Source organism: Salinivibrio sp. PR6 (genome assembly GCF_001995955.1).
GTDB classification, from domain to species: Bacteria; Pseudomonadota; Gammaproteobacteria; order Enterobacterales; family Vibrionaceae; genus Salinivibrio; species Salinivibrio siamensis.
Genome location: NZ_MUFA01000014.1, coordinates 1 through 57,671, shown reverse-complemented (window position 1 = coordinate 57,671; position 57,671 = coordinate 1). Strand labels below are relative to the sequence as shown.

At 51.2% G+C, this 57,671-nt stretch carries 55 protein-coding genes and 7 tRNA genes (1 of these 62 running past the window's edge); 18 read left to right on the top strand and 44 right to left on the bottom strand.

Translation table 11 applies throughout. The features are described from left to right. A protein-coding gene (locus BZG72_RS12115) for a thiol:disulfide interchange protein DsbA/DsbL (RefSeq protein WP_077666898.1) crosses the window boundary here: on the top strand, nt 1-170 show its 3' portion. Its footprint begins 400 nt before the window's first position; the window shows 170 of its 570 coding nt (coding positions 401-570); its start codon lies off the left edge, out of view; it ends in the stop codon at nt 168-170. On the opposite strand, the gene BZG72_RS12110 is transcribed toward BZG72_RS12115, so the two are convergent. Continuing rightward, nucleotides 171-1,694: a YifB family Mg chelatase-like AAA ATPase gene (locus BZG72_RS12110; RefSeq protein WP_046074874.1), complete on the bottom strand. Its 1,524-nt coding sequence runs from the start codon at nt 1,692-1,694 to the stop codon at nt 171-173. Between the two features lie 489 nt (nt 1,695-2,183). Here BZG72_RS12110 and ilvG point away from each other — a divergent pair, with 489 nt between their 5' ends. Genes ilvG through ilvA form a run of 5 tightly spaced genes read left to right on the top strand, consistent with a single transcriptional unit; the run spans nt 2,184 to nt 8,465 of the window. Further along, nucleotides 2,184-3,830: an acetolactate synthase 2 catalytic subunit gene (gene ilvG, locus BZG72_RS12105; protein WP_077666888.1), complete on the top strand. Its 1,647-nt coding sequence runs from the start codon at nt 2,184-2,186 to the stop codon at nt 3,828-3,830. After that, on the top strand, nt 3,827-4,084 hold the full coding sequence (gene ilvM / locus BZG72_RS12100) for an acetolactate synthase 2 small subunit (RefSeq protein ID WP_046074872.1): 258 nt from the start codon (nt 3,827-3,829) through the stop codon (nt 4,082-4,084). Before ilvG ends, ilvM begins: the two co-directional genes overlap by 4 nt. Before the next feature lie 18 nt (nt 4,085-4,102). Beyond that, complete coding sequence (gene ilvE, locus BZG72_RS12095) at nt 4,103-5,044, top strand: branched-chain-amino-acid transaminase (RefSeq protein ID WP_077579380.1); 942 nt, start codon at nt 4,103-4,105, stop codon at nt 5,042-5,044. Nucleotides 5,045-5,061: 17 nt separating this feature from the next. After that, a complete protein-coding gene (gene ilvD / locus BZG72_RS12090) occupies nt 5,062-6,903 on the top strand; it encodes a dihydroxy-acid dehydratase (RefSeq protein ID WP_077666887.1) in 1,842 nt (613 codons plus the stop codon). Between the two features lie 2 nt (nt 6,904-6,905). Beyond that, a complete protein-coding gene (gene ilvA, locus BZG72_RS12085; protein WP_077666886.1) occupies nt 6,906-8,465 on the top strand; it encodes a threonine ammonia-lyase, biosynthetic in 1,560 nt (519 codons plus the stop codon). Between the two features lie 38 nt (nt 8,466-8,503). On the opposite strand, the gene BZG72_RS12080 is transcribed toward ilvA, so the two are convergent. The 35 genes from BZG72_RS12080 to BZG72_RS11910 form a co-directional block, all read right to left on the bottom strand. Next, nucleotides 8,504-8,875, bottom strand: coding sequence for a helix-turn-helix domain-containing protein (locus tag BZG72_RS12080; RefSeq protein ID WP_046074868.1), 372 nt, complete (start codon nt 8,873-8,875; stop codon nt 8,504-8,506). 186 nt (nt 8,876-9,061) lie between these two features. After that, nucleotides 9,062-9,433 (bottom strand): helix-turn-helix transcriptional regulator, encoded by a 372-nt coding sequence (locus BZG72_RS12075; protein WP_021022741.1) that lies wholly within the window; start codon nt 9,431-9,433, stop codon nt 9,062-9,064. 279 nt (nt 9,434-9,712) lie between these two features. Further along, on the bottom strand, nt 9,713-11,551 hold the full coding sequence (gene glmS, locus BZG72_RS12070; RefSeq protein WP_077666885.1) for a glutamine--fructose-6-phosphate transaminase (isomerizing): 1,839 nt from the start codon (nt 11,549-11,551) through the stop codon (nt 9,713-9,715). A gap of 21 nt (nt 11,552-11,572) precedes the next feature. Next, nucleotides 11,573-12,337 carry a DeoR/GlpR family DNA-binding transcription regulator gene (locus tag BZG72_RS12065; RefSeq protein WP_077666884.1) on the bottom strand — a complete coding sequence of 255 codons (765 nt, stop codon included), beginning with the start codon at nt 12,335-12,337 and terminating at the stop codon, nt 11,573-11,575. Between the two features lie 155 nt (nt 12,338-12,492). Then, nucleotides 12,493-12,577: transfer RNA gene (locus tag BZG72_RS12060), tRNA-Leu, on the bottom strand. A 45-nt stretch (nt 12,578-12,622) separates the two neighbouring features. Further along, a tRNA-Leu gene (locus BZG72_RS12055) sits at nt 12,623-12,709 on the bottom strand. A 41-nt stretch (nt 12,710-12,750) separates the two neighbouring features. Beyond that, a tRNA-Met gene (locus BZG72_RS12050) sits at nt 12,751-12,827 on the bottom strand. 9 nt (nt 12,828-12,836) lie between these two features. Beyond that, nucleotides 12,837-12,911, bottom strand: a tRNA-Gln gene (locus tag BZG72_RS12045). A 35-nt stretch (nt 12,912-12,946) separates the two neighbouring features. Beyond that, nucleotides 12,947-13,031, bottom strand: a tRNA-Leu gene (locus BZG72_RS12040). A 42-nt stretch (nt 13,032-13,073) separates the two neighbouring features. Beyond that, nucleotides 13,074-13,150 (bottom strand) — tRNA-Arg (locus BZG72_RS12035). A 2-nt stretch (nt 13,151-13,152) separates the two neighbouring features. Beyond that, nucleotides 13,153-13,227: transfer RNA gene (locus BZG72_RS12030), tRNA-Gln, on the bottom strand. Nucleotides 13,228-13,345: 118 nt separating this feature from the next. Continuing rightward, the gene (gene glmU / locus BZG72_RS12025) at nt 13,346-14,704 is read right to left on the bottom strand and encodes a bifunctional UDP-N-acetylglucosamine diphosphorylase/glucosamine-1-phosphate N-acetyltransferase GlmU (protein WP_077666883.1); all 1,359 of its coding nucleotides are present in this window, start codon (nt 14,702-14,704) and stop codon (nt 13,346-13,348) included. Nucleotides 14,705-14,859: 155 nt separating this feature from the next. Continuing rightward, nucleotides 14,860-15,282: a F0F1 ATP synthase subunit epsilon gene (locus tag BZG72_RS12020; protein ID WP_046074864.1), complete on the bottom strand. Its 423-nt coding sequence runs from the start codon at nt 15,280-15,282 to the stop codon at nt 14,860-14,862. Between the two features lie 19 nt (nt 15,283-15,301). Beyond that, nucleotides 15,302-16,705 (bottom strand): F0F1 ATP synthase subunit beta, encoded by a 1,404-nt coding sequence (gene atpD / locus BZG72_RS12015; RefSeq protein ID WP_046074863.1) that lies wholly within the window; start codon nt 16,703-16,705, stop codon nt 15,302-15,304. Nucleotides 16,706-16,741: 36 nt separating this feature from the next. After that, nucleotides 16,742-17,608, bottom strand: coding sequence for a F0F1 ATP synthase subunit gamma (gene atpG / locus BZG72_RS12010; protein WP_046074862.1), 867 nt, complete (start codon nt 17,606-17,608; stop codon nt 16,742-16,744). Between the two features lie 46 nt (nt 17,609-17,654). After that, nucleotides 17,655-19,196 (bottom strand): F0F1 ATP synthase subunit alpha, encoded by a 1,542-nt coding sequence (gene atpA, locus BZG72_RS12005; RefSeq protein ID WP_046074861.1) that lies wholly within the window; start codon nt 19,194-19,196, stop codon nt 17,655-17,657. A gap of 16 nt (nt 19,197-19,212) precedes the next feature. Continuing rightward, nucleotides 19,213-19,746, bottom strand: a complete 534-nt coding sequence (gene atpH / locus BZG72_RS12000; RefSeq protein ID WP_046074860.1) for a F0F1 ATP synthase subunit delta — start codon at nt 19,744-19,746, stop codon at nt 19,213-19,215. Nucleotides 19,747-19,761: 15 nt separating this feature from the next. Beyond that, nucleotides 19,762-20,232 carry a F0F1 ATP synthase subunit B gene (gene atpF / locus BZG72_RS11995; protein WP_046074859.1) on the bottom strand — a complete coding sequence of 157 codons (471 nt, stop codon included), beginning with the start codon at nt 20,230-20,232 and terminating at the stop codon, nt 19,762-19,764. 52 nt (nt 20,233-20,284) lie between these two features. Continuing rightward, nucleotides 20,285-20,536 (bottom strand): F0F1 ATP synthase subunit C, encoded by a 252-nt coding sequence (gene atpE / locus BZG72_RS11990; RefSeq protein ID WP_025672872.1) that lies wholly within the window; start codon nt 20,534-20,536, stop codon nt 20,285-20,287. Nucleotides 20,537-20,606: 70 nt separating this feature from the next. Next, a complete protein-coding gene (gene atpB, locus BZG72_RS11985) occupies nt 20,607-21,395 on the bottom strand; it encodes a F0F1 ATP synthase subunit A (protein WP_077607318.1) in 789 nt (262 codons plus the stop codon). An 8-nt stretch (nt 21,396-21,403) separates the two neighbouring features. Next, nucleotides 21,404-21,793: a F0F1 ATP synthase subunit I gene (locus tag BZG72_RS11980; RefSeq protein WP_077607317.1), complete on the bottom strand. Its 390-nt coding sequence runs from the start codon at nt 21,791-21,793 to the stop codon at nt 21,404-21,406. 180 nt (nt 21,794-21,973) lie between these two features. Then, nucleotides 21,974-22,864: a ParB/RepB/Spo0J family partition protein gene (locus BZG72_RS11975; protein WP_046074856.1), complete on the bottom strand. Its 891-nt coding sequence runs from the start codon at nt 22,862-22,864 to the stop codon at nt 21,974-21,976. Nucleotides 22,865-22,872: 8 nt separating this feature from the next. Next, a complete protein-coding gene (locus BZG72_RS11970) occupies nt 22,873-23,670 on the bottom strand; it encodes a ParA family protein (protein ID WP_046074855.1) in 798 nt (265 codons plus the stop codon). Nucleotides 23,671-23,683: 13 nt separating this feature from the next. Continuing rightward, on the bottom strand, nt 23,684-24,310 hold the full coding sequence (rsmG, locus tag BZG72_RS11965; RefSeq protein WP_077666882.1) for a 16S rRNA (guanine(527)-N(7))-methyltransferase RsmG: 627 nt from the start codon (nt 24,308-24,310) through the stop codon (nt 23,684-23,686). Next, the gene (gene mnmG / locus BZG72_RS11960) at nt 24,311-26,200 is read right to left on the bottom strand and encodes a tRNA uridine-5-carboxymethylaminomethyl(34) synthesis enzyme MnmG (protein ID WP_046074895.1); all 1,890 of its coding nucleotides are present in this window, start codon (nt 26,198-26,200) and stop codon (nt 24,311-24,313) included. 393 nt (nt 26,201-26,593) lie between these two features. After that, nucleotides 26,594-27,046 (bottom strand): FMN-binding protein MioC, encoded by a 453-nt coding sequence (mioC, locus tag BZG72_RS11955; protein WP_046074853.1) that lies wholly within the window; start codon nt 27,044-27,046, stop codon nt 26,594-26,596. A gap of 66 nt (nt 27,047-27,112) precedes the next feature. Beyond that, nucleotides 27,113-28,213 carry a GGDEF domain-containing protein gene (locus BZG72_RS11950; RefSeq protein ID WP_052708062.1) on the bottom strand — a complete coding sequence of 367 codons (1,101 nt, stop codon included), beginning with the start codon at nt 28,211-28,213 and terminating at the stop codon, nt 27,113-27,115. A 150-nt stretch (nt 28,214-28,363) separates the two neighbouring features. Then, nucleotides 28,364-29,728: a tRNA uridine-5-carboxymethylaminomethyl(34) synthesis GTPase MnmE gene (mnmE, locus tag BZG72_RS11945; RefSeq protein ID WP_077666881.1), complete on the bottom strand. Its 1,365-nt coding sequence runs from the start codon at nt 29,726-29,728 to the stop codon at nt 28,364-28,366. Between the two features lie 100 nt (nt 29,729-29,828). After that, entirely contained in the window at nt 29,829-31,442 is a 1,614-nt protein-coding gene (gene yidC, locus BZG72_RS11940; RefSeq protein ID WP_046074851.1) for a membrane protein insertase YidC, read from the bottom strand. Nucleotides 31,443-31,444: 2 nt separating this feature from the next. Further along, nucleotides 31,445-31,705: a membrane protein insertion efficiency factor YidD gene (gene yidD / locus BZG72_RS11935; protein WP_077607312.1), complete on the bottom strand. Its 261-nt coding sequence runs from the start codon at nt 31,703-31,705 to the stop codon at nt 31,445-31,447. Next, nucleotides 31,657-32,028, bottom strand: coding sequence for a ribonuclease P protein component (rnpA, locus tag BZG72_RS11930; RefSeq protein WP_046074850.1), 372 nt, complete (start codon nt 32,026-32,028; stop codon nt 31,657-31,659). The genes yidD and rnpA overlap by 49 nt, the downstream gene beginning before the upstream one ends. 13 nt (nt 32,029-32,041) lie before the next feature. Further along, a complete protein-coding gene (rpmH, locus tag BZG72_RS11925; protein ID WP_025672864.1) occupies nt 32,042-32,176 on the bottom strand; it encodes a 50S ribosomal protein L34 in 135 nt (44 codons plus the stop codon). Between the two features lie 209 nt (nt 32,177-32,385). Then, the gene (locus BZG72_RS11920; protein WP_077666880.1) at nt 32,386-33,132 is read right to left on the bottom strand and encodes an amino acid ABC transporter ATP-binding protein; all 747 of its coding nucleotides are present in this window, start codon (nt 33,130-33,132) and stop codon (nt 32,386-32,388) included. Next, on the bottom strand, nt 33,129-33,800 hold the full coding sequence (locus BZG72_RS11915) for an amino acid ABC transporter permease (RefSeq protein ID WP_046074848.1): 672 nt from the start codon (nt 33,798-33,800) through the stop codon (nt 33,129-33,131). The genes BZG72_RS11920 and BZG72_RS11915 overlap by 4 nt, the downstream gene beginning before the upstream one ends. A gap of 58 nt (nt 33,801-33,858) precedes the next feature. After that, entirely contained in the window at nt 33,859-34,611 is a 753-nt protein-coding gene (locus BZG72_RS11910; RefSeq protein ID WP_077666879.1) for an amino acid ABC transporter substrate-binding protein, read from the bottom strand. 368 nt (nt 34,612-34,979) lie between these two features. Between BZG72_RS11910 and dnaA the strand changes: the two genes are divergently transcribed. The 7 genes from dnaA (at nt 34,980) to BZG72_RS11875 (ending at nt 42,615) form a co-directional block, all read left to right on the top strand. Then, nucleotides 34,980-36,377 carry a chromosomal replication initiator protein DnaA gene (gene dnaA, locus BZG72_RS11905; RefSeq protein WP_046074846.1) on the top strand — a complete coding sequence of 466 codons (1,398 nt, stop codon included), beginning with the start codon at nt 34,980-34,982 and terminating at the stop codon, nt 36,375-36,377. Between the two features lie 2 nt (nt 36,378-36,379). Next, nucleotides 36,380-37,480 (top strand): DNA polymerase III subunit beta, encoded by a 1,101-nt coding sequence (dnaN, locus tag BZG72_RS11900; protein ID WP_077579394.1) that lies wholly within the window; start codon nt 36,380-36,382, stop codon nt 37,478-37,480. Nucleotides 37,481-37,483: 3 nt separating this feature from the next. After that, on the top strand, nt 37,484-38,563 hold the full coding sequence (recF, locus tag BZG72_RS11895; protein ID WP_046074844.1) for a DNA replication/repair protein RecF: 1,080 nt from the start codon (nt 37,484-37,486) through the stop codon (nt 38,561-38,563). 18 nt (nt 38,564-38,581) lie between these two features. Then, complete coding sequence (gene gyrB / locus BZG72_RS11890) at nt 38,582-40,999, top strand: DNA topoisomerase (ATP-hydrolyzing) subunit B (RefSeq protein ID WP_077579396.1); 2,418 nt, start codon at nt 38,582-38,584, stop codon at nt 40,997-40,999. A 159-nt stretch (nt 41,000-41,158) separates the two neighbouring features. Then, nucleotides 41,159-41,536, top strand: coding sequence for a VOC family protein (locus BZG72_RS11885; RefSeq protein ID WP_046074842.1), 378 nt, complete (start codon nt 41,159-41,161; stop codon nt 41,534-41,536). Between the two features lie 29 nt (nt 41,537-41,565). Next, entirely contained in the window at nt 41,566-41,964 is a 399-nt protein-coding gene (locus BZG72_RS11880) for a VOC family protein (RefSeq protein ID WP_046074841.1), read from the top strand. 213 nt (nt 41,965-42,177) lie between these two features. Beyond that, nucleotides 42,178-42,615 carry an Hsp20 family protein gene (locus tag BZG72_RS11875; protein ID WP_046074840.1) on the top strand — a complete coding sequence of 146 codons (438 nt, stop codon included), beginning with the start codon at nt 42,178-42,180 and terminating at the stop codon, nt 42,613-42,615. Nucleotides 42,616-42,914: 299 nt separating this feature from the next. Here the strand turns inward: BZG72_RS11875 and BZG72_RS16240 are convergent, their stop codons facing one another. From BZG72_RS16240 to glyQ, 4 genes are all read right to left on the bottom strand, one after another. Continuing rightward, a complete protein-coding gene (locus BZG72_RS16240) occupies nt 42,915-43,115 on the bottom strand; it encodes a hypothetical protein (RefSeq protein ID WP_158075473.1) in 201 nt (66 codons plus the stop codon). Nucleotides 43,116-43,371: 256 nt separating this feature from the next. Continuing rightward, nucleotides 43,372-44,625, bottom strand: coding sequence for a valine--pyruvate transaminase (locus BZG72_RS11860; protein WP_077666876.1), 1,254 nt, complete (start codon nt 44,623-44,625; stop codon nt 43,372-43,374). A gap of 376 nt (nt 44,626-45,001) precedes the next feature. After that, nucleotides 45,002-47,071 carry a glycine--tRNA ligase subunit beta gene (gene glyS, locus BZG72_RS11855; protein WP_077666875.1) on the bottom strand — a complete coding sequence of 690 codons (2,070 nt, stop codon included), beginning with the start codon at nt 47,069-47,071 and terminating at the stop codon, nt 45,002-45,004. 9 nt (nt 47,072-47,080) lie between these two features. After that, complete coding sequence (gene glyQ / locus BZG72_RS11850; RefSeq protein WP_046074837.1) at nt 47,081-47,992, bottom strand: glycine--tRNA ligase subunit alpha; 912 nt, start codon at nt 47,990-47,992, stop codon at nt 47,081-47,083. 376 nt (nt 47,993-48,368) lie between these two features. Here glyQ and BZG72_RS11845 point away from each other — a divergent pair, with 376 nt between their 5' ends. Then, the gene (locus BZG72_RS11845) at nt 48,369-48,929 is read left to right on the top strand and encodes a TMEM165/GDT1 family protein (RefSeq protein ID WP_046074836.1); all 561 of its coding nucleotides are present in this window, start codon (nt 48,369-48,371) and stop codon (nt 48,927-48,929) included. Nucleotides 48,930-48,962: 33 nt separating this feature from the next. On the opposite strand, the gene tusA is transcribed toward BZG72_RS11845, so the two are convergent. Further along, nucleotides 48,963-49,211 carry a sulfurtransferase TusA gene (gene tusA / locus BZG72_RS11840; protein ID WP_046074835.1) on the bottom strand — a complete coding sequence of 83 codons (249 nt, stop codon included), beginning with the start codon at nt 49,209-49,211 and terminating at the stop codon, nt 48,963-48,965. 121 nt (nt 49,212-49,332) lie between these two features. On the opposite strand from tusA, the gene BZG72_RS16200 reads away from it, so the two are divergent. Then, complete coding sequence (locus BZG72_RS16200) at nt 49,333-49,536, top strand: hypothetical protein (RefSeq protein WP_077607307.1); 204 nt, start codon at nt 49,333-49,335, stop codon at nt 49,534-49,536. Nucleotides 49,537-49,666: 130 nt separating this feature from the next. Here the strand turns inward: BZG72_RS16200 and acuI are convergent, their stop codons facing one another. The 3 genes from acuI to fadB form a co-directional block, all read right to left on the bottom strand. Continuing rightward, entirely contained in the window at nt 49,667-50,659 is a 993-nt protein-coding gene (gene acuI / locus BZG72_RS11835; RefSeq protein WP_077666874.1) for an acrylyl-CoA reductase (NADPH), read from the bottom strand. Nucleotides 50,660-50,818: 159 nt separating this feature from the next. Continuing rightward, nucleotides 50,819-51,982, bottom strand: a complete 1,164-nt coding sequence (fadA, locus tag BZG72_RS11830; RefSeq protein ID WP_046074832.1) for an acetyl-CoA C-acyltransferase FadA — start codon at nt 51,980-51,982, stop codon at nt 50,819-50,821. A gap of 16 nt (nt 51,983-51,998) precedes the next feature. After that, complete coding sequence (gene fadB, locus BZG72_RS11825; RefSeq protein WP_077666873.1) at nt 51,999-54,179, bottom strand: fatty acid oxidation complex subunit alpha FadB; 2,181 nt, start codon at nt 54,177-54,179, stop codon at nt 51,999-52,001. 216 nt (nt 54,180-54,395) lie between these two features. Between fadB and BZG72_RS11820 the strand changes: the two genes are divergently transcribed. From BZG72_RS11820 to hemG, 3 genes are all read left to right on the top strand, one after another. Next, nucleotides 54,396-55,034, top strand: a complete 639-nt coding sequence (locus tag BZG72_RS11820; protein ID WP_046074893.1) for a YigZ family protein — start codon at nt 54,396-54,398, stop codon at nt 55,032-55,034. A gap of 67 nt (nt 55,035-55,101) precedes the next feature. Continuing rightward, complete coding sequence (locus tag BZG72_RS11815) at nt 55,102-56,559, top strand: TrkH family potassium uptake protein (RefSeq protein WP_046074830.1); 1,458 nt, start codon at nt 55,102-55,104, stop codon at nt 56,557-56,559. A 21-nt stretch (nt 56,560-56,580) separates the two neighbouring features. Further along, nucleotides 56,581-57,126 (top strand): menaquinone-dependent protoporphyrinogen IX dehydrogenase, encoded by a 546-nt coding sequence (hemG, locus tag BZG72_RS11810; RefSeq protein WP_046074829.1) that lies wholly within the window; start codon nt 56,581-56,583, stop codon nt 57,124-57,126. The last annotated feature ends 545 nt before the right edge of the window (nt 57,127-57,671 follow it).

Here is a 57,671-nt window from a genome sequence, read left to right as displayed (position 1 = left end):
GCTTTGCTGCCAACTCAATGGCGAAGCGCTTTGACCAATCGTTCGAAAAAGCGGGCCTGCGCGGCGTGCCTGCCGTGGTCGTCAATGGCAAGTATCATGTCACACCGAAAACCGTGGAAACCCCCGAAGAATACTTTCAGTTGATCAACTTCTTGCTTACCCAAAAGTAATTAGCTGACTTGGGCGTTGAGGTGGCGTAATAAGCCATCCATCGCCCGATACCCCAGCGCCTCAGCAAGGTGAGGACGCTGGATGGTGTCAACATCGGCCAAATCGGCAATGGTTCTCGCCACTTTAATGATCCTATGGTATGCCCGCACAGACAGTCCCAAACGATGCAGGGCTTGTTCTAAAAAAGCGGCATCGGTTTGAGCCAGTTGGCAATGTTGTTCCATTTCTCGATTGCTCAGCAACGCATTAACCTTACCTTGACGCGCCAACATCCTGGCTCGCGCCGCTTCAACTCGGGCTTTTACCACGACCGTTGACTCACCGCGCTCACCACCACTGGAGAGGCTCCCTCTTGGCAGTGCCGGAATATCAATCGACATATCAAACCTGTCCAATAATGGCCCAGACAAACGGGCTAGATAGCGCAAGATTTGCTGTGGGTTTGAGCGCGCGAGCTCTCCTTCATGATGGCCTGTGGGGCTGGGGTTTAATGCGCCTATCAGCTGAAAGCGTGCGGGAAAGCGGGTTTTGCCATTGGCGCGGGAGATAATAATCTCCCCCGACTCTAGCGGCTCACGCAGGGCATCAAGCACCCGGCGCTCGAACTCTGGCATCTCATCGAGAAACAGCACCCCATGGTGAGACAAAGAGATCTCTCCCGGGCGCGGAACGGTGCCACCCCCAACCAATGCCGCCATCGAGCTTGAGTGGTGTGGACTACGAAACGGGCGCCGACGCCAGTTTCCTTCATGCAAAGGTTGCTGGGTCAACGACGTGACCGCGGCTGATGCTAATGCCTCTTCATCATTCATAGGCGGGAGCAAATCACACAACCGCGAGGCTAGCATGGTTTTTCCGGTTCCGGGCGGGCCAACAAAAAGCAGATTATGTGAACCACTGGCGGCGATCTCTAGCGCGCGTTTTCCTTGTTGTTGGCCAATAATGTCACGCAAACACCGTGTTGAGGGAGGTTCGGGGGCTTCTACCTGTGTCGCATTCAAACCGAGATTTTGTTGACCAATGAGGTGCTGCGCCACCGCAATCAGATCAGGCGCTGACACATGGCGCTCATTATCCACCAATGCCACCTGGCTGGCGTTATCATCTGGCACCACCAGTGCGCGCTGCGCTTTTTGACAGGCAAGCGCGGCGGGCAAGGCCCCTTTAACCGGCCGTAGCTGTCCGGACAAAGCCAACTCCCCCAAAAACTCGAATTCGTTGAGCCGCTTTTCCGGCAGCTGCCCAGATGCAACCAAGATCCCGAGCGCTATCGGCAAATCAAACCGTCCACCTTCTTTGGGTAAGTCAGCCGGTGCAAGGTTAACGGTGATCCGGCGTGATGGGAACTCAAAGTTCGACGTCACAATTGCACTTCTCACCCTGTCCCGCGCTTCTTTCACCGTGGTTTCAGGCAGCCCCACCAGCGCAAACCCAGGTAAACCGTTAGATATGTGTACTTCTACAGTCACATTCGGTGCTTGCACGCCCACACAGGCTCGACTGTGCACTATCGCTAATGCCATTTTCTCTCCGCGTTACCCTTGTTAACCACTATGAAACCCGACTCTTATAGTGCAGAGCCAATTTATGATTAAGAGTATTTTTTTCTTGTCATGCGAGTGAGGTCTGTGATACCACTACAAATGCACAACAATTAAACACGAGACTCGGCGACAGATCGGGTTCGTGACTGACCTGTAACAAGCAGGCGTAAACAAAAACACAATTAACAAAAAGCCCATAAAATGGGCTAACGACAAGAAAAGACAGACAAATGCTTAACTTCGCTATCGTCCTAATTATTCGCCTCATCGTGGTCATTATTCCGCGAGGGGTTTAGGTACGCGAAACACAGCAGCAACATCGCAACCAAGCCCCCGCAACCAACAGGTTCGGGGGCTTTTTTCATTCATGTGGCGACGCCACGCGACAACGGAAGCAACAATGATGGAGAGCGCAGAGACAGATCATTCGCCCGCCTGCCCTCCCCGTTCATACGGGGAGGGACAAGGATGACAGGTGCACAATGGGTTGTGGAAGCCTTACGTAAGCAAGGCGTTGAAACCGTATTTGGGTATCCAGGCGGCGCCATCATGCCTGTGTATGATGCCCTCTATGATGGTGGGGTTGAACATATTTTATGTCGCCACGAACAAGGGGCAGCGATGGCCGCCATCGGGTATGCCCGCGCCAGTGGCCGTCCTGGCGTCTGCCTCGCGACATCGGGACCGGGCGCCACTAACTTAGTCACCGGGCTTGCCGATGCGATGATGGACTCGGTGCCCGTAGTCGCGATCACCGGCCAGGTCGCCAGCCCACTAATAGGGACGGATGCGTTCCAAGAGATTGATGTCCTCGGCTTATCTCTCGCCTGCACCAAACACAGTTTTCTGGTCACCGATCCGGCCGAGCTTACGACGACTTTAGCGCAGGCATTCGAAATAGCACAATCAGGCCGTCCTGGCCCGGTATTGGTGGATATCGCTAAAGATGTGCAACAAGCACTGATCCCAAACACTGAGGCTCAGGTTCATGTTTCACATACTGCCCCTGTCGATAGCCAAGCACTCGAAAAGGCCAATGCGCTTATTCTTACCAGTGAGCGCCCTATGGTTTACCTCGGTGGCGGTGTGGTATTAGGAAAAGCCACCGAGGCGTTACGCGATTACTTGGCACGCAGTCAGCTCCCAGTGGTCAGCACACTAAAAGGCTTGGGCACGGTTGAATCAAACTATCCGCATTACCTTGGGATGCTCGGTATGCATGGCACCAAAGCGGCGAACCTCGCGGTGCAGGCGTCCGACTTACTGATTGTGGTTGGCGCACGTTTCGATGACCGGGTGACCGGCAAGCTCGATACCTTCGCCCCTCATGCCAACGTGGTGCACCTTGATATTGATGCGGCCGAAATCAACAAACTGCGCCGCGCGCAAGCACCGGTTTGCGCCCCTCTCAATCAAGTACTCCCTGCACTCGCATGCCCTGACACGTCACCGGCATGGCGGGAACAAATTACCGAATGGCAGACCTCGCACGCGTGGCGCTACGACCACCCTGGCGAGGCCATCTATGCACCCGCCTTGCTCAAAAGCTTGTCCGATAGCATGCCCGCAAGCACAGTCGTTGCCACCGATGTGGGCCAACATCAAATGTGGGTCGCGCAACATGTTCGTCCCTCTCAACCCGAGAATCTGCTGACCTCGGCGGGGCTAGGCACCATGGGATTTGGCTTGCCTGCCGCAATGGGCGCCAAAGTAGCTCGTCCCGAGGATGAAGTGGTACTCGTGTCCGGAGATGGCTCATTCATGATGAACGTCCAAGAGCTCGGTACGCTCAAGCGTCGCGGCATCGGGGTAAAAATCATCCTGCTAGATAACCAGCGTTTGGGCATGGTGCGTCAATGGCAACAATTGTTTTTCGAGCAACGCTATAGTGAAACCGACCTGTCTGATAACCCGGATTTTCTCACCCTGGCGCGCGCCTTTGATATTCCTGGGCACAGTATCCAGCGTAAAGATGAGGTCGAGGACGCACTCAACACCTTGATGACACATCAAGGTCCTTATTTGCTGCATGTTGCCATTGATGAAATGGAAAATGTATGGCCGCTGGTACCACCCGGCGCGGCAAACCAACAAATGATGGAGCAAGACTTATGATGCAACACCAGTTTTCTATTCATGCGACCCACAGCCCTGAACTGCTCGAGCGTGTTTTGCGTGTGATCCGTCATCGCGGTTTTACGGTTTGCCAGTTCAACATGTCTTTGCCCGCGGACAACGGCCACGTCATTTTTGATGTCACCGTCGAAAGCCAAAGAGCGATCGAGACCTTGCGACCACAACTGACTAAGCTATGGGATGTGGCTGAGGTCATGATGTCCTCATCCCAGCAACAATCCCTACGCGCATAACCAAAAAGGAAGAAAAGAATGTCGACAAATACCGCTGATTACATTTGGTCTAACGGTGAAATGATCGCTTGGCAGGATGCCACCGTGCACGTACTCACGCACGCCATGCACTACGGCACCTCAGTGTTTGAAGGGATCCGCTGCTATGACACACCGAACGGCCCAGTGGTGTTTCGCCATCGCGAGCACATGCAGCGCTTAAAAGATTCTGCCAAAATTTACCGTTTTCCGATCCCCTACAGCGTCGATGCACTCATGGAAGCGTGCCGTGAAACTTTGCGCGTCAATCAGCTACGCTCTGCCTACATTCGCCCGCTTGGCTTTGTGGGCAATGTAGGCTTAGGGGTCTGCCCGCCACCTGATACACAAATGGATATCATCATCGCCGCCTTTAGCTGGGGGAGCTACTTAGGGGAAGAAGCGCTCGCCCAAGGGGTGGATGCCATGGTGTCGAGCTGGAACCGAGCGGCACCCAATACCATTCCGACTGCGGCCAAAGCCGGCGGGAACTACTTATCTTCTCTGTTGGTAGGTGGTGAAGCCCGTCGTCATGGCTATGCCGAAGGCATTGCCTTGGATGTCCGCGGCTACCTGTCCGAAGGGGCCGGTGAAAACCTCTTTATTATTAAAAACGGCGTGATTAGCACCCCCCCGGCTACCAGCGCCATTTTACCGGGGCTCACGCGTGACGCCATCATCACGCTGGCGAAAGAGAAAGGACTCACCATTTGCGAAGAGCCGATTGCGCGTGAAGCACTGTACCTGGCCGATGAAGTCTTTATGACCGGTACCGCGGCAGAAATTGTGCCTGTGCGTAGCGTCGATCAGATCACCGTCGGTGAAGGTCAACGTGGCCCGATCACCGCCTCACTACAGCAAGCCTTCTTTGGCTTGTTTGATGGTACCACCGAAGACAAATGGGGCTGGCTTGACCCGGTTTACCCAGACCAGAGCGCATAAGGCAAAGGAGTCGTAATATGCCAACCTATCGTTCCAAAACTACTACCCACGGTCGCAACATGGCTGGCGCGCGTGCATTGTGGCGCGCTACCGGCGTAAAAGATGATGATTTCGGCAAACCGATTATCGCCGTCGTCAACTCATTTACCCAGTTTGTGCCAGGCCATGTCCATCTCAAAGACATGGGTCAGCTGGTCGCCAAGGAAATCGAAAAAGCAGGCGGCATCGCCAAAGAGTTCAATACCATCGCTGTCGATGATGGTATCGCCATGGGTCATGGCGGCATGCTGTACTCACTGCCTTCCCGTGAGATTATCGCAGACTCGGTCGAGTATATGGTCAATGCCCATTGTGCCGATGCCATGGTCTGTATTTCTAACTGTGACAAAATCACCCCGGGCATGTTGATGGCCTCGATGCGCCTCAATGTCCCGGTGATTTTTGTCTCCGGTGGCCCAATGGAGGCCGGCAAAACCAAGCTGTCCGATCAGATCCTAAAACTCGATCTGGTCGATGCCATGATGCAAGGTGCCAACCCAGATGTGTCCGATGAACAAAGCGAGCAAATTGAGCGCTCCGCGTGTCCCACTTGTGGTTCGTGCTCTGGCATGTTTACCGCCAACTCGATGAACTGTCTCACCGAAGCGCTGGGGCTGAGTCAGCCAGGTAATGGGTCGATGCTCGCCACCCATGCTGACCGTGAGCAGCTATTCATCAACGCCGGCAAACGGATTGTCGGGCTGACCAAGCGCTATTATGAGCAAGACGATGACAGCATCCTGCCGCGTAATATCGCCAACCGCGCCTCGTTTGAAAACGCGATGGCGCTGGATATTGCCATGGGTGGTTCTACCAATACAGTCTTGCACCTACTGGCGGCTGCGCAAGAAGGCGACGTCCATTTCGATATGGATGATATTGATCGGATGTCACGCCAAGTGCCTCACCTTTGCAAAGTGGCGCCATCGACGCAGCAATATCACATGGAAGATGTGCACCGTGCTGGCGGGGTGATGGGGATCCTCGGTGAGCTTCAGCGCGCTAACCTGCTCAACGTCGAGCAACAAACCGTACTGGGCGTGAGCCTCAAAGAGCAACTGGCGCAATATGACATTGTACAAACCGATGATGAAGCGATTAAAGCCTTCTATCGCGCCGGGCCAGCGGGCATTCGTACCACCCAAGCCTTCTCGCAAAGCTGTCGCTGGGACACCCTGGATGATGATCGCCAATCAGGCTGTATCCGCGCCCATGAACATGCCTTTAGCCAAGATGGTGGCTTAGCCGTGCTACAAGGCAACATCGCGCTCAATGGCTGTATCGTCAAAACCGCTGGGGTCGATGAGAGTATTCTGACCTTCGAGGGGCCAGCTGTGGTGTTTGAAAGTCAAGACCACGCGGTGGAAGCCATCCTCGGTGGTGAAGTCAAAGCCGGTGATGTGGTGGTGATCCGTTACGAAGGGCCGAAAGGGGGACCAGGCATGCAAGAAATGCTCTATCCCACCACCTACTTAAAATCGATGGGATTGGGCAAATCCTGCGCGCTGCTCACCGATGGGCGCTTCTCTGGCGGTACCTCTGGGCTATCCATTGGTCATGTGTCTCCCGAGGCAGCGAACGGCGGCACCATCGCGTTAGTGGAAAACGGTGATCGTATTCGTATTGATATCCCCACCCGCGAAATCAGTCTGCTGGTGGACGAAGCGACACTGGCCACCCGCCGCGCAGACGTGAACGCTCGCGGTTGGAAACCCAAAGACCGTCAACGTCAGGTGTCTTACGCGTTAAAAGCCTATGCCAGCCTCGCCACCAGCGCCGATAAAGGTGCGGTGCGCGATCGTAGTAAATTGGAGGAATAAGCATGCAACAGGCGCAACCCTCAACTGCACAACCGATGGACGGTGCTGATTACCTTAGGGATATCTTGCGCGCGCCTGTTTATGAAGTGGCGATTACCTCGCCTCTTCAAACCATGAAGCGCTTATCTGAGCGCTTCAATAATCAGGTACAGCTCAAGCGTGAAGATCGCCAACCCGTCCACTCGTTTAAATTACGCGGCGCGCATAACATGATGGCACAGCTCACCGAGGCGCAAAAAAAAGCCGGTGTGATTGCGGCATCGGCGGGTAACCATGCACAAGGCGTTGCCTTATCAGGTAGCCGTCTTGGGGTGAAGGCGACCATCGTCATGCCCCGTACAACGCCAGCCATCAAGGTCGACGCGGTACGCGGCTTTGGCGGCCATGTGGTACTGCACGGCAATAATTTCGATGAAGCCAAAGGCATGGCACAACAGCTCGCCGACGAACATGGCTACACCTTTGTGCCACCTTTTGATCATCCCCAAGTGATTGCCGGACAAGGCACTATTGGCTTGGAGCTTGTGCAACAAAATGGTCACCTCGACTATATTTTTCTGCCCGTTGGAGGCGGGGGCATCGCTGCGGGTGTGGCCGTCCTTATCAAACAACTGATGCCCAACATCAAAGTTATCGGGGTAGAAGCGGAGGACTCCGCCTGTTTGCGTGCGGCGTTAGATGCTGGCTTCCCCGTGACCCTTGATCGCGTAGGCACCTTTGCCGACGGTGTAGCAGTGAAACGTATCGGCGATGAGTCTTTCCGGCTTTGTCAGCAGTACTTAGATGACAGCATCACCGTATCGAGTGATGCTATCTGTGCCGCGGTGCAAGACATTTTTGAGGACACGCGGGCTATCTCCGAGCCCTCTGGCGCCTTGGCATTAGCCGGCCTGAAGCAATACGTGGAAAAACACCAACTCAAAGATAAACAGCTTGCGACCGTGTTGTCTGGTGCCAATACCAATTTCCATTCGCTGCGCTACGTCTCTGAGCGCGCGGAACTGGGTGAGAAACGTGAAGGCTTACTGGCTGTCACCATCCCAGAGCAAACCGGTGCCTTTTTCAATTTTTGTCAGATATTGGGCGATCGCGCCGTCACCGAATTCAATTATCGGTATGGCGATGATCATCTCGCCAATATCTTCGTCGGTGTCAGATTACTCGGCGGGCAAGAAGAGTTGGACAAGATCTTGCGCGATTTGCGCCAAGCCGGCTATCCGGTCGAAGATTTGTCCGATGATGAAATGGCTAAGGTGCATGTGCGCTATATGATTGGTGGTCGACCATTGGCCAACCTCAGTGAACGGCTTTACAGTTTTGAGTTTCCTGAATACCCGGGAGCATTGCTGCACTTTTTGCAAACCTTGGGCACCCATTGGAACATTAGCCTGTTCAATTATCGTAACCATGGGTCTGACTACGGTCGCGTACTGTGCGGCTTTGAAATTGGCGACAAAGACTTGCTCGCCTTTACTGCCCATTTGCGTGAGCTCGGATATGGCTGGAAAGACGAGACATCGAACCCGGCTTACCGTTTTTTCCTGTCAAAAACTACCGATTAACCCATAACAAAAAGCCCGACATTAATGTCGGGCTTGGTTTATTCGTCTGGCGGCTCTGGGGCCAATGTGACCACATATTCGGCGATCGATAGGGCGTTATCCATCACCGTCTGTCGTGCCATTTGCGGGAGCTGACTCAGCAAACTCGTCAATGCGGCTAAATCATCACGGTGAGAGAACGCAATGTCTCGCTCGTCCGTTTCGCCATGCACGAACCAATTAAAGGGACGGCCGGTAATATCGGCAATCATGACCAGCGCGAGGATTTTCGGATCCGTCTTCCCCGACTCCATATCCAAATAGGTCTGGCGCGCGACATTCAAACGCTTCGCCATGTCTACTTGGGTTATTTTACTAAATTCCCGTGCTTCACGGATCCGTTGCGCCATGCGCGCGGTCGAAATCACCATGGTTCATGCCTCATTTCTGCTACCCGAGCTGTATTAAACACAGCCCGTCACAACACCAACCCTGCATTATGCATGGCTCGGCAGGCGTATCATGGTGGCGCACACCGATAGTGTGACACTACGCTTTTGATGCCTACCTCAGTAAGCAAGCACTTACCCGCATATCTAGTCGAGCAGGCAGTACTTTTATGCGCGCTGGGCCGCTTTAGAATAGTTCACCAAGAACGAAGCCATGTTCACGCTTTGGTTTAAGATCGCAGTACGGGCTTCGTGCGGTAAGCGAGAGAAATGCTCAAGCAGGCGATTCACGTCTTGCTTATACTGAACATCGTGCATTTCGACATCTTCGTCACCGTAGACAAACCATACCAATGGGCGCTCAGTCAGCTCAGCAATGTTAGACAGCATACGAACACGCGGCTCTGTCTTGCCATTTTCGATATCCAAGTAGGTTTGGCGGGCCACATTAAGCAACTTAGCCATTTTTACTTGGGTGATGCCTTTCCACTCACGCGCTTCTTTGATGCGTTTTGCTACTTGGGTTTTAGAGTCAATCATTGCTTCCTCTCTATAACTGGTCGATGTTAGTCGTTATACCCTGAGTATGCACAATGTAGGCCAAGTTATTAGGCACTTATAAAGATCAAAAATATCAATAAGTTAAAACACAGAATGACGTTCTGTTTAATTTTCCAGACGCCATGCCTGAGATTAAATGCAAAATGATTTGCATTTTGCAACAAAACCTATGCAGATCGCATTTTTGTAGAAAGAGGACAGTAATTGATAAAAGATCAACCACGCTCCTGGTCAGAGCGTGGTGATTATTGGGCAGGATTACTCAACCGTCACCGCTTTGGCGAGGTTTCGGGGCTGGTCAACGTCAGTGCCCTTGATTAAGGCTACATGATAAGACAATTGCTGCATCGGCACCGTGTAGAACACAGGGGCGATAATCTCATCAGCATGCGGCATCGCGATAATATTCATTCCCTCCTCGGGTGTGAACCCCGCATCTTGGTCGGCAAACACATAGAGCTGGCCACCGCGGGCACGCACTTCTTCAATGTTTGATTTCAGCTTTTCCAGCAGCTCGTTATTGGGGGCAATCACAATCACTGGCATATCCGCATCAATCAGCGCCAATGGGCCATGTTTAAGCTCACCCGCCGCATAGGCTTCCGCATGAATGTACGAGATCTCTTTTAGCTTGAGCGCGGCTTCAACGGCAATCGGGTAATATTCACCACGTCCCAAAAATAGCGCATGATGCTTGTCGGCAAAGTCTTGGGCAAGTTGCTCAATCGCCTTATCAAAGGTCAGCGCCTGCTCGATACTCGAAGGCAGGTGATGCAAGGCATCGACAATCTCACGTTCTTTATCACGACCAATCGACCCTTGCATTTTGCCCAGCGCGGTGACCAGCATCAGCAGCGCAGACAGCTGGGTGGTAAAGGCCTTGGTCGACGCCACGCCTATTTCTGTCCCTGCTCGGGTCATAAAGGCGAGATCCGACTCACGTACCAATGAGGAGCCCGCAACGTTACAAATCGCCATGGTCGCCATATAACCACGCTCCTTGGCTAAGCGCAGCGCCGCCAGCGTATCGGCCGTTTCGCCAGACTGTGACAAGGTGATCAGCACGCTATTTGGGCGAGTGACAAACTGGCGATAGCGAAACTCCGAGGCAATCTCCACATCACAACTGACCCCTGCCAGCGACTCAAACCAATAACGCGCCACCATGCCCGCATTATACGAGGTGCCACAAGCGATAATTTGAATGTGCTGCGCTTTGGCGAGGATATCACTGGCCCCATTGCCAATTGCCTCGACAATCACATGATCGCTGCCCAAGCGGCCTTCCATGGTATTGGTGAGTGCCGTTGGCTGCTCATAAATCTCTTTTTGCATATAGTGGCGATATTGGCCTTTGTCCGCCGCATCGTATTGAGCGCTGGCTTCATGCACCTCACGTTCCACCGGTGTGCCTTCTTGATTATAAATGGTCACCTCGCGGCGAGAGATATCGGCCACATCGCCTTCTTCGAGATAGATGAAACGACGCGTGACATTGAGCAGCGCCAACTGATCAGAGGCGAGAAAGTTTTCGCCAATCCCCAAACCAATCACTAGTGGGCTTCCCGAACGCGCAGCAATCAAGCGCTCAGGCTGAGTTTTATCCATCACCACAGTACCGTAAGCGCCCTCGAGCTGGGTAACTGTACGTTGGAATGCTTCAAGCAAATCAGAGGTTTGCTTAAGCTCCCAATCAACCAAATGCGCAATCACTTCAGTATCGGTTTGTGAGTGGAATTGATAGCCTCGCGCTTGCAGCTGTTCACGCAGCATTTGGTGGTTTTCAATAATGCCATTGTGTACCACTGCAATCGTCTCGCCAGACATATGTGGGTGAGCATTCACTTCACTGGGCTCGCCATGGGTGGCCCAACGTGTGTGTGCGATACCGGTACCACCGGTAGGATTCGTCTCGGTCACCGCATCTGACAACGCGGCCACTTTACCAAGACGACGCACACGTGTGAGCTGCCCGGTTGCCGAATCAGTGATCGCGACCCCAGCCGAGTCATAACCGCGATACTCAAGGCGACGCAGCCCCTCTACTAAAATCTCGGCGACATCACGCTGCGCGACCGCCCCTACAATTCCACACATAGTCTTTCCTTACTGGTCTTATTACTGGTCAGCACAGATCACATCTGTGCCAGTTTGTTCTATGGCGTGTTTAAGATCATCGTCAAGCGAACTGTCGGTGATCAGGGTATCGATGCTTGACCACGTAAGCTCTAGATTGGGGATCCGACGGCCAATTTTTTCCGACTCAATCATCACCACCACTTCTCTTGCGACCTCCGCCATCACCCGCGTCAGGCCCGTCATTTCGTTAAAGGTCGTGGTACCCCGTGCCACATCAATGCCATCGGCACCGACAAAAAGCTGATCAAAGTCGTACGCTCGCAAGGTTTGTTCGGCCACTTGGCCTTGAAACGATTCAGAATGGGTGTCCCAGGTGCCCCCAGTCATCAATAGCGTTGGCTCATGTTCCAGTTCACGTATCGCGTTGGCGACCTGTAGCGAGTTGGTCATTACCACAAGACCACGCTTCTTATTCAGTAAAGGGATCAAAGCGGCCGTGGTGGTACCACTGTCGACCACAATCCGGTTATGGTCACGAATGCGCGCAGCGGCCGCATCGGCAATACTTTGCTTTTGTTTCGATACCTTGACCGCCTGCTCCGACACCATTTCTTGTGGCACGGGGACTGCACCGCCATAACGGCGCAGTAACAAGCCATTCTTCTCAAGCTCCGCCAAGTCTTTACGGATCGTCACTTCTGAGGTTTCAAAGCGTTGCGAGAGCGCATCAACACTCACTTGGCCTTGCTCGGTCAATAAACTGACGATGGTATGGCGACGTTGTTGGGTATTTCGTTTCGACATATAACAACCAAAGTTTCGATTCGAAACTTATGGTAGAGCAAACAAAACAAAGATCAAGATAACGCGGCTAAAAGTGTGGCAAAACAAAGAAGAGGAGGGTTCAGCGTAGGGCAATAACGAAAAAAGCCCACCAGCAAATGCTGATGGGCTTGATATGGTGCGGAAGGAGAGACTTGAACTCTCACACCTTGCGGCGCCAGAACCTAAATCTGGTGCGTCTACCAATTCCGCCACTTCCGCAAATTTGTATGATAGATCGGCGGGCGGGCCGAGTATCAATTGTCTTGGTGCGGGGGGAGGGACTTGAACCCTCACGTCCTTTCGGACACTAGCACCTGAAGCTAGCGCGTCTACCAATTCCGCCACCGCCGCAAATCGGTGCGATTTACTGCGTTAGCAACAAATCGGAATAATGGTGGCTACGACGGGATTCGAACCTGTGACCCCATCATTATGAGTGATGTGCTCTAACCAACTGAGCTACGTAGCCAACCTAAAGTGGCTGGGGTACCAGGATTCGAACCTGGGAATGACGAGATCAAAACCCGTTGCCTTACCGCTTGGCGATACCCCAATTTTCATGCCGCTAAATGCCACATGTTTAAATAATGGTGCGGAAGGAGAGACTTGAACTCTCACACCTTGCGGCGCCAGAACCTAAATCTGGTGCGTCTACCAATTCCGCCACTTCCGCATTCCAAGTTGTTCATCTGACTTCATGGTAGCTGAAGAAAGATGGCGCGTCCGGGAGGATTCGAACCTCCGACCGCCTGGTTCGTAGCCAGGTACTCTATCCAGCTGAGCTACGGACGCGTTGGCTGGGGTACCAGGATTCGAACCTGGGAATGACGAGATCAAAACCCGTTGCCTTACCGCTTGGCGATACCCCAACTGAGGCGCGCATAATAGGCTGGTTTTTATCGGGAGTCAATACCTGATTTTACCAACCGCACAACTTTTCGCCTTTCAAGCTAAAAAGCCGCCTGTGCGCGCTCAACCATCAGTATTCTACTTTTTTTTCGGCCGTTGCCAAGCCTCAATTGTCCTTGGTTTAGCACGAGTGATGATAAGTTGACCATCGGCGACATCTTTGCTGATGGTGCTGCCAGCCCCAACGGTCACCCCTTCGCCGATCACCACAGGTGCCACCAACTGAGAGTCCGAACCAATAAAGGCGTTATCTTTAATCACGGTTTTATGTTTATTGGCACCATCGTAATTACAGGTGATCACGCCGGCACCAATGTTCACGCCGCGGCCAACCTCGGTATCACCCAGGTAAGTCAGATGATTGGCTTTCGAGCCTTCGCCTAAGCGAGACTTTTTCATCTCGACAAAGTTGCCCACGTGGGCATCGCGCGCCATCTCGGCGCCCGGACGCAGCCGTGTGAACGGACCAACAGTACAGTCCTCACCGACGCTAGCCCCTTCTATCACGCTATACGGACGTACCAATGTATTATCATCAACCTCACAATCAATCAGTACGCTCCCGGCCCCGATGGTCACGTTATCCCCTAAGGTGACATTGCCTTCGATGATCACGTTAGCGTCGATGGTGACATCCTGCCCGCATTGCAGCTGGCCACGCAAGTCAAAACGCGCAGGGTCTTTGAGCATCACACCACTGAGTAATAGCTGTTCAGCCTGCATTTTTTGGTATTCGCGCTCAAGGCGTGAAAGCTGCAGGCGGTTATTCACCCCTTCCACTTCCACCGCACTCACAGGATGGACGGCTTGAATCGAGCGGCCTTGTTGATGTGCCAGCGCAATCACATCGGTGAGATAAAACTCGCCTTGCGCGTTGTGGTTATCAAGTTGCGATAACCAATGCCGCAAGTCACGTCCGGTGGCCACCAGCACACCGGTATTAATTTCAGTGATGGCAAGCTGGCTGTCAGTCGCGTCTTTTTGCTCAACAATCGCCACCACTTCCCCGTTTTCACGGACAATACGGCCGTAGCCAGTCGGATCGTCCTGATGCACAGTTAATAGACCAATCCCACCTTCAGGCTGCCCTTCGAGCAAACGCGAGAGGGTTTGCTCTGAAATCAAAGGGACATCGCCGTAGAGCACCAATACTTGCTCATCATCCGCGAAGTGCGGCGCCGCTTGTTGCACGGCATGGCCGGTGCCCAATTGATCCGCTTGCAAGCACCAGTTCACCGGTGAGTGCGCTAAAACGCGCTGCATAGTGTCGCCACCATGGCCATAAACCAAATGGATTTGCGAAGCGCCGAGGCCGTGGCAAGTGTCAATAACGTGCTCAACCATAGGCTTACCCGCCAAGGTATGAAGCACCTTAGGGGTTTGTGAATACATGCGCGTGCCCTTACCGGCCGCGAGAATAACTGCACTGTATTGCATAGTCTTTCCGTGATAAAAGAGAAGGTTGTCTATTAAGTTGCCCTTAGTGTAACGCGTTTTAGGTGTCGCGCGAATCGCAGACTACAAGGTGGTCTTTGCAGGCAATAAAAAAGCGACGCCGAAGCGTCGCTTTTATTCTCACCGTAAGTGCCTGATTAACGCTTGTGCTTGGTCAGCTCGATCACTCGAAGCTTCGCAATCGCCTTAGCCAGGTCACTGGCCGCTTGAGCAAAGTCGACGTCTTTATGCTGATTGTGGATTTTATCCTCAGCGCGGCGCTTCGCTTCTTCCGCCTTAGCTTGGTCCAGTTCTTCACCACGAATTGCGGTGTCAGCCAGCACAGTCACTGTGCCAGGCTGCACTTCAAGCGTGCCACCAGAAAGATAAATAATCTCTTCGCTACCGCCTTGTTTGACGATGCGAACCATGCCAGGCGTGATAGCGGTCAGCAGCGGTGTGTGTCCTGCGTGAATACCCAGTTCACCTTCGCTACCGGTCACCTGAATATGCTCAGCACGACCAGAGAACAATTGTCGCTCTGCACTGACCACATCCAGATGGAAGGTTATCGCTGCCATATCGCCTCCTACTCAAGCCTTACAGGTTTTTCGCTTTTTCGAGCACTTCTTCGATGCTACCGCAGTACAGGAATGCCTGCTCTGGGATGTCATCGTACTCACCACTGAGCAGGCCTTTGAAGCTTGCAATGGTATCTTTTAGCGAAACATAAACACCTGGCTGGCCGGTGAAGACTTCGGCGACGTGGTAAGGCTGCGTCAAGAAACGCTCAATCTTACGTGCACGTGCAACCGTCAGCTTATCTTCTTCAGACAGCTCATCCATACCTAGGATAGCAATGATGTCTTTCAGCTCTTTATAGCGCTGAAGGACAGACTGCACGCCACGAGCCACGTCATAATGGTCTTGACCAACCACCAATGGGTCCAACATACGTGAGGTTGAATCCAGTGGGTCAATCGCCGGGTACATACCCATCGACGCGATATTACGCGACAATACAACCGTTGCATCCAAGTGGGCAAAGGTGGTGGCGGGTGACGGGTCAGTCAAGTCATCCGCAGGAACGTAAACCGCCTGTACCGAGGTGATAGAACCGGTACGGGTTGAGGTAATACGCTCTTGCAGAACACCCATCTCTTCAGCCAGTGTTGGCTGGTAACCTACTGCCGATGGCATACGACCCAACAGGGCAGATACTTCGGTACCGGCAAGGGTGTAACGATAGATGTTATCGATGAACAGCAGTACATCACGGCCATCATCACGGAATTTTTCCGCCATGGTTAGGCCAGTCAGTGCGACACGCAGGCGGTTACCTGGTGGCTCGTTCATCTGACCATAGACCATGGCCACTTTTGACTCTTCGGGATTCTCAATGTTTACAACACCGGCTTCCTGCATTTCGTAGTAGAAGTCGTTACCCTCACGAGTACGCTCACCGACACCAGCGAATACAGACAGACCTGAGTGTTGCAGTGCGATGTTGTTAATAAGCTCCATCATGTTAACGGTCTTACCGACACCCGCACCGCCAAACAGACCGATTTTACCGCCTTTGGCAAACGGACAGATAAGGTCGATAACCTTAACGCCGGTTTCCAAAAGCTCGGTCGCGCTCGACTGATCTTCATAGCTTGGCGCTTCACGGTGGATAGAGTAACGCTCTTTCTCACCGAGATCGCCACGCTCATCAATCGCGTCACCCAAGACGTTGACGATACGCCCCAGCGTGGCTTCACCCACAGGGACTTCGATTGCTTTACCTGTATTTTCTACTTCGATTCCACGACGCAGACCATCAGATGAGCCCATTGCGATGGCACGGATAACGCCACCACCAAGCTGCTGCTGAACTTCCAGCACCAGACGCTCGCCTTCACGTTTCACATTCAACGCATCGTATACCTTAGGTACGGCGTCTTGTGGAAACTCTACGTCGACTACCGCACCGATGATCTGAACGATCTTACCTGTAGCCATCGTTATTCCTCTAAACTAGTTCGTTAACCCTTGCCTTTACACCGCGCTTGCGCCAGAAACAATTTCTGACAGCTCTTGGGTGATTGCAGCCTGACGGGCTTTGTTGTAAACCAATTGCAGATCATCAATCAGATTCCCCGCATTATCGGTCGCAGCTTTCATTGCCACCATACGTGCCGCTTGCTCACTGGCGAGGTTCTCTACCACACCTTGATACACTTGCGATTCGGCATAGCGAACCAACAAGGTATCGAGCAACGGCTTCGGCTCAGGTTCATAGATATAATCCCAAGCGTGGCTGCGCTGCATCTCCTCGTCGTCTGACTTTGGCAAAGGCAGCAATTGATCGATCACTGGGGTCTGCACCATGGTGTTTTCAAACTTATTGAAAACCAGGTACAAGCGGTCCAGCTCACCTTCATCATATTTTTTCAGCATCACCCCAACAGTACCGATGAGGTCTTCCAGTACTGGGGTGTCACCCAGGCCAGAAGTTTGTGCCACTACATTGCCGCCGTAGCTGTTAAAGAAAGCGGTGGCTTTCGCCCCAACCAGTGCCATGTCGATTTCGGCACCTTTTTGGCTCCAGCTTTCCATATCGTTGATGACACTTTTGAACAAGTTAATGTTCAGGCCACCACACAGTCCGCGGTCAGTAGAAATGATGATGTAACCAACGCGCTTGGCTTCCCGCTCTTCCAAATAGGGATGGCGGTACTCCAAGTTACCCAGTGCAAGATGACCGATCACTTTGCGCATAGTGACAGCGTATGGACGTGACGACTCCATGGCTTCTTGCGTTTTACGCATTTTGGAGGCTGCCACCATTTCCATCGCTTTAGTGATCTTCTGTGTGTTTTTCACACTTCCGATCTTATTACGAATCTCTTTTGCGCCGGCCATAGTTACTCTCCATTAGTGGGCGACCACCGAAGTGGTCACCTACGTGTTACCAAGTCTGGGTCGCTTTGAAGTCATCCAACAGCTTTTTCAGCTGTGCTTCAACGTCATCGTTGTAAGCACCAGACTCTTCAATTTGAGCAGCCAGGTCAGCGTACTGGCTCTTCGCAAAGGCCAGTAGGGAACGTTCAAAGTCACCGATCTTGTTCAGCTCAACATCTTCCAAGTAGCCTTTCTCAGCCGCAAAGATCACCAACGCCTGCTCAAACACAGACATAGGAGCATATTGCATCTGCTTCATCAGCTCGGTCACTTTCTGACCGTGATCCAATTGCTTCTTGGTCGCGTCATCCAGATCAGAAGAGAATTGCGCAAAGGCCGCCAGTTCACGATATTGTGCAAGGGCTGTACGAATACCGCCTGACAATTTCTTCATGATCTTGGTTTGTGCAGAACCACCCACACGCGACACCGAAATGCCTGGGTCAACCGCTGGGCGAATACCCGCGTTAAACAGCTCGGTTTGTAGGAAGATCTGACCGTCGGTGATCGAGATAACGTTAGTCGGTACGAACGCCGATACGTCACCGGCTTGGGTTTCAATGATAGGCAGCGCCGTCAATGAACCGGTTTTGCCTTTCACTTCACCTTGTGTGAACTCTTCCACATAGTGGGCGTTAACACGTGCCGCACGCTCAAGAAGGCGTGAGTGCAAGTAGAAAACATCACCCGGGAAAGCTTCACGGCCCGGTGGACGACGTAGCAATAGTGAGATCTGACGATATGCAACAGCCTGTTTAGACAGGTCATCGTAGACAATCAGCGCATCTTCACCGCGGTCACGGAAGTACTCACCCATTGCACAACCCGCGTAAGGCGCGAGGTACTGCAATGCTGCGGCTTCAGACGCTGATGCCACCACCACAATGGTGTTTTTCAGTGCATCATGTTCTTCCAGCTTGCGCACCACGTTAGCAATGGTCGAGGCTTTCTGACCAATCGCCACATAGATGGAGTAGATACCCGAGTTTTTCTGGTTAATGATCGCATCGATCGCCAACGCCGTTTTACCGGTTTGGCGGTCACCGATGATCAGCTCACGCTGGCCTCGGCCGATAGGGATCATCGAGTCAACCGCTTTGTAGCCGGTTTGCACTGGCTGATCAACGGATTGACGTGCGATAACACCTGGGGCGATCACTTCGACTGGCGACGTGGTTTTTGCCTCAATAGGGCCTTTACCATCAATCGGCTCACCCAAGGTGTTTACCACGCGGCCCAATAGTTCAGGACCTGTTGGTACTTCAAGGATACGGCCTGTGCCGGTCACCTTCATGCCTTCTTGCAGGTCCGAGTAAGGACCCATCACAACCGCACCCACTGAGTCACGCTCAAGGTTCAATGCAAGTGCATAGCGGTTGCCAGGCAGTTCAATCATTTCACCTTGCATCGCATCAGCAAGGCCGTGAATGCGAATGATACCGTCGCTGACTGACACGATGGTACCTTCGTTGCGCGCTTCACTCACAACGTCGAATTTCTCGATGCGTTGTTTGATCAAATCGCTAATTTCCGTGGAATTAAGTTGCATGCTCCAATTCCCCAAATCAAGACTGCAATGCATCGCTCAGGCGGCGCATACGGCCACTTACTGAGTTATCGATGACCAAGTCTCCAGCTCGAATAATAACCCCGGCAACCAGGGTTTCGTCTACACTACAGTTCAGCTTTACTTTGCGCTCAAGACGCGCGGCGAGCTTGTCACTGATGGCTTGTTGTTGCTCTTCGGAAAGAGCCGTCGCTGAAATCACTTGAACTTCAACTTCTTTTTCCAGTTCCAGACGCATCGCGAGGAACTGCTCACAAACCTCAGGAAGAGCTTTTAAGCGCTTGTTTTCGGCCATCACCTTAATCAGGTTTTGACCAAAATCATTGAGCTGATCACCGCCAACTGTGATGAACATCTCTGCCAATGTGTCAGCAGAGAAAGAGGCATCCAACATATGTTGAACACGTTCATCACGGGCAATCTCAGCAGTAAAGGCGAGCATTTCAGCCCATTGAGCTAACTCGCCTTTTTCTACCGCAAAATCAAAGGCTGCTTTCGCGTAGGGGCGAGCGAGTGTTGTCAGTTCAGACATTGCTGCCCCTCCTTGTTACAGTTCTGCAGTGATTTTATCGAGAAGATCTTTATGAGCATTCTCGTCAATAGAGCGCTCAATAATTTTCTCGGCACCAATAACAGCGAGCGATGCAACTTGCTTGCGCAGCTCATCGCGAGCACGGTTACGCTCGGCTTCTAGCTCGGCTTTACCCTGATTGAGGATATTGTCGCGCTCAGCAGCCGCTTCTGCACGTGCCTCATCGAGGATTTGTGCTTTGCGCTTATTGGCCTGCTCGATAATGTCAGTTGCGTTGCGCTTCGCTTCTTTCAATTGATCAGAAGCATTCGCCTGGGCCAAATCCAGGTCTTTGGCGGCGCGATCAGCCGCCGCGAGACCGTCAGCGATTTTTTTCTGACGTTCTTCAATCGCTTGCATCAATGGTGGCCATACATATTTCATGCAGAACCACACAAAGATAGTGAACGCGATTGCCTGGCCTAGCAGAGTTGCGTTGATATTCACAACGGCGCCTCCTTAATCATAAGCTAAAGGGTCTGTTCAGCTATTAGCCAGTTTACAGTTGACCTACGAATGGGTTCGCGAACGTGAACAGCAGTGCGATTACGATACCGATCATTGGAACCGCATCAAGAAGACCCGCGATGATGAACATCTTAACTTGCAGCATAGGAGCCATCTCAGGTTGACGTGCTGCACCTTCAAGGAATTTACCACCCAGCAGGGCGAAACCAATCGCAGTACCAAGGGAAGCAAGACCTACAATGATGCCCACGGCAATTGCAGAAAAGCTCAATAAAGTTTCCATCACTATCTCCAGTTTTCGTTGTCGGCTTTGAGCCAATAATGACTAACAAATTGCTTTCTAAAAAATGTCATCAATGATCTGAGTCTTCGTGTGCCTGCGAGAGATACACGATGGTCAACATCATAAAGACAAAGGCTTGAATCGTAATGACTAGAATGTGGAATATTGCCCACGGCACAGAGCCCAGCCATTGCGCCCACCACGGCAACAACGCCGCGATAAGAATAAATACCACCTCACCGGCAAACATGTTACCGAACAGACGCATCCCGAGTGAAATAGGCTTCGCCAGCAGCGAAACTATCTCCAACAGGAGGTTGAACGGAATCATGATAGGGTGATTGAACGGGTGTAGCGCCAGCTCTTTGGCAAAGCCACCCACACCTTTAATCTTGATGCTGTAGAAAATCATCAAGAAGAACACGCCCAGCGCCATCGCAAGGGTGATATTTACGTCTGCAGTTGGCACCACTTTCAAGTAAGGAATGCCTAACCAGTGTTCCGCCGGATACGGTAGAAAATCGATAGGGATTAAGTCCATCGTATTCATCAAGAATATCCAGACGAAGATAGTCAGGGCCAAAGGTGCGATCAGTGGATTTCGTCCATGGAAGGTTTCGCGGACGTTGTCATCAACGAACTCAACCAAGATCTCAACGAAGCACTGAAACTTACCCGGGACACCTGTCGATGCTTTCTTTGCCACCGATCGGAAAAGGCCTAGGAAGACAATACCGATGAGGACAGAGAAAAACAGGCTATCAATGTGAACCGCCCAAAACCCCTCACCGCTTGACAAGTGTGTCAGGTGGTGAGTGATATAGCCAGACGGTGTAAGCGCATCACCTGACGCAGCCATAACTCATCCTATTTGTTGTTGTTAATGAATAAAACTGGCGCGAGGATATTAACCCCTAATGCCAGCAAATAGGCCAGTTTGAGGGGAAGCAATTCCACCTCGACATACAGGTAAGCAAGGACAAACAAGACGACAGTCAGTGAAATTTTCAACACTTCACCGCTAAAGAAGGACGCAACTACGAATTTCGCAGCTCTTGCCCCACTAAAAAGGAAAGCACACGCCGCAAAGGCAGCATTGGCAACCACAAAGATGCCTCCACCGATTAGCGCGGATTTTCCCCAGTCGACACTGATAGCAAGCGCCATCACGATTGCCGTTGCTAATACGACGCCAGCTTGCAAAAGCACCAATTTTGTCGCGATTTCACGACCCGGCCGCGCGAGCGTCGATACCATGTATTTGTTCCTCGATTCCGTTCCACTTAGCACTGTTGCCGTGCTGGGAAAACAGCAAAAATTATACGTTTCGCCCCAACTAATGCAATCGCATCGATGTAAAAAAGCGGGGAAAATTTTACAACAGAGTAACCTGATCACAGTAAGCGCCTTTATGTAACAAAAAGCGAATGGCATAGGTCACATTTCTTCGTCGAAAATTGCAAGAATTTGCGCTAATTTTTCAGATTCTTCAAAATTAATCACCAATTTCCCACTACCGTTTTTCTGTTGTGTTAACGCGACACTGGCTCCTAGCTTATCGCCAAGTCGTTGCTGGAGCGCTTCGACTTCAGGTGATAATTTAGGCTTTTCCGTTTCAACAGGAGGCGAAAGCATCTTTTTTACTAGTTTTTCTATCTGGCGAACCGTCATCTTTTTATTGACGGCGGTCAGCGCCGCATCGATTTGTGCGTCGCCTTCGAGCGCCAGCAGGGCACGTGCGTGACCCATCTCGAGTTGTTTGTTAAGCAGCAATTGCCGCACACCGGACTCCAATCCATTCAACCTAAGTAGATTACTAATGGTGGCCCGAGATTTACCGAGTGACTCCGCCAACTGTTGGTGAGTCAGTTCAAATTCGTCAACTAAGCGCGCGAGTGCCTGGGCTTCTTCCATCGCATTCAGGTTCTCGCGCTGGATATTCTCAATCAAGGCGACCGCACTGGCGACCTTATCGCTCATCTCGCGCACCAAGCAGGGGACATTGTTAAGCCCTGCTTGCTTAGCGGCACGCCAGCGACGCTCACCGGCAATGATTTCATAGCGCCCGGCTGCCACTTGACGGACAACCAAAGGCTGAATAATACCTTGCGCGCGGATGGACTCGGTTAACTCTTCCAGTGCCTCCTCAGCCATATCTTGACGTGGCTGATACTGACCTGGCTCCAACGCAGTAACGGGCAACTGCTGTAATTCGCTGTTACTCGTATTGGTGGACTCAGGGGAAGCTTGGGTGGATGACTGTGCATGTGCACTGGTCGCCAACAAGGCATCCAGGCCCTTTCCAAGACCGCGTTTCGCTGAATTCATTGTTTTCCTCAGGCATTGACAGCGTCTGGCGAGGAGCGTGCTTGCTCTTCGCGACGCAGGATTTCACCCGCAAGGGCGAGGTAGGCTTTGGCACCGCTCGATAATTTGTCGTAGTACATGGCGGGTCGGCCATGACTTGGCGCTTCCGCAAGCCGCACGTTGCGAGGAATCACGGTACGATACACCTTATCACCGAAGTGTTTTTTGATCTGATCCGATACTTCGGTCGCTAATCGGTTACGCGGATCGTACATGGTGCGCAGCACCCCTTCCACGTGAAGCTCAGCATTGACCACACTGGCCAGCTTGCTGATGGTATCCATCAATGCCGTTAACCCCTCCAGGGCAAAGTACTCACACTGCATGGGAACCAACACAGAGTTGGCAGCGGTCATTGCGTTAATAGTCAGCAAGTTGAGCGAAGGTGGGCAATCAATAAAAATATAATCATAGCGATCCACCACCGGCTCAAGCATGGTGCGCAGGCGAACTTCGCGAGCGAATACTTCCATCAGCTTAATTTCAGCGGCGGTCACGTCGCCATTGGCGGCAATCAGGTGATAGCTGCCTGCCGTGTCTTCCACCACGACTTGCTCAAACGGTGTGTCTTCAATTAAGAGGTCGTAGGCAGTGGCATGCACATCGTATTTATCCACCCCACTGGCCATGGTCGCGTTGCCCTGTGGGTCTAAATCAATCAGTAGCACTTTGCGATTGGTGGCAGCCAGTGACGCTGCAAGATTGACACTGGTGGTGGTTTTCCCCACGCCGCCTTTCTGGTTTGCTACCGCGATAACTTTACCCACGTGCTCTCGACCTCTATTCGTTACTCTTTGCTCTCAAGATTACTAGATGACGCGCCCCTTCCAATCCCGGTACCTTCAAAGCTTTGATATCGGTCACAGAACAAGCAGCAGGCAAGGCATCCAGCTCCTGCTGGTCCACTTGCCCTTTCAGCGCGTAAAATTGTCCCTCAGCATGAGGAAGATGTTGGCACCAGCTCACCATGTCGTTCATGGAAGCAAACGCCCGGCTCAAGACGCCATCAAAGCCATTATCGGGGATAAAGTCCTCGACGCGGCTTTGTACCGGCGTGACATTGTCTATTTCTAGTTCGTGCAACACTTGGCGAATGAAGCGGATCCGTTTCCCTAAACTGTCTAGTAAGGTGAAGTGTTTATCCGGATTCGCAATAGCCAGAGGAATACCTGGTAATCCTGGACCTGTCCCCACATCGATAAAATGATCGCCGTCAAGATGGGGGGAAACAACCAAACTATCAAGAATATGTTTCACCACCATGTCTTCGGGACGACGGACAGATGTCAGGTTGTACGCCTTGTTCCATTTATCCAACAGGCGCACATAGGCAAGGAGCTGAGCCTGTTGTTGTGCAGACAAAATCAGGCCTGCTTTGGCAAGCCCTTGTTGTAGTTGTGATTCCATTTATGCCCCTTTCTTCAACATGCCTTGTTTTTTCAAGTGCACAAGCAAAATGGAGATGGCAGCGGGTGTCACACCAGAAATTCGAGACGCTTTGCCCACGGTTTCCGGGCGTGCATCGGCAAGCTTCCCTTTCACCTCATTGGACAAGCCTTTGATTTGCTCATAATCGAGGTCTGTTGGCAGTGTCGTATGTTCATGACGCTGCGACTTGGCGATTTCATCCTGCTGACGGTCGATGTAACCGGCATATTTCACTTGGATCTCCACTTGCTCACTGGCTTGCGTGTCTTGATGGGCCGGCCCAAAGGTCGGTAACGCCACAATATCTTGATAACGCAGCTCAGGACGACGCAGCAAATCTTCGCCATTGGCTTCACGTGCTAAGGGGGTTTTCAGCATGGCGTTAAGCGCAGTAACATCGTCCGAATGTGGATGGATCCAAGTCCCACGCAGGCGCTGACGCTCTTGCTCCATGTTTTCCATTTTCTGATTAAAACGCGCCCAGCGTGCATCGTCGACCAAACCAAGCTCGCGCCCTTTTTCGGTTAAGCGCATATCAGCATTGTCTTCGCGCAATAGTAATCGATACTCGGCACGAGAGGTAAACATGCGGTAAGGCTCTTGGGTGCCCATGGTGGAGAGATCGTCGATCAACACGCCCATATAGGCTTGATCGCGACGTGGGCTCCAGCCTTCTTTGCCTTGTGCTTGTAATGCCGCGTTACACCCAGCGAGCAAACCTTGCGCCCCGGCTTCTTCATAACCGGTGGTACCGTTAATTTGTCCCGCAAAAAATAACCCGTCGATAAATTTGGTTTCTAGCGTTTGTTTGAGATCGCGAGGATCAAAGAAATCATACTCGATCGCATAGCCAGGGCGGATCACTTTGGCGTTTTCAAACCCTTTGATCGACTGGATAATGCCCATTTGCACATCAAACGGCAAGCTGGTGGAGATGCCATTCGGATACAACTCATTGCTGGTCAATCCTTCTGGTTCCACAAAGATTTGATGTTTGTCTTTGTCGGCAAACCGCATCACCTTGTCTTCAATCGACGGACAATAACGCGGCCCAATACCTTCAATCACGCCAGAATACATCGGACTACGAGAAAGGTTTTCGCGGATGACGTCGTGCGTTCTTTCATTGGTGTAGGTGATATAGCACGGGATTTGTTGCGGATGCTGCTGGACATTTCCCATGAATGAAAATACCGGGCAAGGGGTATCACCATGTTGGGTTTGCATCACTGAAAAATCGACCGAGCGTGCGTCAATGCGCGGAGGTGTGCCGGTTTTCAGTCGATCAACGCGAAACGGTAATGCACGTAAGCGATCCGCAAGTTTGTTTGACGGCGGATCACCGGCACGTCCACCCGCGTAATTATCCATACCGATATGGATTTTCCCACCCAAAAAGGTTCCGACCGTTAGCACAACCGTGGTCGCGCTGAACTTCAGCCCCATTTCTGTTTCTACGCCTGTAACACGATCCTGCTCGACGATCAGGTCGACCACCGCTTGTTGAAACAAAGAAAGGTTTGGCGTGTTCTCCAAGGTATGACGGATCGCCGCTTTGTAAAGTGCGCGATCAGCTTGAGCTCGTGTCGCGCGTACCGCCGGTCCTTTAGATGCATTCAGCGTTCTAAATTGGATCCCGCCTTTGTCGGTGGCTTGCGCCATGGCACCACCCAAGGCATCAATTTCTTTTACCAGGTGTCCTTTCCCGATCCCACCAATCGCGGGGTTACACGACATCTGTCCCAAGGTGTCGATATTATGGGTCAACAACAGTGTTCTTTGATTCATCCGGGCAGCAGCCAGTGCCGCTTCGGTACCAGCATGGCCACCACCCACAACGATGACGTCAAAGTGATCCTGGTAAAACATGATTAAAGCCTCAACCTGGTTAAGTGTTTGCGCATGAACTAAGCAAAAGGGGCGACATTCTAGCGCTTTTTCTGCCAACAGGGAACCAAACCTTGATCCGGATCGTTAGAGCGCATTGGCTTTATATATATAGGATCTTTATATAGATCCTTTGTTAGATCTACTATTAGGGAAAGGGATCTTAGTGGATAACTAAAAAAAGATCATAGAGATCAAGGATCTTGAAACGATCACTTTCTGTGGGTGGCCTTGGATCCGATCCTGTATCACCTGGGATCAAAATGGGTAGTTATCCACATAGGGGGCAGGGGGTGAAAAGTATTAAATGGATAACTAAAGGAAGATCACTGGGTTATTCCTTAGTTATCCACAGTTAGGTTGGTTGTTTTTTGTTCACTTGAGCGCGTGAAGTTGTGGTTCCCAGTCTGTTAACCAGCGTTCGGCTTCATCTTCTGGGACCGGATGCGCTTGAATATCGATATCAATGCGCTCACCGACTTTGATTGCGCCCAAGTCTTGTAATAACGCATCTGCTTTCATGCCTGCTTCGCAAAACGTGTCGTAGCTCGAGTCCCCAATCCCGACCACGCCATAGTGAACGTCGCGTAGCATCGGGCGCTCGGTGATCAGTTGTTCCATTAAGGGAGCGATGCTGTCTGGAAAGTCCCCTGCGCCATGGGTTGACGTGACGATCAATAGGGTAGAGGCACCGAGCACATCATCAATGAGCCCCTCGTTGACCACTTGAGGGTGATGGCCTTTTGCTTGCAAGAGATCTGCGAGATGATCGCCGACATACTCAGCGCCACCTAGGGTACTGCCGGTAATAATAGTGATAGTTGCCATGCTTTCCTCATCGTTAAGGTATTCATCCCTAGTATTTCGACCTTACCTCAAGGAGTCAATCTCCGCTTAAACCGCTTGGCTAGCCGTCATCTGGCTAAGTTGACAGACACATTGGTTGCCGCCCGCTTGTTTCGCCTCCGTCATGGCTTGGCAGGCTTGGTCAATTAACTCGATCGCTTGACCGTTTCCGGAAAAGTGCTGAACGATGCCTATCGAGGCGGTGAATGCATGGGCGCCGCCATGAAAGGTAAAGGGGGTCTCTGCGATGGCGTGATAACATTTAACCGCCCATTTTGGGGCATCGGCGCAATCATTTTCTTTGAGCATGACTAAAAACTGATCGGCGTGAGTGCGGCTAAGTAGGGCATCGCGTGGTAGATGACGATGAAGTAGGCCGGCCAGGAACTGTAAGCTTTGATCACCAATAGAGTGGCCATGTTGCGTATTAAAATGCTGAAAATGATCAATATTAATGCAAAGGATTGCGATCGGCTTGTCGGTCGATGATTGGCACTCCGTGCTCAGTCGGCGATAAAACTGGGTTGCATTCCATGTTTGCGCTAGGGGCTCGCGCTGAATGTACTGCCGTGCCTGCCGGTTGAGGGTGTAGAGATCATGGAGATAGAAGTCCATTAAAATCACTGATAAGGCAATAAATATCAGGACAACGCTAAGGTAAATGGTTTTGCTGTTTAGGGTGGAAAGGTTCACCAAGGGGTCGGGTGTGGGTAATACCTGGATGGAAAACATTAAGCCGATGGCTGTCAGTGATAGCCCGTAACGCGCCAGACGCTCATTGGGGTCAAACAGCAATAAGACGATAGTGGGCGAGACCAGTAACAAGAGTTCGTTCTGGCTTTGTGCCGCAAACACCCAGTAAGACATGATGAACTGCTGGGCAAAAAACATGAAAAAAAGGTAGTACCGAGCGATATACCAGCGTCCTGACCACATCAACAGCCAGGTTGCCGCGTACAAAAAGGCGTAACTGACGTTGTGCCAAGCCGCGATCGGGGTTTGGAAAGCAAGCCAGTACATGGTGGAGAAAATGATCGTGCCAACCACGCAGATCACCGTGAGTAGATTGGTCATGCGGATCTGATGCCGCATCAGTTGATTATGTTCACTCAGGCCTATTGATAAGATCGGGTTAAAACTTGCCAGCATAGTACCTCCATCCACACCTCGTTAAAGCGTAGCTGATCATGGTGAAAACTACGTGGATAACTTACGATCGAATAACGAGGATAAAGGGGATCAGGCGAGGTATTACAAGGGATCCTTAGTAGAAGGATCCCGTGATCAGGTTGGGGATAATTACTTCCCGATGCAGAATGAAGAGAAAATTTTCCCCAGCAAATCATCGGCACTGAACTCACCGGTGATGGTATTGAGGTGTTGCTGAGTGAGGCGTAATTCTTCTGCTAAAATCTCGCCGGCCATATAACCTTCTAGTTGCGCCTGACCGATGTCCAAGTGATGTGCGGCATTAGCAAGCGCGTCGAGGTGACGGCGACGCGCCATAAATCCGCCTTCACTGCCGCCGGCGTAGCCCATACAGGCTTTGAGGTGCTGACGTAATGCGTCCATGCCTTCGCCCGTTTTGGCACTTAAGCGGATGAGTGCGGGATCATGGTTACTATCGTGTCCCATTGGCTCGCCGGTCATATCGACTTTGTTGCGGATCACTGTCATGCCCATCGCTTTAGGTAAACGTGAAACAAAGTCTGGCCAAATTTCCGCAGGATGAGTGGCGTCGGTAGTGGTGCCATCGACCATAAATAGAACGCGATCGGCTTGCTCAATTTCATCCCATGCCCGCTCGACACCAATACGTTCGACCTCATCAGCGGTATCGCGTAGCCCTGCCGTATCAATAATGTGCAAAGGCATACCGTCAATATGAATGTGCTCACGCAAGACATCCCGAGTCGTACCGGCGATATCCGTGACAATCGCGCTATCTTTCCCTGATAAGGCATTCAATAAGCTTGATTTTCCGGCGTTGGGGCGGCCCGCGATCACCACTTTCATTCCCTCACGCATAATCGCCCCTTGGTTGGCTTCTTTGCGCAGTGTGGCGAGGTGCTCGATAATCTGCGTGAGATCGCTGGCGACTTTGCCATCAGAGAGAAAGTCGATTTCTTCATCGGGAAAGTCAATTGCGGCTTCAACGTAAATACGCAGGTGAATCACTTTTTCCACCAGCGCATTCACCTGACTAGAGAAGGCGCCTTGCAGCGATTGCAAGGCCGAGCGGGCGGCCTGCTCGGAGCTGGCATCAATCAAGTCGGCAATGGCTTCAGCTTGGGCTAAATCCAGTTTGTCGTTTAAAAACGCGCGTTCGGAGAACTCTCCGGGTCGTGCGGCACGCACCCCAGAAAACGCACTGATACGCTGAATAAGCATGTCCATGATCACTGGGCCACCATGGCCTTGCAGTTCAAGCACATCCTCGCCTGTGAACGAATGAGGGCCTTTAAAGAATAAAGCAATGCCCTGATCGATAGGTTGACCCTCTTGGTCGATAAAGGGCAAATAATCTGCACGACGGGGCGCCAGATCACGTCCCGTCATTTTTGTACCAATCTCATGGGCGAGCGGGCCAGACACGCGGACAATCCCTACGCCGCCGCGGCCAGTTGCAGTGGCTTGTGCCACGATAGTGTCGGTTTGAGCCATAGTGCACACTCTATATTTGAATTACAGGCCTTTAGGCCATAAACGACAAAAAAAGGCGACCGCCGGGTCGCCTTTTTATTATTACGTGACGCGGCCTGAGTTACGAGCGTGAATGCAGGCCTTTTTTCTCCAACGACTTGTAAATCAGTGTCTGTTGGATAAGCGTGACCACGTTCGATACCAGCCAGTATAGAACCAGACCGGATGGGAAGAACAAGAAGAAGAACGTAAAGACCACAGGCATAAAGGTCATGATCTTCTGCTGCATCGGATCGGTGACCGTGGTGGGGCTCATCTTCTGAATCAAGAACATGGATGCACCCATCAACAGCGGCAGCACATAGTATGGGTCTTGTGCCGACAAGTCTTGAATCCAGCCAAAGAATGGCGCATGGCGCAATTCTACCGACTCCATCAGTGCCCAGTACAAGGCAATAAAGATCGGCATTTGCAGAACCAATGGCAGACAGCCACCAAGCGGATTGACCTTCTCACGCTTATAGAGCTCCATCATCTCTTGGCTCATGCGTTGACGATCGTCACCGATACGCTCTTTCATTTCTTGCAGTTTAGGCTGCAGCATGCGCATTTTCGCCATCGAGGTGTACTGCGCTTTAGTGAGCGGGTACATGGCGCCACGCACGATGAAGGTTAGCATGATGATGGCCAGACCCCAGTTCCCCACAAAGGTTTGAATGGTGGAGAGCAACCAGTGCAGCGGTTTAGCGATAAACCATAGCCAGCCGTAGTCGACCACCAAATCCAGGCTTGGTGCCACCGCGGCCATTTGCTCTTGCAGTTTCGGACCAACCCACAAAGTTGCGGTGAGCGTCTTGCTGGTGCCAGCGGCAATGGTATCGCGGGTCTTGGTTTGGATATAACCGTATTGAGCCGTGGTACGGGTGCTCAGCACATTATTGTCCGCCCGTGGGATCCACGCGGTAGCAAAGTAGTGCTGGATCATCGCGGCCCAACCTTGGTCAAACGTCACGTTCAGGTTTTTGCTTTGCATATCATCAAAGCTGTACTTTTCGTAACGCTTGTCGTCGGTGGAGTAGGCGCCACCGCGATAAGTCGGCATGGTCAAACTGCCGCCATCGTCCAGCAAGTTTTGCTTAAGCTGGGTGTACATGGTGACACTGGCATTGTTGTCGGTTTGGTTGTTGATAGTGTGTTCAACATCCACCGCATAGCTACCACGCTCAAACACGAAGGTTTTGGTGTAGGTAATGCCATCTTTCTCAACCGTCATTGGCACCCGTAGGGTGTCTTGATCGTCCGAGAGCGAGAAGTTGTTTTGCGTCACCTGGTATTGTGCGCGTCCCTCTGCCGTATCGATGCCGTTGGCACCAATTAAGCCGCTTTGTGCCACAAAGGTATGATCAGGTTTGCTGTGCAACAGCGTGAAGGCGTTGTCAGAATCCAGCTCCGCATCATATTGCGGGAGCTCGGCATGGACAACATCACCGCCTTGCGTATCAATTTTCAGTGTTAAAACGTCAGTGTTGATGGTGACAAGCTTGTCAGAGACAGGCTGTGCATCAAGAGACGTGGTATCACCGTCATTGCTGCTTGGCACGTCACTGTGAGTGGTTTGCTGCTGCTCAACGCCCTGTCCCTGCGGTTGCGGGGAGTCTGGTTTGTTCCATTCCATGTAAAGCATGAAAGAAACGAACAATAGGGCAATCAACAGGATATTGCGTTGGGAATCCATTGTTAATTGTCTCTGTTATGGTGGTCGCAAGGCGGCACAGGATCGTAACCGCCATCATTCAAAGGGTGGCATTTTAATAGACGTTTGCCTGCCAACCAACACCCTTTTATCACACCATGGGATTGAATCGCCATGATGGCGTAGTGAGAGCAGGTTGGTGTAAACCGGCATCGTGGTCCAATAAGTGGACTTATAACCAGTTGGTATCCCCGAATCAGCGCGATGAGCGCTTTTTGCGCGGTGGTCGCGACAAACGTTGCCATAACTTGTCCAATTCGTCTCGCAGCGCTTGATTGCTTAGGTTGTTAGCACTTTTTTTCGCGATCACCACAAAGTCTTTCGCCGGCAGTTGATGTTGACGTAAACGAAAGCTTTCGCGGACCACACGTTTAAAGCGGTTGCGATCAACAGCAAGTTTGATTTGCTTTTTCGGTACAGCTTGACCGAGACGTGGATGGCCGAGTGGGTTGTTTCTGGCGAGTATAGTTAAGTGCGGCGAACCGGCGCGATGCGGTTGCTGGAAGACGGCACTGAAATGTTCGGGAGTTAGCAGACGTAACTCCCGAGGATAAGCGAGCTTATTCACAAATCACTGCGGATTATTTAGAAAGCTGCTTGCGGCCTTTCGCACGGCGAGCGGCAATGACCTTACGGCCGTTCTTAGTCGCCATGCGCGCACGGAAACCGTGAGTGCGCTTACGCTTTAGAACTGAAGGTTGAAAAGTGCGTTTCATGGTTTCTACCTTTATTACTGATCAGTGTTAGGTTTGTTAACCCGACGTGGGAGGGTAGCACTAGGCTTGACTCCGACGCCTCTCAACAAAGAGGGCGGATTGTAGCCATTGACTAACGATTAGTCAATCACTAACCGACGCCACTCCGGGCGGTGAATTATAAGCTCTTGGGCACAGATCGCAAGGATCGATCCCCAAGCGATCGTCGACTAGGGAGCGATCCCGACTTGATTCAAAAACTTATGCAAACGGGGATCGTCGCATTGGTTAAATAACCAATCCGGTGTCCCTTGGGCAATAATATGGCCGTCGTTCATAAATACCACCCGATCCGCCACATCGCGAGCGAACTGCATTTCATGGGTGACCACCAGCATGGTTTGGTGGCGAGTGGCGAGCTTTTTCATCAACGCCAACACTTCGCCAACCCACTCTGGATCGAGGGCTGACGTGGGCTCATCAAACAGCAGCAGCTCAGCCTCCAGCGCCATCGCCCGGCCGATGCCAACCCGTTGCTGTTGTCCACCCGATAAAGAGGCCGGGTAATGATCCCCTTTATCGCCAAGCCCAATATCATCGAGAATTTGCTGGGCACGCTCACGGGCTTTGTCTTTCGCCCATCCTTTAACGGTGCGCAGCCCTTCGGCAATGTTGTCACGGGCATTGAGGTGAGCAAATAACGCATAATTTTGGAAAACAAAGCCAGTTTGACGCCGCAACGCCAGAATATCCTGCTTACGGGTGGCCATATTGCCGCTATCAACGCGTTGCTCCCCGATTTCGATGATCCCTTGCTCGGCACGCTCGAGAAAATTAATGCAACGCAATAAGGTCGATTTACCGGTGCCGCTAGGACCAATAATGCAAACTATTTCGCCTCGGTCGATAGTGAGGTCGATGCCGTCGAGCACCGCAACGCCTTGATAGATTTTTTTTAGCTTTTCTATCTTTATCATCGTTGATACGCCTTATTTAGGTGTGCCTCGGCCCAATACTGAACGCGTGTTAATGCCACAACCACGGCCCAATAGATGAGTGCCACCGCTAAGTAAGCTTCAAAGAACTTGAAGCTGGATGACGCTTCCATTTGCGCCTGTGCCATGATTTCCGCGACCCCGAGCGTAAAGGCGAGTGACGTGGCTTTAATCATATCAATGAAGTAGTTCATCAACGATGGCAGGGCAATACGCACCGCTTGCGGCAAGATGATGCGTTGCATCGCTTGGCGGGTGGTCATGCCCACCGCCAGACTGGCTTCCATCTGGCTGCGATCCACCCCGGTAATGGCGGCGCGGATTGACTCGGCCATATACGCAGAAAAATGCAGACTGATTCCGATCACTGCGGCGGTAAAGGCTTCCATTCCTACTAAGGCGGGGATGACCTGAGGGAGACCGTAATAAAGTAGAAACAGTTGCACCAATAGCGGGGTGCCACGGAAGAAGCTAATAAAGATCTGTGCAATACCATTGAGCCCTGGGATGCGAAACACGCGAATCAAGGCTATCGCCACTGCCAAGGCGAGGGCGAAGATGAGGCCCAGTACAGCCATCTCCATGGTGATCCCCAAATAACGCAGCAGCAGGGGAAACAAGGAGGCCATGTAATCAAAATCGAACGCCATGATTGACCTTTAAACAAAAAAGCCCGCCTACGCGGGCTTATTAAATGAAAGTAAACACTTACTTTTTAGTGATATCGCCACCGAACCATTTGGTTGAGATATCCGCCAAGGTGCCGTCCTCACGCATCGCGTTTAGCGCAGCATTGACTTCATCACGTAAGCGTTGACCACGCTCTGAGTCGACAAACGGCCATGCATTAGCAATGGTTTCAAAAGGTTGTCCAGCTAATTGTAGGGGCAGACCTGACTCTTTGATCAATTGTAGCGCGGAGAGGCGATCCATAATAAAGGCATCAGCACGACCCAAGGCCACATCGTGTTCAATCCCGGTTTCGTAGGTTTTGATGTTGATATCATCAGCGGATGGGTGTTCACGCAACAGTTGTTCAAAGTTCGAGCCTAAGTTAACGGCCACGGTTTTACCCTTCAGATCGGCGACCGAGTTAATGGCATCATTGCCTTTACGAACCGTGATTTGTGCGCCGTCCACCACATACGGGTCAGTGAATAGATATTTCGCTTGGCGCTCATCGGTGATGGTGATTTGGTTTGAAATGGTGTCGATACGGCCGGTTTGTAACAGACCAAACAGTCCTGAGAAGTTAGCGGTGACATACTCCACATCGTAGTCGTTGCGCTCGCCAATCTCATCCCACAAATCGACTTCGAAACCTTGTAGCTGGTCTTGTTTAACAAACGTAAACGGAAAGTAGCGGCCAGACATGCCCACTTTTACTGTTTCAGAAGCAAAGGCGGGGGCAGTGAGAATCATGCTCACGCTGAGCAGGGCGTTGATGAACCATTTAGTCATGAAAAGCTCCGTAGTAACCACATCGATATTGATAAGGTGCGTAATATAGAGGGTGGCAGTGGCAGGCGAGAAATACCTTCTTGTTATGAGTAATAACTTATTCACCGAAGTTGTCGTGTAATTCCTGGGATAAACCCCACATTGATCAAAATTATGCACAAGGAAAGAACAGGATCATTGGCCAATCTGATCCTATTCTTGTGAGTAAAACATGGGTTTGCTGTGGCGATCTCACGTATTTCTGTGGGATCTATGTGAATAACTCGGATCTTATTCACTGATTTCGGGATCTTGTGGGTAGCGATCTGGGCGCGACAGGAGTACCATTGTGGCCTTTCTCTTTTCGGTACAACTGCGTGGAGTCAAACGTGTCATCATCGCTTTGGTTGCAGTGTCTTGAACGTCTTCAAGATGATTTACCTGCGACAGAATTCAGTATGTGGGTACGGCCACTTCAAGCCGAGCTCAATGACAATACGTTGACCCTCTTTGCCCCAAACCGTTTTGTGCTTGATTGGGTGCGAGATAAGTATCTGCATCAAATTAATCAATTACTGAACGAGTTTTGTGGTGTCGACGTACCCATGCTGCGCTTTGAGGTGGGGAGCAAACCGGTTGCCGCAACGCCACAAGCTGCCCCTGCCGGGCCTGCTGCTGCGCCCGCTCCGCAACAAGCGGCGCCAGCGCCGCCGCAAGGACGAGTGTGGGAGCCTGCTCCCTCACCGGTGCAATCGGATGTTAATCATCGCTCCAACGTCAACCCCAAACACAAGTTCAATAACTTTGTTGAGGGTAAATCGAACCAGTTAGCCTTGGCAGCCGCGCGTCAGGTGTCGGATAACCCGGGGGCGGCCTATAATCCCCTTTTTCTTTATGGCGGAACGGGCTTAGGTAAAACGCACTTGTTGCATGCGGTGGGTAATGCCATTTCTGATCGCAAAGCGGATGCGCGCGTGGTGTACATGCACTCAGAGCGCTTTGTGCAAGATATGGTGAAAGCGCTGCAAAATAATGCTATCGAAGAGTTTAAGCGTTATTACCGCAGTGTCGATGCGCTATTGATTGATGATATCCAATTCTTTGCCAACAAAGAGCGCTCGCAAGAAGAATTCTTCCATACCTTTAATGCGTTGCTTGAGGGTAACCAGCAAATCATTCTCACCTCCGATCGCTATCCCAAAGAGATAAACGGGGTCGAGGACCGCTTAAAATCGCGGTTTGGCTGGGGGCTGACCGTCGCGATTGAGCCGCCAGAGCTGGAAACCCGGGTGGCGATTTTAATGAAAAAAGCGGAAGACCATGCCATTCGTTTGCCTGATGAAGTGGCCTTTTTTATCGCGAAAAGACTGCGTTCTAACGTGCGTGAACTTGAAGGGGCGCTTAACCGCGTGATCGCCAATGCCAACTTTACAGGCCGTGCGATCACCATCGATTTCGTCCGAGAAGCGTTGCGGGATTTGCTCGCCTTGCAAGAAAAGTTGGTCACCATTGATAATATCCAGAAAACCGTGGCTGAATATTATAAAATCAAGATGGCAGACTTGTTGTCTAAGCGTCGGTCTCGCTCAGTGGCGCGACCCCGCCAGATGGCGATGGCGCTAGCAAAAGAGCTGACCAACCACAGCTTACCGGAAATTGGTGATGCATTTGGCGGTCGTGACCATACCACCGTATTGCATGCTTGTCGTAAGATTGAGCAGCTGCGTGAAGAAAGTCACGATATTAAAGAAGACTACTCTAACCTGATTCGAACGTTGTCGTCCTAATTATGAAATTTACTCTTACGCGTGAGCAATTACTTCAACCGCTTCAGCAAGTTTCTGGGGCACTAGGCGGGCGTAGTACCTTGCCGATTTTAAGTAACCTATTGATTGAAGTGGCGGAGCAGCAACTCAAGCTGACGGCGACCGATATGGAGGTCGAGCTCAATGCCACCGCACCGCTGGACGGTGAGCATCTTGATGGGGCGATCACTGTGCCTTCGCGTAAGTTTATGGATATCATCAAAGGCTTACATAGCGAAGCTCGTATCACTGTGGCGCAAGAAGGTGACCGCGTGGTGGTGCGAGCGGGACGAAGCCGCTTTACATTATCGACCTTACCGGCTTCAGATTATCCCAACATCGAAGACTGGCATGCCGAAGTGAGCTTACAAGTACCGCAAAGCAAGCTGGGTCATCTGATTGACGCCACGCAGTTTTCGATGGCGAACCAAGATGTACGCTATTATCTCAATGGACTCTTATTCGAAACCGATGGGCATACGCTGCGCACCGTTGGGACGGACGGCCACCGGATGGCGGTGTGTCATTTATCCATGGAAGAGGCGTTGCCCGCACAACAAGTGATTGTGCCACGTAAAGGCGTCAGTGAGTTGGCGCGTTTGCTCGATGATAGCGAGCACCCGGTGAATATCCAAATTGGCGCGTCTAATATTCGTGCGGTGGTGGGCAATGTGACCTTTACCTCTAAATTGGTTGATGGGCGCTTTCCTGATTATCGGCGTGTGTTGCCACAATCCACTTCTCGAACGCTTGAGGTCGACTGTGCTGAGCTCAAGCAAGCATTGTCATTAGCCGCGGTATTATCGAACGAGAAATTTCGCGGCGTGCGAATGAATATTGAAGGTAGCGAGCTGCGTATCTCCGCCAACAACCCTGAGCAAGAAGAAGCGGAAGAGTTTTTGGAAGTCGACTATCAAGGTGAGCCAATCGAAATCGGTTTTAATGTCAGTTACGTGCTCGATGTGCTCAATGTTTTACGTTGTGACAAGGTGCGTTTTTCGATGACAGACGCGGTGGGCAGTACCTTGATTGAGGACTGCGATCGCGAAGACGCCATGTATGTTGTGATGCCAATTCGCCTCTAGGTTATGGCGCTATCACGACTGGTCGTCCACGACTTTCGAAATATTGAAGCCTGCGATATTGAGTTGTCGTCAGGCTTTAACTTTTTAATTGGCCCCAATGGCAGTGGTAAAACCAGTGTATTGGAAGCCATCCACTTTCTCGGTCATGGGCGCTCCTTTCGCAGCGCGCTTAACAGCCGAGTGATTCGTCATCAGCAACCCAATCTTACGGTACATGGTCGTGTAAAAACGCAAGATGGGATCTTGCTTCCGGTCGGCATTCAAAAGCGCCGAGACGGCAGTGCAGATGTTAAAATCGGTCAAGAAAAAGGGCAAAAGCTGGTGGCCCTGGCCAAAGTGCTGCCATTGCAATTGATCACCCCTGAAGGTTTTGAGTTATTAACCGATGGGCCCAAGTTTCGTCGTGCGTTTATCGATTGGGGGGTGTTTCATTCTGAGCCAGGTTTTTTTGAAGCTTGGACACGAGTGAAGCGCCTAACGAAGCAACGCAACGCCGCGTTGAAAACAGCGCGCCACTATGGCGATATCCAAGTATGGGATACGGAACTAGCACGCCTTGCCGAACAAATCAGCGCATGGCGTCAGGCTTACGTTGATGCGGTTGCCGCGCGAGCGACCGCATTATGCCAAGCATTTCTTCCCGAGTTTTCCATCCAGTTTCGTTTTTACCAAGGATGGGAGCGAGGCGCAGACTATCAGGCATTGTTGGCGGCGAACTTTGAGCGCGACCAGCAAATGGGATACACGGTATCAGGGCCGCATAAAGCCGATTTGCGCATCAAGGTGGCAGGTACGCCAGTCGATGATGTGCTATCGCGCGGACAGTTAAAATTAATGGTATGTGCACTTCGGCTCGCACAAGGCCAGTTGTATAGCGAGGAGCAAGGTATCGCTTGTATCTACTTAATCGATGACTTTGCCTCCGAATTAGACAGTCGCCGGCGAGCACTATTGGCCAGTGAGTTGACCCGCATTGGGGCTCAGGTTTTTGTTAGCGCCATTAGTGCCGATCAAGTCGCGGAAATTTGCGACGAAAATAGTAAGATGTTTCATGTGGAACATGGCAAAATTAACGCAGGATAAATAAGCGAGAGTAACTCAATGTCCAACGAATACGATTCATCGAGTATCAAGGTACTGAAGGGCTTGGATGCCGTGCGTAAGCGTCCGGGAATGTATATCGGCGATACCGACGATGGTACCGGCCTGCACCACATGGTGTTTGAGGTGGTCGATAACTCGATCGATGAAGCACTGGCCGGACATTGTAATGATATCGTGGCGACCATCCACGAGGATGGCTCGGTATCGGTTCGCGACGATGGTCGTGGTATCCCGGTCGATATTCATGAGGAAGAAGGTGTATCGGCCGCACAAGTGATCATGACCGTCCTCCACGCCGGCGGTAAGTTTGATGACAACTCTTATAAAGTCTCTGGCGGCCTTCACGGGGTGGGGGTGTCGGTGGTCAACGCCTTGTCAGAAAAACTCGAGTTGACTATTTGGCGTAATGGCCATGTTCACCAGCTTAATTTTGCGCACGGTGAGCCTCTAGGACCGCTGGCTGAAATGGGTGAGACCGACCAAACCGGTACCCGTATTCGTTTCTGGCCAAGTGAAGAGACTTTCTCTGATATCAACTTCAACTATGACGTGCTTGCCAAGCGCTTGCGTGAGTTGTCTTTCCTTAATTCGGGTGTCTCCATTAAGTTGATTGACGAGCGCGAAGAAGACAAAGCGGATCACTTTAAATACGAAGGGGGCATCCGCGCGTTTGTCGAACACCTCAACAACAAGAAGACCTCCATCCACCCATCCGTTTTCCACTTTGAGCATACTCGGGAAGACGGGGTTAGCGTTGAAGTGGCGATGCAGTGGAACGATGGCTATCAAGAAAACATCTACTGCTTTACCAACAATATTCCGCAGCGCGATGGTGGTACTCACCTTGCGGGTTTTCGTGGCGCATTGACACGTACGCTCAATAGCTTCATGGACAAAGAAGGTTATTCCAAAAAAGCCAAAGCCGCGACGTCTGGCGATGATGCCCGTGAAGGCTTGACCGCGGTAGTCTCGGTGAAAGTGCCGGATCCCAAGTTCTCAAGCCAGACCAAAGACAAACTGGTGTCATCGGAAGTGAAATCGGCGGTTGAATCCGCCATGAGCAGCCACTTATCAGACTTTCTGATTGAGCACCCTGCCGATGCGAAAGTAGTGTGTACCAAGATCATTGACGCTGCCCGTGCGCGTGATGCGGCACGTAAAGCACGTGAAATGACGCGTCGTAAAGGCGCGTTGGATCTAGCTGGCCTTCCCGGCAAGCTTGCTGATTGCCAGGAAAAAGATCCGGCGCTATCTGAACTCTACATTGTGGAGGGTGACTCTGCAGGCGGCTCAGCCAAGCAGGGGCGCAACCGTAAGAACCAAGCGATTTTGCCGCTCAAAGGTAAGATCCTCAACGTCGAGAAAGCCCGTTTTGATAAGATGTTGTCCTCGCAAGAAGTGGCGACACTGATCACGGCAATGGGGTGCGGGATTGGCCGGGAAGAGTACGATCCGGACAAGCTACGTTATCACAGCATCATCATCATGACCGATGCGGATGTCGACGGCTCGCATATTCGTACCTTGCTGCTGACCTTCTTCTATCGCCAAATGCCAGAGCTGATTGAGCGAGGCTATATTTATATTGCTCAACCACCGCTTTATAAAGTGAAAAAGGGCAAGCAAGAGCAATACATCAAAGATGACGAGGCGATGGAGCAGTATCAGGTGGCATTGGCGTTGGAGAATGCGTCATTGTTCGTGAACCCAGATGCGCCAGCGATGCACGGCGAGTCACTTGAGAAATTGGTGAAAGAGTACAATGGTGTGCTCAAGCTGATTCAGCGTATGAAGCGTCGCTATCCCGCCGCGCTACTCAATGAGCTGCTTTATCAACCGCGTTTGTCAGTCGATGACCTGCGCGACGAGTGGGCAGCTAAGCAATGGGTAGAAAACATTGTTGGGATTTTGAATCGTAAGTCGACGGGTGAAAGCCAGTATCAGGCATCATGCCGACTCGATGAAGAGCATCAGGTATGGGTGCCAGAGCTGGTGGTGCGCACCCATGGTGTCGATTATAAATACTTAGTGAGCTATGACTTCCTGAACTCGAAAGAGTACGGTCGAATCGCAAGCCTATCGGAAACCTTAAATGATCTCCTGGATGAAGGGGCGTATGTTAAGCGCGGTGAACGTACGCAATCGGTAGAGAGCTTTGAGCAAGCTCTCAACTGGTTAATCAAAGAGTCAACCCGTGGTGTGTCTCGTCAGCGCTATAAAGGTTTGGGAGAGATGAACCCAGAGCAGCTTTGGGAAACCACTATGGATCCTGAAGGTCGTCGTATGATGCAGGTGACGATTCAGGATGCGGTTGCCGCGGATGAGTTGTTTACCACCTTGATGGGTGATCAAGTTGAGCCACGTCGTGCGTTTATCGAAAATAATGCGCTGAAAGTAGAAAACCTCGATGTATAAACGATAAATCAACTATTTATCAACAATTAAGGCCAGCATTGCTGGCCTTTTTCATGCCTGTTTGGGAGGCAAACCTCAATATGTAACTGTTTTTATATACAGTATTTTTAGCGCGAGTACACTTATCATTCCCTTAACGACAAAATGATAGGAATCCTGATGTCTATAAAAACGCGCGCTAATCTCCAATTGGTTTATGTTTCTGATATTGACCGTTCTGTGGGTTTCTATCAGCAACTGTTTCAATGTGATCCTGTCTTTACCAGTCCCAGGTATGTGGCGTTTTCTGCCTCTGAGCAGGGAGATGCCTTATTCGCGTTGTGGACAGGCGGCGAGCAGCCCTCACCCTCTATGACACGACTGAGTGAAATTGGCATTATGGTGCCTACCAATGATGACGTTGATGCCGTTTTTGACCAATGGTCGAACAACCTAACCATCAATGTTGTGCAAGCTCCTTACGATGATGTGTTTGGTCGAACCTTCGTGATTCAAGACCCTGATGGGCATCTCGTGCGCGTTGCGCCGCTTGATTAAGCATATCGCTATTCCAATAAGGAGCAATTATGATTGACCATCTAAGTACCTACGCAACGAACTTCTCGGCAACTAAAGAGTTCTATCGTTCGGTGTTTGAACCGCTCGGCTATGCGATCCAAATGGAGTTTGTTGCAGAATGGAATACTGATTTTCCGACCCAGCGAATGTGTGCTTTTGGACCAAGCGATCGGCCCATCTTTTGGGTGATAGAAACCCAGACTCCCTATACCCCTCGTCATATAGCATTTTCATCACCAACAAGAGCGACGGTGGAGGCGTTTTACGATGCTGGAATGGAGGCTGGGGGAATCGATAATGGTAAGCCAGGTCTGAGGCCTATGTATCACAACCATTACTTTGGGGCATTTCTTATTGACCCAGACGGCAATAACATTGAAGCGGTATGTCATCATCCAGAGCCGTAGTTTATTAAAGCGGTCAGAGGTATTTGAACGTACCCGTATGGGTAGATAAAACGGTAACACGTCTGGCGATGATAAAAATCGTTCGATGAGGCTTGAAATCAAATTACCCAACCCTATATACAGTAATGAGGCGATGCCATTGGGTCGCCGGGGGCTTGTCCAGGTTGGAAAGCCGTAGATAACATTTTATTGCTTCATAGGAAGGATAAGATTATGCGTAACTTTGATTTCTCTCCACTCTATCGTACCGCGATTGGCTTTGACCGTTTGTTTGATTTGGTTGAAAACACGAATGCGTCAAATGCAGGTGGTTTTCCTCCTTACAATATTGAGCAAGGCAAAGAGAACCAATACCGAATCACAATGGCGGTAGCAGGCTTTAGCCAAGACGAAGTAGACATTACCCAACAAAAGAACAGCCTAACGGTTGCGGGTAAAAAAGCCAGCCGTAATCAAGATACGAAGTTCTTGTATCAGGGCATTGCTGAGCGTGATTTCGAACGCAAGTTCCACCTCGACGATCATATTAAAGTGACGGGGGCGGAAATGGAAAACGGCATGCTTCATATTGATTTGGTGCGTGAGGTGCCTGAAGAGGAGAAACCTCGTCGTATCGAAATCGGTAGCCGTTTACTCGAAAACGTTGAGTAAGTGTCGGCCATAACGATACGAAAAAGGAGAGGGCAGCACCGCTGCCCTTTTTTGTGGCTAGCAAATCGTGATGTTCAGATTCACTAGCCGGTTTCAATTCTTCGCATTATAGACACGTTCTTTTCACTCGCCGCTGTTGGTGAATAGCCCTAGCGAATGAAGGTGAACGTTGAACCCACGATTGTAGCCTGGCCGAAAAGGTTCTTTGTAGACTCGTGGATTTGAATCAGATTCGCACAGATTGGAGCCGATAGGTTTCACGTGAAACACTTGGATTGTCTTAATAGAACGATCCAATACTATTTGCCAAGCCAAGCCAAGCCAAGCCAAGCCAAGCCAAGCCAAGCCAAGCCAAGCCAAGCCAAGCCAAGCCAAACCAAACCAAACCAAACCAAACCAAACCAAACCAAACCAAACCAAACCAAACCAAACCAAACCAAACCAAACCAAACCAAACCAAACCAAACCAAACCAAACCAAACCAAACCAAACCAAACCAAACCAAATGATTGTTCGCACTGCGCCGTATTCCCCCTTTTGGAAATATGGGGTGCAGAATGGTTCGATAGTTAGATCAAGCGACCGATGATTAAGGCTTAAGCTGACGAAAGGAGAAAGTAGTCCGTCAGCAGAAGAAGGTAGGTTAGATAGAGGCCAATTAGGAAAATGTTATGGCGCATTTTCTCGTTGCGAGAGGTCTAATGAAAGGTTTCACGTGGAACATGTATGTATCTGTGTTCCACGTGAAACCAGAACTTATCCTTCGTCGTAGGCGCGCGCGACTTCTTCAGCAATCACTTTTATACCTTGTTGCATAGCATCATCCTCTTGGACATAATTCATGCGAATACATTGTTTAGCATGATCCCAGCCTTCGTGATCGACACCAATAAAGAAATACTCTCCGGGGACAACCAGTACACCGCGAGCTTTTAAGCGTTTATATAACTCTTGGGTAGAGATTGGGAGCTCGTTAAACCAGAGCCACAGGAAGATAGCTCCTTCTGGCTTATGAACACGAACTCGCTCATCATTAATGGTTTCAAGCACCATCTTTAATGTGCGCTGTGACTTTTGCTGGTAGAAAGGACGAACGACGTTTTTGCTTAAGCGTAAGAGATCACCGCGTTCTATCATTGCTAGTGCCATTGCTGGCCCCATACTGTTTGGCGACAGGCTGACGATACCATTGATGTTGGACATCGCATTGATCACCGTTTCATTGGCAATCACAATCCCGCAACGCACACCAGGCAATCCTAGCTTACTCAGACTCGAGCAGAGTATGGTGTTGTCATTCCAGAACGGTGCAACGTCTTCAAAAATAATATCCGGGAAGGGCGTGCCATAAGCGTTATCGATGATCAGTGGAATATTGTGGTCGCGCGCGAGTTGGTCCAGTTGTCGGATTTCGTTATCGGTTAGCACATTCCCGGTTGGGTTAGTCGGGCGGGAGGCACAGATGGCACCAATGCTCTCATCAATCTTCAGGCGGCTGAAGTCGACATGGTATTTAAATTGGCGGTTATCCAATAATTCAATCTCAGGTTGGTAGCTAACAAAGATATCGTCGTTGATACCGGCGTCACCATAGCCGATATACTCGGGGGCGAGGGGCAACAAGATTTTTTTGTGGCTGCCATCGGCGTAGCGTCCCGCTAATAGGTTAAACAGATAAAAGAATGCACTTTGGCTGCCATTGGTCAGCATGATGTTTTTGCTTGAGAGCTGCCAGCCATAAGTCTTATTCAGCAGCTCGGCGAGGGCATTGAGTAATGCCGATTTTCCTTGTGGACCATCGTAGTTTGCCATGGCGTGAACGAGACTACCGTCGTCGAGCATTGATTGGCTTAGCGTCTTAAAGTAGTCGAGCATCTCCGGGATCGCCGCGGGGTTGCCGCCCCCCAACATAATGGCGTCTGGATTACGTAAACCGTCATTAAGATCGTCCATTAATTGTGTGATGCCCGAGTGATTGGCGAACTTCTCGCCAAAGTGAGTGACTTCCATGATTACTGCCTTTAAATATCTGTATCGATGTTGTGGTTAAGCTGCAATCAACATACAACAATCTATTGTGTAAAAGAAAGCATGGTAAGTTTGTTATCTTCTCGTCATTAAAGGGTATGGTTGACGGGGTTGTTACGTTATCGGTACACACTAGGGCGAAAGTCGCTTAGAGGGGTAGAAATCCAAGTGTTCCACGTGAAACCAACTCGGCTTGGCTCGACAAACAGGGTGATTAGCGTCATTAAATTGGGTAGCCAACGAGGCTGAGAGCTGGTAGCAAGGTAGATGAGAATTGGTAGCGAAGAGGGGCGTCCGCGTATCAACACCCAAAAAAAGCCCCGCGTCATAGCGGGGCTGAGTCGTGTGTTGCTGATAATTACTTCTGTAGAACAGAAATATCTGCCACGTTGAGGAACTGCTCACGGATAAGGTGAAGCATCGCCAAGCGGTTGGCTTTCAGTGCAGGATCATCTGCCATAACCATCACGTTATCAAAGAAGGTATCAACCGGTGTACGCAATTGCGCCAGCTCGGTCAACGCGCCTTGATAATCGCTGTCAGCAAATAAAGGTTTAACCGCAGCGACTTTCTCTGCGACCACGTCCGCCAATGCTTTTTCAGCGTCTTCTTGTAGCAAGCTAGTATTGACGCTGCTAGGGAGCTCGCCGTCATACTTGGCCAAGATATTGCCTACACGCTTGTTGGCCGCGGCAAGTGCTTCGGCTTCTTCAAGACTGCGGAAGTGCGACACCGCTTTAACGCGGCTGTCAAAGTCAGCAGGCTTGGTTGGTCGACGTGCTAACACGGCTTGGATGATATCAACGCTATAGCCCATATCTTGGTACCAAGCGCGGAAACGACCTAGCATAAAGTCGAGGACATCCGCCTCTACCTCTTTGTGAGTCAGACGGTCATCGTACTGAGCTTTGGCATCACGGATGAGGTCGACAAGATCAAGCTGATAGCCGTTCTCGACGATAATACGTAGAACGCCTAACGCGGCCCGACGCAGGGCGAAGGGGTCGCTCCCTTTCGGTGCTTGACCAATACCAAAGATGCCCACGATGGTATCCATTTTGTCAGCCATCGCGAGTGCTGAGGAGACCGGTGTGGTAGGTAGCTTATCACCGGCGAAGCGCGGCCAGTATTGCTCATTCAGTGCCAGCGCTACGGCTTCAGGCTCGCCATCATGACGCGCATAGTGCATGCCCATCACGCCTTGGGTTTCGGTGAACTCAAACACCATCGAGGTCATGAGATCGCACTTAGCCAGTTGGCCCGCGCGCTCAGTGTGTGACTTGTCGGCGCCGATACGCTCTGCAATCTGTCCTGCGAGTGCAGTAATGCGATCGGTTTTATCTTTGATGGTACCTAATTGCTTTTGGAATACCGCGCTATCAAGCTCTGGCAGGCGATCAATCAATGGGCGCTTGCGGTCAGTATCAAAGAAGAACTCCGCATCCGCGAGGCGAGGACGCACGACTTTTTCATTCCCTGAGATAACCTGCGCCGGATCTTTCGATTCAATGTTCGACACGAAGATGAACTTGGGCAGTAGCTCGCCGTTAGCGTCATAAACCGGGAAGTACTTTTGGTCGCCTTTCATGGTGTACACCAGCGCTTCTGATGGCACCTTAAGGAACTTGTCCTCGAAAGAGGCCGTCAGTACCACTGGCCATTCTACCAGTGAGGTGACTTCTTCAACCAAGTCTTCATCAAGCTCAGCAATCCCGCCAACTGCGTCAGCCGCTGCTTTGGCATCTTTAATAATCAACGCCTTACGCTTTTCATAATCGGCCATGACTTTACCTTCACGCTCAAGGCGCTCTGGGTATTGGTCAGCATGATCCAGCGTTAAGCTCGATTCACCCATAAAGCGGTGGCCACGAATCACGCGATCAGACGCCACGCCTAGGATAGTGCCTTCAATCAAGGTGTCCCCATACAGCATCACCAAGGTTTTCACTGGGCGGATAAACTGGGTGTCTTTGTCACCCCAGCGCATGGGTTTAGGAATAGGCAGCTTGCTCAGGGCGTTATCGGCCAGTACCGGCAGTAAGGCGTCAATGGCTTGACCGGGTACGTGTTGACGATACAGCAACCATTCACCTTTATCGGTTTTTAGGCGCTCGGCCTCGCTCACGTCAATCCCGTTACCGCGCGCCCAACCCATGGCCGCTTTGGTGGGGTTGCCATCTGCGTCAAAGGCGGCACTGACCGCAGGACCGCGCTTCTCAACCACTTTATCTGGCTGGCGATCGCTCAACGCCGCCACTTTAAGTGCTAAGCGACGTGGGGAGGCGTACCAAGTAATGCCTTGGTGGCTCAGATCAGCGTCTTTCAATTGTGCGTCGAATTGGCTGGCAAAAGCTTCAGCCAAGGTGCGCAAGGCTGTGGGTGGTAGCTCTTCAGTGCCGAGCTCAATCAGGAAATTTTGCGTTGCCATGATGCTCCCTTATTTGGTGTGTCGGCACATCGGGAAGCCCAGCGCTTCGCGAGATGCGTAGTAGGCTTCGGCGACACGTTTAGTCAGTGTGCGAATGCGCAGAATATAGCGTTGACGTTCAGTCACTGAGATGGCTTTACGCGCATCCAGCAGGTTGAACGCATGACCGGCTTTTAGGATCTGTTCGTAAGCAGGCAAAGGGAGCGGCTGCTCGAGATCCAGAAGCTTGGTACTTTCGGCTTCGCACTGGTCAAAGTAGCGGAACAGAAAATCAACATCAGCGTGTTCAAAGTTGTAGGTCGATTGCTCCACTTCGTTTTGGTGGAAAATATCGCCGTAGGTGACTTTGCCAAATGGGCCATCGGTCCAAACCAGATCATACACAGAATCGACTTCTTGAATGTACATCGCCAGACGTTCGATACCGTAGGTAATCTCACCAGTGACAGGTTTACATTCCAATCCGCCGACTTGCTGGAAGTAGGTAAACTGGGTGATCTCCATCCCGTTCAGCCAGACTTCCCAGCCGAGGCCCCAAGCGCCAAGCGTTGGGTTTTCCCAGTTATCTTCCACAAAGCGAATGTCGTGGACTTCTGGGTCAATTCCCAGCACTCGCAGCGAGCCTAAATACAGCTCTTGAATGTTATCGGGTGACGGCTTCAGGATGGTTTGAAACTGGTAGTAGTGCTGCAGACGGTTCGGGTTCTCGCCATAACGCCCATCGGTAGGACGGCGAGAAGGTTGAACGTAAGCCGCTGCAATGGGCTCTGGACCAAGTGCACGCAAGCATGTCATTGGGTGGGAGGTACCTGCACCCACTTCCATGTCTAGCGGCTGAACAATGGTACAGCCTTGCTGGGCCCAATAATCCTGCAGCGCGAGGATCATACCCTGAAAGGTTTTGATATCGAATTTATGCATTGTCAGGTTCGCGCGAGTTGATGAATGGAGAAAATAGCTGGCAATTATAACTCGCAGCGCGCTCAAGCAGTAGGGGGCTGGCGGATTTTTGTGCGCCTTTGAGGCGCTTATTTTCTCCGTGCAGGGGCAAGAGGAATAGAAGTTGCCAAGCGATTGTTCAAATCGTACACTAGCGCCGTCTTGGGGAGTAGTTGACCACTGCACAGTCAGTGGGGCAATCATCAACATAGTTGAAGCAAAATCTTCATGGTGATTGCAAGCCTGCCATTAGGTGCTCTGGGCTTGACGAGACCAACGACAATCGCACGAACCGGGGTGGGGCGTGTGTGTTGTCGTGGTTGAATCATAATAAGCCCTGCCCCAGATGAGCAATGTCATGAGCGTTCTTGCCATTTCTATCTCTACCGTCACCTTGGCGGAAATCGGGGATAAAACCCAACTACTATCGCTGGCGTTAGCGACACGTTTTCGTAAACCTGCGGTGATTATCAGTGCCATTTTATTGGCGACGTTAGTCAATCACGCCATTGCTGCTTGGCTCGGCGTGGTTGCGGCCGATATTCTGACCGATACCGTATTGCATATTATTTTGATCATCAGTTTTGGCGTGATGGCGGTATGGATGCTGATCCCGGATAAGCTTGAGGATGAAGGTATTCAGGGCAAAAGCGCGTTTTGGGCGAGCTTCAGTGCGTTCTTTGTCGCAGAAATTGGCGATAAAACCCAGCTCGCCACGACCGCATTGGGCGCACAGTTTAATGAAGCGTTGTGGGTGGTAGTGATTGGATCAACCATTGGTATGTTGCTAGCCAATGTCCCTGTGGTGCTGGCGGGTGATAAAATTCAGCGCCATGTCCCGCTTGCTGTCGTGCGGGTGCTCGCGGCGGCGATGTTTGCCGCATTGGCTGTGCTCGATACTTGGTATCTACTGAGCTAACGCAGGACAATGATGAATGAGTAAGGGTTGGCGTTATGCCAGCCCTTTTTTGATCAAAAACTGAAACGGCACGCTCTCTGTTTGGGCTGCGATAAGGGTGTGATCCATAAAACGACAAAAGCTGGGAATATCACGCGTGGTTGAGGGATCATCGGCGGTAATCAGCAAGGTTTGTCCCTCGTCCATATGACGGATACGTTTACGTACCATCATTACAGGCTCCGGGCAGCGCAGGCCTAAGGCATCAAGTTGAAGATCGGCGTGGTCAAAAGCGAGTGTCATTATTTTTACCTCAAAAAGTGTCGACCTGATCATACTTATGGCGACAAATTATTCAAACAGGGTTGCGCTTGTAAATGAGTTGTGTAAATTATTTAACAAGTCGTTAACGAAAGGCGGGATCATGAGAAAAGCACAAACGAGCACATTGAGCTTGGCTTATGGACACCGTATCGCTGCTTACACAGGGCTTAGCGGACTCGCTTTTTGGGGATTAACGCACAGTCATGAGCACACTCTCTTGGCAACACTAGCAATCTGCGCCGCAGCCTTGGGGTTATTGGTAGAAGCCTTATCGACCTCAACGCCACGCTCGCAGCCTGACTAGGCTGACTCACTCAACAGCTACACTCACTCCCAGTTTTCTTGGGCTTCCCCGCTCTTCGAGCGGGATTTTTTTTGTCTGCACGTCGCCAATAAAGGCCAACCCGTAATAAAGATTGGCCTTTTTGCGCGGATTAGCCTTGGTGAGCGATATCAATAACGACGCGGCCTTTCACCTCGCCCTGAATAATTTTATCCGCATATTCTGGGGTTTGCGCCAGTGCGATAGTGTGGCATGCCTGTTCAAAGTAACTGGCTGGGAGTAGCTTGGTGAGTGATTGCCACGCAGCTTGACGTTGCGCTTTCGGGCAAGAAACGGAGTCAACACCTTGCAATCGCACATTGCGCAAAATAAACGGCATCACAGTGGCGGGTAAATCAAAACCGCCGGCAAGGCCGCATGCGGCAACTGTGCCACCGTACTGGATTTGTGAAAGGACATTGGCGAGCATTTGACTGCCCACGGTATCAATTGCGCCTGCCCACTGTTGCTTGTCCAGCGGGCGACCTGGTGCGCTAAAGGACTCGCGCGGTAGCACTTCGTCAGCGCCTAGTTGCTTAAGCCACGCTTGGTTGGCTTCAAGTCGGCCTGTGACGGCACAGACGCGATAGCCCAACGCATGCAATAAGGTGACCGCGACAGAGCCAACGCCGCCACTGGCTCCGGTGACTAACACTGGGCCATCTTCAGGTTTGACGCCACCATCGATTAAGGCTTGCACACATAACATCGCGGTAAACCCCGCGGTGCCTACCATCATTGCTTGTTGCGCAGTGAGCCCCTCAGGAAGGGGAACGAGCCAGTCGCCATTAACACGCGCTTTCTCTGCCATGCCTCCCCAGTGTGCTTCACCGACGCCCCAACCAGTGAGCACCACTTTATCTCCGGGTTGATAGTCGGGATGTTGGCTATCGGCAACTGTGCCGGCAAAGTCGATCCCTGGCACCATGGGGAATTGGCGAACAATCTTACCTTTGCCGGTAATGGCTAAGCCGTCTTTATAATTAAGGGAGCTGAAATCAACATTGACGGTGACATTGCCTTCTGGAAGAAGGTCATCATCGAGTGAGGTGATTTTGGCAAGGGTTTGCTTTTCGTGTTGTTCAAGGACAAGCGCGTTAAACATGGCATTCTCCCGGTTGAAGTCAGTGAGTGGCCATACTAGGCCAGATGATGTTACCACCACATGCGTTACATCAATCACTATGCGATTGCGTGCGGGATGACGCAAGCCAAAAAAAGAGCGGACGTAGCCGCTCTTTATTGATGAAAGTGCGCATTGTGGTTAAACGCGTTCGAACACTGTCGCAATCCCCTGACCGAGACCAATGCACATGGTCGCTAAGCCTAAGGTAGCATCTTGGCGCTCCATTTGATGTAGCAAGGTGGTCGAGATGCGTGCGCCGGAACAGCCTAGCGGGTGACCCAGTGCAATTGCACCACCGTTGAGGTTAACTTTGTCATCCACTTTATCCATCAGGCCAAGATCTTTGACACAAGGCAGAGACTGGGCGGCAAATGCCTCATTCAGTTCGACCAAGTCAATGTCATCGATGCTTAGGCCCGCACGTTTGAGCGCTTTTTTGGTCGCTGGGACCGGACCATATCCCATAATGGATGGGTCACAGCCGGCGACGCCCATGGCACGGATACGTGCACGGATAGGCAGCCCCAAGGCTTTGGCCTTTTCTTCACTCATCACCAACATTGCAGAGGCACCATCCGATAGTGCCGACGACGAGCCAGCGGTTACTGTGCCATTGGCAGGGTCAAAGGCGGGGCGTAAACCAGCGAGGCTCTCTACGGTGGTTTCTGGACGAATCACTTCATCGTCTTCCACCAAGGTGAGTAAGCCATCGGCATCATGGCCTTCAATAGGCGCAATCTCATCTCTAAAACGGCCTTCCACGGTGGCGGCATGCGCACGGGCATGAGAACGAGCGGCAAACTGGTCTTGCATTTCACGACTGATGCCATGCATGCGACCGAGCATTTCTGCGGTAAGTCCCATCATGCCAGCGGCTTTAGCGACTGACTTAGATAAGCCAGGGTGGAAGTCGACACCATGGTTCATCGGCACGTGGCCCATGTGTTCGACACCACCAATCAAGAAGGTGTCGCCATCACCGACCATGATTGCGCGAGCCGCATCGTGCAGTGCCTGCATCGACGAGCCACACAGGCGGTTGACCGTGGTGGCACCCACGCTATGTGGAATGCCAGCAAGGAGCGCCGCATTACGGGCAATGTTGAAACCTTGCTCGAGCGTTTGTTGTACACAGCCCCAGTAGATGTCTTCAATGCTGGTGCTGTCTACCCCAGGGTTACGTACCAATAGAGACTTCATCAGGTGCGCGGATAGATCTTCAGCACGAACGTGGCGAAACACACCGCCTTTCGAACGGCCCATGGGGGTACGGATACAGTCAACGATCACTACATTGTTCATTGTTCTCTCCTTAAACTTAGGCTGATTGCGGTGCGTTGACCGGTGTGACATCAAAGTAAGCCTGTTTATCGCTGGCACGACGTTTCATATCCGTAGGAACATGATACAAAGCGCCGAGCTCAGAGAATTTGTCAGCCATGGCGACGTAGTTATCAACACCCAAAGTATCGACATAACGGAAGGCACCGCCTCGGAATGGCGGGAAGCCGATACCGTAAACCAAAGCAATGTCTGCTTCTGCCGGAGAGGCAATGATGTTTTCTTCCAAACAGCGGGCGACTTCGTTGATCATCGGCACCATCATGCGAGCGATAATATCCTCGTCACTGATCTCTGCTTGACCCCCTTCAATTACGGGTGCGAGCAAAGCAGGGACGGCTTCATCGGCTTCTTTTTTCGGCTTGCCTTTTTTGTCTGTGGTGTAGCGGTAGAAGCCTTTGCCATTCTTCTGACCAAAGCGCTCGGCTTCAAACATCACATCAATGGCATCGCGGCCAGACTTACTCATGCGGTCTGGGAAGCCTTCTGCCATCACTGCCTGCGCATGATGTGCGGTATCAATACCGACCACGTCAAGCAGATACGCCGGACCCATCGGCCAGCCAAATTGTTTTTCCATGACTTTATCAATGCGCTGGAAGTCCACCCCGTCACGCAGTAGCAAACTAAAGGCATGGAAGTAGGGGAACAATACACGGTTGACGAAAAAGCCGGGGCAGTCGTTGACGACCACGGGCGACTTACCCATCTTGGCGGCGTAAGCCACCACGCGTGCGATGGTTTCATCAGAGGTTTTCTCGCCACGAATCACTTCCACTAATGGCATGCGATGAACCGGGTTAAAGAAGTGCATGCCACAGAAGTTTTCTGGACGGGCCAATGACTTCGCCAGTGTATTGATAGGAATGGTAGAGGTGTTGGACGCAATGACCGTGTCGTCACTGACTAGCGCTTCGACTTCTTTGAGGACGCTGGTTTTCACTTTCGGGTTCTCGACCACGGCCTCGACGATCACGTCACTTTGCTCAATGCCCGCATAGTGAAGACTTGGGGTGATTGACGACAATACTTGGCCCATTTTAAAACCATCGACACGACCACGCTCTAGCTGCTTATTCAGCAGCTTGGTTGCTTCTTTCATACCGAGGTCGAGTGAGGCTTGGGCGATGTCTTTCATCATCACCGGCACGCCTTTCAGTGCCGATTGATAGGCAATGCCGCCGCCCATGATGCCTGCGCCTAATACCGCACCACGTTGTGTGTCTTTACCTTGTTTGGCTGCTTTTTTCGCGTTGCCTTTGATGACCTGGTCATTGAGGAAAATGCCCACCAAGGCTTGTGCGACATCGGTTTTGGCTAGCTTGACGAAATAGCGGTTTTCGACCTCAAGTGCCTCATCGCGTGTCATCCCTGCGGCTTCTTCAATGGCCGTCACTGCCGTCATTGGAGCCGGATAATGTTTCCCTGCAACTTGTGCCACCATGCCTTTGGCCATGGTAAAGCTCATCGCTGCCTCGATGCGGTTAAGCTTCAGTGGTTGTTTTTTCTGTTGGCGACGGCTCTGCCAGTCAATTTTTTCGTCGATCGCTTGGCCTAGCATTCGAATCGCCGCGTCACGCAGGTGCGCGTTATCGACAACGGCATCCACTACGCCTTCTTTTAATGCCGCGGACGCGCGTTTTTCTTTCCCAGCAGTGATGATTTCCATCGCGGTATCGGCGCCGATAAGTCGAGGCAAGCGCACCGTACCACCGAAGCCGGGCATAATACCGAGCTTGGTTTCAGGAAGACCGATACGCGCGTCCTGACCTGCTACACGTAAATCGGTCGCGAGTATGCACTCACAGCCACCGCCGAGTGCATGGCCATTGACGGCACTAAGGGTGGGATAGGGTAAATCTTCTAAACGATTGAAAATGGCATTGGCGCGAGATACCCAATCAGAGAGCTCTTGGTCGGGTTTGGCAAACAATCCGAGAAATTCGGTAATGTCTGCGCCGACAATAAAGGCTGATTTAGCAGAGGTCAGCAGCAGTCCTTTAATATCATCGCGACCCGACAAGGCATCGAGGGCTTGGTCTAAGCTTTCTAGCGTTGCCAGATCCAATTTGTTGACAGAACCTTGGCTGTCTAGGGTCAGTTCTGCAATGCCGTTATCCAAAGCACGAACTGATAGGTTATCTCCTTGGTAGATCATGGTTGTTCTCCACGTTGGCAGTACCATCCTGGTTGAATAGTGTTCTGGTTAGACCAGATGCGACCTAGTGTGGATCATTGTTATAAGAAATGACAACCAAAAGTTAAACGAATGTTTAAAATATGTGGTGTGGGTTGTTTTTACTGTGGTCGAGTCCCTGTCGTGCTTGAGGGAATATGATACAGTGCATCGCTGAGACACAAAGGTTGTACCATGATGCCTATCACCCCATACGCAGTGCCTGCTGACACCGTGAGGCACGAGCTTGAAATCAAAAAAAGCCGGTTTATTACGTATCTTGCTCATACGCCCGGAGAACAAGAGGCAAAGCAATTTATTCAATCGTTGCGAGAAGCGTATCCTGATGCACGGCATCACTGCTGGGCATTTGTCGCAGGCCGGCCTGAATCTTCCGTGCAATGGGGGTGTGGCGATGATGGTGAGCCAGCGGGAACGGCAGGCAAGCCGATGCTTGCGCAGTTATCTGGTGCGAACGTCGGTGAGATTTGTGCCGTGGTAGTACGCTATTTTGGCGGGATTAAACTGGGTACTGGGGGCTTGGTCAAAGCGTATGGCAGTAGTGTGCAGCAAGCCCTGGGCCTTTTGACCACGCGAGAAGTGGCAGTGACAGTCCCTTACACGATAAGCTGTGAATATGCTCACATTGATACGATAGAATCGCTGCTCAAGCAGTACGATGGCGTTCAGCTCGATGCAGAATTCAGCCATAATGTGCGATTGAGTGTGCGTATCGATGCGCGCTATATCGATGTGTTTCTTGAAGCACTTAAAAATCAAACCCGCGGACAAGCAAGCGCGCACCCGTTAGAACATAAGACAACGTCAGGCACTTAGCCTGCTTTACGTGTAACGACGAGACGGTAGAAAGTCGCTACCGCCGATAAGAGGGCCACGTCAGGCTATGCAATTTCGTTCCATTACCCGCATTGTCGGACTCCTGCTGGCCCTGTTCAGCATCACCATGTTAGCGCCTGCATTGGTTGCGTTTATCTATCGTGATGGCGCGGGCTATCCTTTTGTTTTGACGTTTTTTCTGCTACTCGCAGGTGGCGGGTTACTTTGGTTCCCCAATCGAAATTATCGGCATGAACTCAAAGCACGTGATGGCTTTTTGATTGTTGTCTTATTCTGGACGGTGATCGGCAGTGCAGGGGCAGTTCCGTTGATGCTGTCTGAACAGCCCGATCTTTCCGTGAGCGAGGCGTTTTTTGAGTCCTTTTCTGGTTTAACCACGACGGGCGCAACCGTCATTGTGGGGCTAGATGAGTTACCTAAAGCGATTTTGTTCTATCGTCAGTTGCTACAGTGGTTTGGTGGTATGGGGATCATTGTGCTGGCGGTGGCCATCCTACCAGTACTCGGCATCGGGGGGATGCAGCTTTATCGCGCCGAGATCCCTGGCCCCGTGAAAGACACCAAAATGACACCTCGGATCGCTGAGACTGCCAAGGTGCTCTGGTACATTTATCTGACTTTAACCGTAAGTTGTGCCTTGGCCTACTGGCTGGCGGGCATGTCTGCCTTTGATGCCATTGGGCACAGCTTTTCGACCGTTGCCATCGGCGGGTTCTCAACCCACGATGCCAGCATTGGTCACTTTGATAGCACTGCGGTTAATCTCATCACTGTGGTGTTTCTGCTGATCTCTGCGTGTAACTTTTCTCTCCATTTCGCCGCCTTTGCCAATAATGGGCTCAATCTAAAGTTTTACTTGCGTGATCCAGAATTTCGCGCGTTTTTGGTGATTCAGTTCCTACTATGGCTGGTGGTGTTTACCATGCTGAGCGGGCATCAGGTTTATGAGAGCGCCACGGAAACCTTCACCCAGGCGCTATTTCAGTCGGTATCAATATCAACCACCGCGGGGTATACCACCACAACCTTTGCCCATTGGCCGTTGTTCCTCCCCGTTTTACTCTTGTTCTCGTCATTTATTGGTGGGTGTGCAGGCTCGACCGGTGGCGGGATGAAGGTCATTCGTATCTTGCTGTTGTCACTCCAAGGAACGCGAGAATTGAAACGCTTGGTGCACCCTCGCGCGGTATACACCATCAAAGTGGGTAATAAGGCGCTACGGCAGCAAGTGGTTGATGCCGTATGGGGGTTCTTCTCCGCCTACGCGCTGGTATTTGTCATTTGTATGTTGGCCTTGATAGCCACTGGCATTGAAGAGCTAACGGCGTTTTCAGCCGTTGCAGCGACCCTCAATAACCTAGGCCCAGGGCTAGGCGAAGTGGCTGCTCACTTTGGCGATATTAATGACACGGCGAAGTGGGTATTGATCCTTGCCATGCTATTCGGTCGTTTAGAAATATTCACATTATTGGTTTTATTTACTCCCACATTCTGGCGGAGCTAGCCGTATGGGGAAGGAGAGGACATGAGCGAGCAAAGCAACGCAACGCAAAAAGTCTTACTGCTACATTCCAGCCGAGAAGGGCAGACCAAGAAAATCCTGCATTTTATCGAGCAACAGCTGGGGGCTTCGGCGCAGTGTGAGGTGAAAGATATTCATCAGCGGCCAGACATTGATCTCAGCCAATACGATCGGATACTGATTGGTGCGTCTATTCGCTATGGGCATTTTAATAAAAAGCTATATCAATTCATTGATGCGCATGCAGATCAGCTTAAAACCGTGAAAGCAGCATTCTTTAGTGTCAATCTCACCGCGCGTAAACCGGGGAAAGATACGCCAGAAACCAGCGCTTATAGCCGTAAGTTTATCGAAAAGTCACCCTGGACCCCCGAACTGCATGGTGTCTTTGCCGGCGCACTCTACTATCCACGTTATAAATGGTTTGATCGAGTGATGATTCGCTTCATCATGCATATCACGGGTGGGGAGACGGATACGACCAAAGAGGTTGAATACACGGATTGGCGAAAAGTGGCGGAATTTAGCGAGCAATTTGCCCGCTTTTAGGCCATAACGCTGATTGTTTGACCGAACGGCGACTTTTTCTAAAAAAAGTCGCTTTTTAGTCTTGCGAAGGTGAGTGGTTTCTCTATAATGCGCCTCCATCGACACGGCACGTAGGGCAAGCGTTCAGCGAGCATGTCGAGGCAAAAAATCAAATAAAAATAAACGCTTGACGTGAGTTTTTAAAAGATTAAGATGACCGACCTACTTAACGCCAAGCGTTAGGGGAGTCAAAAAGAGGTTTTATTTCACCCGGCGGGTTGAAAATAAAAGATAAAATTTCTTCTTGACTTTAACAGCAAGGCGCGTAAGATACGCAGCCCTGGCCAAGCGAAGCGCAGCTTCGCAATGTCAACGCTCTTTAACAATTTGACCTATGCAATCTGTGTGGGCACTCGTTGAGAATAGACAAAAAGATTTATTCGATGAACTGAGTGACCAAACGACAACTTTTACAGTTGTTCGGCACAGTCAATTCGTTTTTCTCTTCGGAGAGAAACAGTAATCAGTATTCATTGAGCTGAAACTTCGGTTTCGAAAAAACTTAA

Excerpts from the sequence above, each read along its gene's own strand:
- atpB (WP_077607318.1), bottom strand. The coding sequence starts at position 21,395 with ATGGCTGCGTCAGGTGATGCGCTTACACCGTCTGGCTATATCACTCAC.
- dnaN (WP_077579394.1), top strand. The coding sequence starts at position 36,380 with ATGAAATTTACTCTTACGCGTGAGCAATTACTTCAACCGCTTCAGCAA.
- BZG72_RS11815 (WP_046074830.1), top strand. The coding sequence starts at position 55,102 with ATGCAATTTCGTTCCATTACCCGCATTGTCGGACTCCTGCTGGCCCTG.
- BZG72_RS12110 (WP_046074874.1), bottom strand. The coding sequence starts at position 1,694 with ATGGCATTAGCGATAGTGCACAGTCGAGCCTGTGTGGGCGTGCAAGCA.
- BZG72_RS11845 (WP_046074836.1), top strand. The coding sequence starts at position 48,369 with ATGAGCGTTCTTGCCATTTCTATCTCTACCGTCACCTTGGCGGAAATC.
- glmU (WP_077666883.1), bottom strand. The coding sequence starts at position 14,704 with ATGCAATACAGTGCAGTTATTCTCGCGGCCGGTAAGGGCACGCGCATG.
- BZG72_RS12080 (WP_046074868.1), bottom strand. The coding sequence starts at position 8,875 with ATGGTGATTTCGACCGCGCGCATGGCGCAACGGATCCGTGAAGCACGG.
- rpmH (WP_025672864.1), bottom strand. The coding sequence starts at position 32,176 with ATGAAACGCACTTTTCAACCTTCAGTTCTAAAGCGTAAGCGCACTCAC.
- ilvG (WP_077666888.1), top strand. The coding sequence starts at position 2,184 with ATGACAGGTGCACAATGGGTTGTGGAAGCCTTACGTAAGCAAGGCGTT.
- fadB (WP_077666873.1), bottom strand. The coding sequence starts at position 54,179 with ATGATCTACCAAGGAGATAACCTATCAGTTCGTGCTTTGGATAACGGC.
- ilvE (WP_077579380.1), top strand. The coding sequence starts at position 4,103 with ATGTCGACAAATACCGCTGATTACATTTGGTCTAACGGTGAAATGATC.
- yidC (WP_046074851.1), bottom strand. The coding sequence starts at position 31,442 with ATGGATTCCCAACGCAATATCCTGTTGATTGCCCTATTGTTCGTTTCT.
- atpE (WP_025672872.1), bottom strand. The coding sequence starts at position 20,536 with ATGGAAACTTTATTGAGCTTTTCTGCAATTGCCGTGGGCATCATTGTA.
- fadA (WP_046074832.1), bottom strand. The coding sequence starts at position 51,982 with ATGAACAATGTAGTGATCGTTGACTGTATCCGTACCCCCATGGGCCGT.
- yidD (WP_077607312.1), bottom strand. The coding sequence starts at position 31,705 with ATGGCAACGTTTGTCGCGACCACCGCGCAAAAAGCGCTCATCGCGCTG.
- ilvA (WP_077666886.1), top strand. The coding sequence starts at position 6,906 with ATGCAACAGGCGCAACCCTCAACTGCACAACCGATGGACGGTGCTGAT.
- BZG72_RS11920 (WP_077666880.1), bottom strand. The coding sequence starts at position 33,132 with ATGATAAAGATAGAAAAGCTAAAAAAAATCTATCAAGGCGTTGCGGTG.
- glyQ (WP_046074837.1), bottom strand. The coding sequence starts at position 47,992 with ATGCATAAATTCGATATCAAAACCTTTCAGGGTATGATCCTCGCGCTG.
- ilvD (WP_077666887.1), top strand. The coding sequence starts at position 5,062 with ATGCCAACCTATCGTTCCAAAACTACTACCCACGGTCGCAACATGGCT.
- BZG72_RS16200 (WP_077607307.1), top strand. The coding sequence starts at position 49,333 with ATGAGAAAAGCACAAACGAGCACATTGAGCTTGGCTTATGGACACCGT.
- BZG72_RS11950 (WP_052708062.1), bottom strand. The coding sequence starts at position 28,213 with ATGCTGGCAAGTTTTAACCCGATCTTATCAATAGGCCTGAGTGAACAT.
- glyS (WP_077666875.1), bottom strand. The coding sequence starts at position 47,071 with ATGGCAACGCAAAATTTCCTGATTGAGCTCGGCACTGAAGAGCTACCA.
- BZG72_RS11910 (WP_077666879.1), bottom strand. The coding sequence starts at position 34,611 with ATGACTAAATGGTTCATCAACGCCCTGCTCAGCGTGAGCATGATTCTC.
- BZG72_RS11915 (WP_046074848.1), bottom strand. The coding sequence starts at position 33,800 with ATGGCGTTCGATTTTGATTACATGGCCTCCTTGTTTCCCCTGCTGCTG.
- acuI (WP_077666874.1), bottom strand. The coding sequence starts at position 50,659 with ATGTTTAACGCGCTTGTCCTTGAACAACACGAAAAGCAAACCCTTGCC.
- mioC (WP_046074853.1), bottom strand. The coding sequence starts at position 27,046 with ATGGCAACTATCACTATTATTACCGGCAGTACCCTAGGTGGCGCTGAG.
- atpH (WP_046074860.1), bottom strand. The coding sequence starts at position 19,746 with ATGTCTGAACTGACAACACTCGCTCGCCCCTACGCGAAAGCAGCCTTT.
- BZG72_RS11860 (WP_077666876.1), bottom strand. The coding sequence starts at position 44,625 with ATGGAAGTCACTCACTTTGGCGAGAAGTTCGCCAATCACTCGGGCATC.
- ilvM (WP_046074872.1), top strand. The coding sequence starts at position 3,827 with ATGATGCAACACCAGTTTTCTATTCATGCGACCCACAGCCCTGAACTG.
- BZG72_RS11875 (WP_046074840.1), top strand. The coding sequence starts at position 42,178 with ATGCGTAACTTTGATTTCTCTCCACTCTATCGTACCGCGATTGGCTTT.
- glmS (WP_077666885.1), bottom strand. The coding sequence starts at position 11,551 with ATGTGTGGAATTGTAGGGGCGGTCGCGCAGCGTGATGTCGCCGAGATT.
- BZG72_RS12075 (WP_021022741.1), bottom strand. The coding sequence starts at position 9,433 with ATGATTGACTCTAAAACCCAAGTAGCAAAACGCATCAAAGAAGCGCGT.
- BZG72_RS11820 (WP_046074893.1), top strand. The coding sequence starts at position 54,396 with ATGCCTATCACCCCATACGCAGTGCCTGCTGACACCGTGAGGCACGAG.
- BZG72_RS11885 (WP_046074842.1), top strand. The coding sequence starts at position 41,159 with ATGTCTATAAAAACGCGCGCTAATCTCCAATTGGTTTATGTTTCTGAT.
- tusA (WP_046074835.1), bottom strand. The coding sequence starts at position 49,211 with ATGACACTCGCTTTTGACCACGCCGATCTTCAACTTGATGCCTTAGGC.
- BZG72_RS12065 (WP_077666884.1), bottom strand. The coding sequence starts at position 12,337 with ATGTCGAAACGAAATACCCAACAACGTCGCCATACCATCGTCAGTTTA.
- BZG72_RS11880 (WP_046074841.1), top strand. The coding sequence starts at position 41,566 with ATGATTGACCATCTAAGTACCTACGCAACGAACTTCTCGGCAACTAAA.
- recF (WP_046074844.1), top strand. The coding sequence starts at position 37,484 with ATGGCGCTATCACGACTGGTCGTCCACGACTTTCGAAATATTGAAGCC.
- BZG72_RS12020 (WP_046074864.1), bottom strand. The coding sequence starts at position 15,282 with ATGGCAGCGATAACCTTCCATCTGGATGTGGTCAGTGCAGAGCGACAA.
- hemG (WP_046074829.1), top strand. The coding sequence starts at position 56,581 with ATGAGCGAGCAAAGCAACGCAACGCAAAAAGTCTTACTGCTACATTCC.
- gyrB (WP_077579396.1), top strand. The coding sequence starts at position 38,582 with ATGTCCAACGAATACGATTCATCGAGTATCAAGGTACTGAAGGGCTTG.
- BZG72_RS11975 (WP_046074856.1), bottom strand. The coding sequence starts at position 22,864 with ATGAATTCAGCGAAACGCGGTCTTGGAAAGGGCCTGGATGCCTTGTTG.
- atpG (WP_046074862.1), bottom strand. The coding sequence starts at position 17,608 with ATGGCCGGCGCAAAAGAGATTCGTAATAAGATCGGAAGTGTGAAAAAC.
- mnmE (WP_077666881.1), bottom strand. The coding sequence starts at position 29,728 with ATGGCTCAAACCGACACTATCGTGGCACAAGCCACTGCAACTGGCCGC.
- mnmG (WP_046074895.1), bottom strand. The coding sequence starts at position 26,200 with ATGTTTTACCAGGATCACTTTGACGTCATCGTTGTGGGTGGTGGCCAT.
- atpD (WP_046074863.1), bottom strand. The coding sequence starts at position 16,705 with ATGGCTACAGGTAAGATCGTTCAGATCATCGGTGCGGTAGTCGACGTA.
- atpA (WP_046074861.1), bottom strand. The coding sequence starts at position 19,196 with ATGCAACTTAATTCCACGGAAATTAGCGATTTGATCAAACAACGCATC.
- BZG72_RS11980 (WP_077607317.1), bottom strand. The coding sequence starts at position 21,793 with ATGGTATCGACGCTCGCGCGGCCGGGTCGTGAAATCGCGACAAAATTG.
- rsmG (WP_077666882.1), bottom strand. The coding sequence starts at position 24,310 with ATGGAATCACAACTACAACAAGGGCTTGCCAAAGCAGGCCTGATTTTG.